A 47,459-nucleotide genomic window follows, 5' to 3' on the forward strand; every position below is an offset into this window, starting at 1 on the left:
TGGAGTCCGCCCTAGACGCCTACGAGGGCACGCTCCTGCTGGTCACCCACGACCGGCGGATGCTGGACGCGGTCCGGGTCACCCGCCGACTGGAGGTCGCGGCGGGCAAGGTCACCGAACGCTGACCCGACCTCGTGCCGCACCGGGGACCGGTCCCGCCCGCCGCGTAGGCTCACGGCTGTTGCGCAGACGGGCGGTCGGGGAGTGGGCATGGGCGGTGCGACGAGCGGTCCGGGGCGTCAGGGCGGTCCGGGTGGTCCGGGTCTGCGGTTGCTGCGCGAGCAGGACGTGCTCGCGCGGATACGGGGCACCGAGGACAAGATCGCGGACGCGATCACCGCCTTCGCGGGGACGATGCTGTTCGTCTACCTCCACGCGGCGTGGTTCACGGTCTGGATCGCGTTCAACGAGGGCGCGTTCGGCCAGGGGGCGGTCTGGGATCCCTTCCCCTTCGGGCTGCTCACGATGATCGTCAGCCTGGAGGCGATCTTCCTGTCCACCTTCGTGATGGTGAGCCAGAACCGCCAGGCCGCCCGCGAGAACGTACGCGCCGACCTCGACTTCGAGACCAACGTGCGCTCGGAGGTGTGGTCGATCCAGATGGGCCGCGCCCTGGGCGTCGACCCGGAAGAGGTCGAGCGCAAGGTGCAGGAACTCCTCGCGGAGAACCGCGCCCGGATGACCGGTTCCGGTCACTCCTCCTCGTAACCGGTCCGCTCACACGCGGCCGACGCCGGCTCACATCCAGGCGTCGGGACCGGGGTCGCCGCCTTCCGCGACGACGGCGAGCCGGTCGGTGTAGTGCGTCCAGCCCTCCTCGTGCGCGGCGCACCCCACGGAACTCCCCGGGAGACCCCATGAACGCCCAGCACAGCACGCTCGGCCCCGCCATCCGCGAGTGCGCCGACGCCGTCGCCGCGACGACCGCCGGCATCCGCGACGAACAGCTCCAGGACCCCACCCCCTGCGAGAAGTTCACCGTCGCCGAACTCCTCGACCACCTCGGTACGACCCTCCAGGCCTCCGTGCGGGCCGCCCGCAAGGAGGGGCAGTCCGGCGCCGGCGCCGCCCCGGCCATGTCGCCGCGGGACCTGGCCGACACCGTGGGCCTGGCCGCGGCCGCCTGGTCCGAGCCCGCCGCCTACGAGGGCACCACCGAGTTCGGGTGTCGCGGCAGTGCTGGGCGGCGCCGTCGTCCCGTGACGGGCCGGCTATCGGGGACGGAATAGTGAAGTCCCGCATCACAGGCCACGGTTGCGACCATCAGCAGCCCGGCCACCAGGACCTGTGCCTTACCCCGCATGTGCATGACGTGAACGCTATGCATGATCACGGCGGAGGCACAGCTACGACGGTGATCCGACGGATCCTTTTCGTCTCCCGTTCACGCCCCCGGCGCCGACGGTCCCGTGGGGAACCGCGCGACCCGCCACAACGGACCCGCAGTTCCCCACGGCCTCACAACCCCACGGCCCCCGGCGAAGCCGTCACCGCTTGCCCTTCTTCGGATCCAGCAACCCAGCCCGGCGCAGAGCGTCGGCCATCGCGCTGTTGGCCGGAGGAGGCGCCTGACGCGACCCACCCCCCTGGCCACCACGCCCGCTGCCCTGCTGCCGCTGCTGAGGCGGACGTCCGCCCCGCTGGCGCCGCTCGCCGCCGTCGCCCTGTCGGCCGCCCTGCGGCGCCGCCTCGTCGTCCAGCCGCAGCGTCAGCGAGATCCGCTTGCGCGGGATGTCCACGTCGAGGACCTTCACCTTGACGATGTCACCCGGCTTGACGACGTCCCGCGGGTCCTTGACGAACGTCTTCGACATCGCGGAGACGTGGACCAGGCCGTCCTGGTGGACGCCGACGTCGACGAACGCCCCGAAGGCGGCCACGTTCGTGACCACGCCCTCCAGGACCATCCCGCAGGACAGGTCGGAGATCTTCTCCACGCCCTCCTTGAAGGTGGCCGTCTTGAAGGCCGGACGCGGGTCGCGGCCCGGCTTCTCCAGCTCCTTGAGGATGTCGGTGACGGTCGGCAGACCGAAGGTGTCGTCCACGAACTCCGTCGGCCTCAGCGAGCGCAGCACCGCCGTGTTGCCGATGAGGGCGGCCACCTCCTGGCCGGAGGTCTTCACCATGCGCCGCACGACCGGGTACGCCTCCGGGTGCACGCTGGAGAAGTCCAGCGGGTCGTCGCCGCCGCGGATCCGCAGGAAGCCCGCGCACTGCTCGTACGCCTTCGGGCCCAGCCGGGACACGCTCTTCAGCTGGGACCGGGAGGTGAACGGGCCGTTGGCGTCGCGGTGCGCCACGATGTTCTCCGCGAGCCCCGAGGTGATGCCGGAGACCCGGGCGAGCAGCGGGGCGGAGGCGGTGTTCACGTCGACACCGACGCCGTTCACACAGTCCTCCACCACCGCGTCCAGCGAGCGCGACAGCTTCACCTCCGACAGGTCGTGCTGGTACTGGCCGACACCGATCGACTTCGGGTCGATCTTCACCAGTTCGGCCAGCGGGTCCTGCAGCCGGCGCGCGATGGAGACCGCGCCGCGCAGCGACACGTCCATGTCCGGCAGCTCCTGCGAGGCGAACGCCGACGCCGAGTACACGGACGCGCCCGCCTCGGACACCATCACCTTGGTGAGCTTCAACTCCGGGTGCTTGGTGATCAGTTCACCGGCGAGCTTGTCGGTCTCGCGGGACGCCGTGCCGTTACCGATCGCGACCAGCTCGACCGCGTGCTCCTTCGCCAGCCGGGCCAGCTTCGCCAGGGCCTCGTCCCACTTGTTGGCCGGGACGTGCGGGTAGATGACGTCGGTCGCCACCACCTTGCCGGTCGCGTCGACCACGGCCACCTTCACGCCCGTACGGAAGCCCGGGTCCAGACCCAGGGTGGCGCGCGTGCCGGCCGGGGCGGCGAGCAGTAGGTCGCGCAGGTTCGCCGCGAAGACCTGGACGGCCTCGTCCTCGGCCGCCGTCCGCAGCCGCAGCCTGAGGTCGATGCCGAGGTGCACGAGGACGCGGGTGCGCCAGGCCCAGCGGACCGTGTCCGTCAGCCACTTGTCGGCGGGGCGGCCGCGGTCGGCGATCCCGAAGCGGTGCGCCACGATGCCTTCGTACGAGGACGGGCCGTCGGTCGCCTCCTCCGGCTCCAGGACGAGGTCCAGCACCTCCTCCTTCTCGCCGCGCAGCATGGCGAGGATCCGGTGCGAGGGCAGCTCGGTGAACGGCTCGGCGAAGTCGAAGTAGTCGGCGAACTTGGCGCCCGCCTCCTCCTTGCCGTCACGCACCTTCGCGGCCAGCCGCCCGCGCACCCACATGCGCTCGCGCAGCTCGCCGATCAGGTCGGCGTCCTCCGAGAACCGCTCGGTGAGGATGGCCCGCGCGCCGTCGAGGGCCGCCTGCGGATCGGCGACGCCCTTGTCGGCGTCGACGAACGCGGCGGCGGCGGCGAGCGGCTCGACCGTCGCGTCGCCCAGCAGACCGTCGGCGAGCGGCTCCAGACCCGCCTCGCGGGCGATCTGCGCCTTCGTGCGCCGCTTCGGCTTGTAGGGGAGGTAGATGTCCTCCAGCCGCGCCTTCGTGTCGGCGCCGCGGATCTGCGCCTCCAGCTCGTCGGTGAGCTTGCCCTGCTCGCGCACCGACTCCAGGATCGCGGTCCGCCGCTCCTCCAGCTCCCGCAGATAGCGCAGCCGCTCCTCGATGGTGCGCAGCTGCGCATCATCGAGCATCTCGGTCGCTTCCTTGCGGTAGCGGGCGATGAAGGGCACCGTCGAGCCGCCGTCGAGCAGCTCGACCGCGGACTTCACCTGCCGCTCCCGTACGCCGAGTTCCTCGGCGATCCTGCCTTCGATGGACCCTACTTCGAGGGACCCGGGTGTCGTCACGATGCCGTACCGCCTTCTCCACTCAGGTTGCGCGGCAATTGTGGCAGGTGGCGACGACAGCGGGGGATCAGGGCGGCCTTCGGCGAGCCCGGGTGTCCTCCCGTTCCGCGCAGGTGGCGGGGGTCGCGGGCGGGGCGGGCATGGCAGAAAAGGTGGGAAGTCCGTCATTGCGGCCGTCGCCCGGCCCGCCAAGAATCGGGGGCATGGCGCACCGAACCGTTCTCGTCGTCCTCTTCGACGGCGTCCAGAGCCTGGACGTCACCGGCCCCGTGGAGGTCTTCGCGGGCGCCGAGAAGCACCGGCCGGGCAGCTACCGGATCCGTACGGCGTCCCTGGACGGCCGTCCGGTGCGCAGCTCCAGCGGGCTCACGCTCGTACCGGACCAGGCCCTGGCCCACGCGTTTGAGCCGCACACGCTGCTCGTGCCCGGCGGGGAGGGCACCCGGCGTCCCGACCCGCGGCTGGTCGACTGGCTGCGCGCGCACGGGCCGGACGCCGAGCGTCTCGTCTCCGTGTGCACCGGGGCGATCCTGCTCGCCGCGGCCGGACTGCTGGACGGCCGCCGCGCCACGACCCACTGGGCGTACTGCGACAAGCTCGCCCGGGACCACCCGGCCGTGACGGTCGACCCCGACCCGATCTACGTGCGCGACGGACACGTCTCCACCTCCGCCGGCGTCACCTCCGGCATCGACCTCGCCCTCGCGCTGGTCGAGGAGGACCTGGGCCGGGACGCCGCGCTCGGCATCGCCCGCCACCTGGTGGTCTTCCTGCGCCGGCCCGGCAACCAGGCCCAGTTCAGCGCCCAGCTCGCCGCCCAGACCGCACGCCGCGAGCCGCTGCGCGAGGTCCAGCAGTGGATCAGTGAGCATCCGGACGGCGACCTGAGCGTCGAGTCGCTCGCCGCCCGCGCCCGGCTCTCACCCCGCCACTTCGCGCGCGCCTTCCAGGCCGAGACCGGCACGACCCCCGGCCGCTACGTGGACCGGGTCCGCCTCGAACACGCCCGCCGCCTCCTGGAGGACACGGCCGACGGCGTCGAACAGATCTCCCGCGCCAGCGGCTACGGCACCCCCGAGGCCATGCGCCGGGCCTTCGTCCGAGCCCTCGGCACGGCCCCGGCCGAATACCGCCGCCGCTTCCACCCCGCTCCCTCGCGCTGACGCTCGCCCCGTGAAGCGAACGATTCCCATGACTCGAAACGACTCGCAACGACTCGAAACGACTCGGAATGACTCGAAAGGGAAAGCCGATGCACATCGCCTGTGTCGTCTACGACCGTTTCACCGCCCTCGATGTCGTGGGGCCGTACGAGGTGCTCTGCCGGATTCCGGACGTGCGGGTCGACTTCGTCGCCGAGCGGCCCGGGCCCGTGCGCACCGAGACGGGATTCCTCGCCGTCACCGCCGACAAGGCCCTGGACGAGGTGCCGCACCCCGATCTCGTCGTGGTCGCCGGCGGTCCCGGCACGTTCGAGCAGCTGGAGAACCAGGTCCTGCTGGAGTGGCTGCGCGCCGCCGACGCGACGAGCACCTGGACCACCTCCGTGTGCTCCGGCTCGCTGCTGCTGGCCGCCGCCGGACTGCTCAGGGGCCGCCGCGCCACCAGCCACTGGGCCGCCCGCGACCTGCTGCGCGAGTACGGCGCCGAGCCGACCGGCGAACGGGTCGTCACCGACGGCAAGTACGTCACCGCCGCCGGCGTCTCCTCCGGCATCGACATGGGCCTCGCCCTGGTCGGCCGGATCGCCGGCGACGAGCACGCCCAGGCCGTACAGCTGCTGACCGAGTACGACCCGCAGCCGCCCTACGACGCCGGGTCCCCGCAGAAGGCGCCCGCGCACCTCGTCGAGGAGTTCCGCACGAACAACCGCTTCACTCTGGTGCAGCCACGTTCCAGGTGAACCGCGGCTGCCTGCGCTCCAGGAACGCGGCGACCCCCTCCGCCGTGTCTGCGCTGCCGCGCGCCTGCTCCGTCCAGTGCGCGTCGCGGTCGGTGCGCCCGTTCGCGAACTCCTTCGCCGCGGCCTGCGTCAGCTGCGAGCGGGAGACCAGGATCCGGGTGAACTCGGCGACCCGCTTGCCGAGTTCGCCCTCCGGCAGCACCTCGTCGACCAGCCCCGTGCGCAGCGCCCGCGCCGAGTCGATCAACTCCCCGGAGAACAACAGGTACTTGGCGGTCGCCGGACCGACCAGCGCGGCCAGTCGACGGGTGGAGGAGGACGGGTAGACGATCCCGAGCTTCGCCGGGGTCACCCCGAACAGCGCCCCCTCCTCGGCGAACCGCAGATCGCAGGCCGCGGCCAGCTGCGAGCCGCCGCCCACGCAGTGCCCCCGGACCGCCGCCAGCGTCGGCTTCGGGAACGCGGCCAGCGCCTCCTCCGCCTCCACCGCGAGCCGCTGCGCCTCCTCCGGCGAGCCCCGCAGGGTGGAGATGTCCGCGCCGGCGCAGAACGTGGCGCCCTCCCCGGTGAGGACCAGCGCCCGTACATCGGAGGCCGCGGCCAGCTCGTCGAGCAACGGCGGCAGTGAGCGCCACATGGCCGCCGTCATGGCGTTGCGCTTGGCCGGGTGGTGGACGACGACGGTGGCGACCGCGTCGGTCACCGAGTGCAGCAGCTGGGGCTCCATGCCCGGATGCTATCCGCCGTACAACCCGAAGAGTTCGCGAAGGCAGCCCGACCAGGACAGGAGCAGTCCCACAACTGACCATGTCATACGCCAACGGTCAGAACCGCTCGATAACAGCTGACTTGTGTTCAGTCAGGCGGAGTGGAGCATGTCGTTACCAACACTCGACGTGTGGTGACAATCGAGCGCGAGGGTGGCGACCGGACGATGGAGAACCACGGGCGCGGGTACGACCCGCGCCCCCAGGGGGGCGACCGGCGGACGCCTGACCCACTGCCGTACGAGGGGGTCTGGCGGTTCACCGCCGCCGCCGTCGACGCCTCGGTCCCGCAGGCGCGACACGCCGTACGGGATCTGCTCCTGCGCCAGGGCGTGCCGGTCTCGGACGACCTGGTGCACGGACTGCTGCTGATCGTCTCCGAACTGGTCACCAACGCGGTCAAGCACGCGGCGCTGCTGTCGCCGATGCTCGCCGTGGAGGTGGCTGTCGGGGCCGAGTGGGTGCGGGTGTCGGTGGAGGACAACCATCCCTACCGCCCGACCGCCCTGGAGGCCGATCACGGCCAGACGGGCGGCCGGGGCCTGCTCCTGGTCCGGGAGGTGGCCCGCGAGGCGGGCGGGGCCGTCGACGTGGAGCACACGTCGAGCGGCGGCAAGGTGATCTGGGCCGCCCTGCCGCTCAAACCCGTACGGTTCGTGTGAACCGTCGGACCCGTACCGCTCGCGTGAGTCTTCTCACCAGCCCGCGGACGGGCCCGTCAGCTCCCTGACCGCCGGGCGGGCCGCGTCCAGGACGGTCATGAACCAGGCCGAGAAGGTGTCCCTCGCGTGCCGCTGAGCCAGCTCGGCCGGGGTCACGAAGGCGGTCGCCCCGACCTCCTGCGCGTCCGGCGCGAGGGGGGCCTGCACCATGCCGACGAACAGGTGGTTGTACTCCTGCTCGACCAGGCCCGAGGCCGGGTCCGGGTGGTTGTAGCGGACCGTGCCCGCCTCGGCGAGCAGCGACGGGGAGACGCCCAGCTCCTCGTACGTCCGCCGGGCCGCCGCCGCGAAGGGCGCCTCACCGGGGTAGGGGTGGCCGCAGCAGGTGTTGGACCACACACCGGGGGAGTGGTACTTGCCGAGCGCCCGCTGCTGGAGCAGCAGCCGGCCGCGCTCGTCGAAGAGGAACACGGAGAAGGCCCGGTGCAGCTGCCCCGGCGGCTGATGGGCGGCGAGCTTCTCCGCCGTGCCGATCGTCACACCCTTCTCGTCGACGAGTTCCAGCAAGATCGCGTCCGCGGTGCCGTTCGACGAGCTGTGCGTCTCGGTGGCAGGTGTGATCGGCATACCCATCCTTCGCCTCGGTCTTCGCACCCCAAGTCTGCCGTACGAATCCGGCACTCCCGGCACTTCCCGGCACGGGCCACGCCGGAAGAGGAACCCGCGGGACGATCGTGCCCGGCCGGTGGTGCCGGGAACCTGGCGAGGGGTCTCGAACACCAGGACGCAAGGGTGACCGGGCGCCGTCGCGCTCCGGCCGCGACGAGGGCCGGCGAGGGCAGGTGAAGGCCGACGAAGGCCGGGAACGGCCTCACGCCGTCAGTGGCACAGCCGCGCCTCGTGCTCCGCGTGCCCGCCCGGCTCCAGCTGGAAGGTGCAGTGCTCCACGTCGAAGTGGTGGCCCAGGCAGCCCTGCAGCTCGTGCAGCATCTTCTCGTGGCCGATGGCGTTCAGCACGTCCGAGCGGACCACCACGTGCGCGGAGAGCACGGGCATCCCGGAGGTGATCGTCCAGGCATGCAGGTCGTGGACGTCCTCGACGCCGTCCAGCGCCAGGATGTGGGAACGCACCTCCGCCATGTCGACGTCCTTGGGGGCCGCCTCCAGCAGCACGTCGAGGGTCTCGCGCAGCAGCTTCAGCGTACGAGGGACGATCATCACGCCGATGAGCAGCGAGGCGATCGGGTCGGCGGCCTGCCAGCCCGTGGTCAGGATCACGGCCGCCGAGACCATCACGGCCACCGAGCCCAGCGCGTCCGCGGCCACCTCCAGGAACGCTCCCCGGACGTTCAGGCTCTCCTGTTGACCCTTCATGAGCAGCATGAGCGAGATCATGTTCGCGACCAGACCGATCGCGCCGAACACGATCATCACGCCGCCCGCGGTGTCGGCCGGCGTGAAGAACCGCTGGATCGCCTCGTACAGGACGTAGCCGCCGACGCCGAGCAGCAGCAGACAGTTGGCGAGCGCCGCCAGGATCTCCGCGCGGGCGAGGCCGAAGGTGCGGTGAGCGCTCGGCGGGCGGCCCGCGAAGTGGATGGCGAGCAGTGCCATGCCCAGGCCCAGGGCGTCCGTGGCCATGTGCGCCGCGTCCGCGATGAGCGCGAGTGAATCCGCGAGCACACCGCCGACGACCTCGACCACCATCACGAAGAGCGTGATCGCCAGCGCACCGCGCAGCCGCCCGCGGTACGCCGCTGCCGCCGTCCCGGTGGCCGGGGCGTGCGCGTGCGCGTGCCCGTGGTCGTGCCCAACCCCCATGAGACGCACCCTCCTGTGTTCCGCCCGGGCTCACAGTGAACTACGGGTGGGGGGTACCCGGCAACGCGGCACTGAACACCGTTGTCATGTGCTCTGACCTGCGGAAACGAACCGCAGGTCAGGGTGGTGTCGAATCACTGGCCGTGGTGCAGCCGCCAGCCCCGCCAGGCGGAGTCGACCATCTCGGGCACGGTGCGCCGGGCCCGCCAGCCCAGTTCCTCGGCGGCCCGTGCGGCCGAGGCGACCGCGCGCGGGGCGTCGCCGGGGCGGCGGCCCTCGACGACGGGCGCGCGCCGGTCGCCGGTGACCTCGCCGATGACCGAGATCAGTTCGCGGACCGAAACGCCCTCACCGCGCCCGATGTTCACGGTCAGGTCGCCGGCCGGGCCCGCCCCGGCGAGCCGCCGGGCCGCCGCGAGGTGCGCCTCGGCCAGATCGGCCACGTGGATGTAGTCCCGGACACAGGTGCCGTCCGGGGTGGGGTAGTCGTCGCCGAAGATCCGCGGGGCCTCGTCGCGGGTGAGCCGGTCGAAGACCATGGGGACGATGTTGAAGACGCCCGTGTCGGCCAGCTCGGGGGCGGCCGCGCCCGCCACGTTGAAGTAGCGCAGGCACACCGTCGCGATGCCGTGCGCCCGGCCCGCCGCCCGGACGAGCCACTCACCGGTGAGCTTGGTCTCGCCGTACGGGTTCACCGGGGCGCACGGGGTGTCCTCTGTGATCAGGTCCACATCCGGGTTGCCGTAGACCGCCGCCGACGAGGAGAACAGGAACCGCTCGATCCCGGCCTCGGCGACCGCGTCCAGGAGCGTGCCGAGACCGCCCACGTTCTCCCGGTAGTAATAGGTGGGGCGGTCCACCGACTCGGCGACCTGCTTGCGGGCCGCGAGATGCACCACACCGGTCACCTCGTGCTCGGCGAAGACCCGCCTCAGCAGGTCCGCGTCCATCGTGGAACCCGTGACGAGCGGCACGTTTGCCGGGAGCCGCGCGGGCACTCCGGCCGACAGGTCGTCCAGCGCCACGACGCGCTCCCCGTCGGCCGCCATGGCCCGCGCCACATGCGCCCCGATGTATCCGGCACCGCCGGTGATCAGCCAAGTCATGGTCGCCCACCCTATGCCGACGGCTCACCGGGCCCAGCGGTGTCCCGGATGCCCGGTCCCGGTGGATACGCGGGCCGTGGTTTGTGGGGCGGACCCTTGATCACCCATGATGATCGCGGCAAAGGCCAGTACAGACCGTGTCGACCTGTCCGTGAACGGTCGGTGAACACAATCTTCCGGTCATCCGATAGCCTCTGCCGACAATGCCGCCCGGCTGTCACGGACAAGCGGCGCACCCAGCACGCAGACGACCGGCGCAGGCGCGTCGGCACCCAGGGAGTGAGTTCGGTTGTCGACCGCCATCGTGACCGGTCAGCCGGTCCCCGGATCGTCGCTCGAAGGCGATCTGCGGTCCCTCGGCTTCGAGGTGCGGGTGGCCGCGGACGCCGCCGACACCGAGATGCTCCTCGCCGCCGTCCCGGCGGACCAGCGGGTGGCCCTCGTCGACTCCCGCTTCGTCGGGCACCCGCACGCGCTGCGCCTCGGCCTGACCGACCCCCGCTTCCCGCTCGCCGCGGTCACCGGCGCCGTGACCGCGCAGCCGGCCGGCCGTGAGGCCCTGGCCCGGGCGATGGCGCGGGAGGCCTCGGCCGGCGGCGGTACGGCGGTCGCCGTCGACAGCCTCGCCGACCGGATCGTCACCGCCCTCGGCGCCGACGGCGCCGAGGTGCACCGCCCCGAGCTCGGCAGCCTCGTCGCCGCCGTCCCCGCCGACCCGCAGGGCCGCAACGAGGCACGGCAGGCCGTGGACGCCGTCGACGACGAGGCCGTACGTCTGAAGTCGGCCGTGAAGGCCCGCGACGGCTTCTTCACCACGTTCTTCATCAGCCCGTACTCGCGCTATCTCGCCCGCTGGTGCGCGCGCCGCGGTCTGACCCCGAACCAGGTCACCACGGCCTCGCTGCTCACCGCGCTGATCGCGGCCGGCTGCGCGGCCACCGGCACCCGGCCCGGCTTCGTCGCCGCCGGTGTGCTGCTGATCTTCTCGTTCGTCCTGGACTGCACCGACGGCCAGCTCGCCCGCTACTCCCTGCAGTACTCCACGCTGGGCGCCTGGCTCGACGCGACCTTCGACCGGGCCAAGGAGTACGCGTACTACGCGGGCCTCGCGCTCGGCGCGGCGCGCGGCGGCGACGACGTATGGGCCCTCGCGCTCGGCGCGATGATCCTGCAGACCTGCCGGCACGTGGTGGATTTCTCCTTCAACGAGGCGAACGTCGGGGATCCCGACGCCACCGCCAACACCAGCCCCACCGCGGCCCTGTCCGGCAAGCTCGACAGCGTCGGCTGGACGGTCTGGGCGCGCCGGATGATAGTCCTGCCCATCGGCGAACGATGGGCCATGATCGCCGTCCTGACGGCGGTGACGACTCCCCGGATCACCCTCTACGCGCTGCTCGTCGGCTGCGCCCTCGCTGCGACATACACCACAGCGGGACGCGTGCTGCGGTCCCTGACCCGCAGGGCCCGGCGGACCGACCGGGCCGCGCTGGCGCTGGCGGACCTCGCCGACTCCGGCCCGCTCGCCCAGGGCCTCGCCCGTGTCCTGGACAGGGGCCTGCCCGGCTTCGCGGTCCCCGCCGTCGCCCTGCTCGGCGGCGCCGCCGTGGTGACCGCTTCCGCGCTCACCGGCTTCGGCGGGGTGCTGCCTGCCGCCGCGGCCGCCGTGTACGTCCTGACCTCGGCGCTTGCCGTCGCCCGCCCGCTCAAGGGCGCCCTCGACTGGCTGGTCCCGCCCTTCTTCCGGGCCGCCGAATACGGCACCGTGCTCGCCCTCGCGGTTGAAGCGGGGGTGAACGGAGCGCTTCCCGCGGCTTTCGGCCTGGTGGCCGCCGTCGCCTACCATCACTACGACACGGTGTACCGCATCCGCGGCAACGCCGGAGCGCCACCGGCCTGGCTGGTGCGCGCGATCGGGGGGCAGGAGGGGCGCACGCTGCTCGTCACGGTGCTCGCCGCGCTGCTCACCCCTGCGCAGTTCAAGGGCGCGCTCACGGTCCTCGCCGTGGCCGTCGCCCTCGTGGTGCTCGTCGAGAGCATCCGGTTCTGGGTGACCGCCCACAAGGGTGGCGCGCCCGCCGTACACGATGAAGGAGAACCCGCATGATCGGCCTCGTGCTGGCGGCCGGCGCCGGAAGACGCCTGCGCCCCTACACCGACAGCCTTCCCAAGGCTCTGGTGCCGGTGGGCCCCGCGGGTATAGAGGACTCGATCACGGTGCTCGACCTCACACTGGGCAACTTCGCCGAGATCGGCCTGACCGAGGTCGCGGTCATCGTCGGCTACCGCAAGGAGGCCGTGTACGAGCGCAAGGCGGCACTGGAGGCGAAGTACGGCCTCCAGCTCACCCTCATCGACAACGACAAGGCCGAGGAGTGGAACAACGCCTACTCCCTGTGGTGCGGCCGTGACGCCCTCAAGGACGGTGTGATCCTCGCCAACGGCGACACCGTGCACCCGGTCTCCGTCGAGAAGACGCTGCTCGCCGCCCGCGGCGACGGCAAGAAGATCATCCTCGCCCTCGACACGGTGAAGTCGCTGGCCGACGAGGAGATGAAGGTCGTCGTCCACCCCGAGAAGGGCATGACGAAGATCACCAAGCTGATGGACCCCGCCGAGGCCACCGGCGAGTACATCGGCGTCACCCTCATCGAGGGCGACGCCGCCCCCGAACTGGCCGACGCGCTGAAGACCGTGTGGCAGACCGACCCGCAGCAGTTCTACGAGCACGGCTACCAGGAGCTCGTCAACCGCGGCTTCCGGATCGACACGGCGCCGATCGGCGACGTCCGGTGGGTCGAGATCGACAACCACGACGATCTCGCCAGGGGACGGGAGATCGCGTGCCAGTACTGACCCGGCTCATCCCGTCGCCGGTCGTCGTGGACATCCGCCCGGGTGCCCTCGACGACCTGGCCTCCGTACTCGCCGACCAGCGCATCTCGCACTCCGGCCGGCTCGCCGTCGCGGTCAGCGGCGGCTCCGGCGCACAGCTGGCGCAGCGCGTCGCCCCCTCGCTGCCCGGCGCCAGCTGGTACGAGGTCGGCGGCGGCACCCTCGACGACGCCGTCCGGCTGGCCGGCGACATCAAGGCCGGCCGCTACGACGCGGTCGTGGGCCTCGGCGGCGGCAAGATCATCGACTGCGCCAAGTTCGCGGCGGCCCGGGTGGGCCTCCCGCTGGTCGCCGTGCCGACGAACCTCGCGCACGACGGCCTGTGCTCGCCGGTCGCGACCCTCGACAACGACGCGGGCCGCGGCTCCTACGGTGTGCCGAACCCGATCGCGGTCGTGATCGACCTGGACGTGATCCGTCAGGCGCCGGCCCGGTTCGTGCGCGCCGGGATCGGTGACGCCGTCTCCAACATCAACTCGATCGCGGACTGGGAGCTGTCCAACCGCGTCACCGGCGAGAAGATCGACGGCCTCGCCTCCGCCATGGCCCGCCAGGCGGGCGAGGCGGTGCTGCGCCACCCCGGCGGCATCGGGGACAGCGACTTCCTCCAGGTGCTCGCCGAGGCGCTGGTCCTCACCGGCATCGCGATGTCGATCTCGGGCGACTCCCGGCCCGCCTCGGGCTCTTGTCACGAGATCAACCACGCCTTCGACCTGCTCTTCCCCAAGCGCGCCGCGAGCCACGGCGAGCAGTGCGGCCTGGGGGCGGCCTTCGCGATGTACCTGCGCGGGGCCCACGAGGAGTCGGTGTACATGGCCGAGGTCCTGCGCCGGCACGGGCTGCCCGTGCTGCCGGAGGAGATCGGCTTCACCGTCGACGAGTTCGTCCGGGTCGTCGAGTTCGCCCCGGAGACCCGGCCCGGCCGCTACACGATCCTCGAACACCTCGACCTCAAGACCCACCAGATCAAGGACATCTACGTCGACTATGTCAAGGCCATCGGTAGCTGAACTCCGTCCGGTCGTCCACCCCGCGGGGGTGAAGGACCGGCGCAGCGGTGAGCACTGGGCGGGACGCCTCTACATGCGCGAGGTGTCCCTGCGCGTCGACCGCTATCTGGTGAACACCAGGGTCACGCCCAACCAGCTCACGTACCTGATGACCGTCTGTGGTGTGCTCGCGGCCCCGGCCCTGCTGGTGCCGGGGATCGCGGGCGCCGTGCTCGGCGTGGTCGCCACCCAGTTGTACCTGCTGCTGGACTGCGTCGACGGCGAGATCGCCCGCTGGAAGAAGCAGTACTCGCTCGGCGGGGTCTACCTGGACCGGGTCGGCGCCTATCTGACCGACGCGGCCGTCCTGGTCGGCCTCGGCCTGCGCGCCGCCGACCTGTGGGGGAGCGGGCGCGTCGACTGGCTGTGGGCCTTCCTCGGCACCCTCGCCGCGCTCGGCGCGATCCTGATCAAGGCCGAGACCGACCTGGTCGGCGTCGCCCGGCACCAGGCCGGCCTGGAGCCGGTCAAGGAGGCGGCGTCAGAGCCGCGTTCGTCCGGCATGGCACTGGCCCGCCGGGCCGCCGCGGCCCTCAAGTTCCACCGGCTGATCCTCGGCATCGAGGCCTCCCTGCTGATCCTGCTCCTCGCCATCGCGGACCAGATCAGGGGCGACCTGTTCTTCACCCGGCTCGGCACCGCCGTGCTCGCCGGGATCGCCCTGCTGCAGACCGTGCTGCACCTGGTGTCCATCCTCGCGTCGAGCAGGCTGAGGTGAGCGCCGTGGACACCTCGGCCCCGCTGAAGGTCGGCGCGGTGATCATCACCATGGGCAACCGCCCCGACGAGCTCAGGGCACTGCTCGACTCGGTCGCCAAGCAGGACGGCGACCGGGTCCAGGTGGTCGTCGTCGGCAACGGCTCGCCGGTCCCGGACGTCCCCGAGGGCGTCCGGACGCTGGAGCTGCCCGAGAACCTGGGCATTCCCGGCGGCCGCAACGTCGGCACGGAGGCGTTCGGACCCAGCGGCCGCGACGTCGACATATTGCTGTTCCTCGACGACGACGGCCTCCTTGCCACGCACGACACCGCCGAACTGTGCCGGCAGGCCTTCGCCGCCGACCCGGACCTCGGCATCATCAGTTTCCGCATCGCCGACCCGGACACCGGCGTCACCCAGCGCCGGCACGTGCCGCGGCTGCGCGCCGCCGACCCGATGCGCTCCTCCCGGGTCACCACCTTCCTCGGCGGCGCCAACGCGGTGCGTACCCGGGTCTTCGCCGAAGTCGGCGGTCTGCCCGACGAGTTCTTCTACGCGCACGAGGAGACCGACCTGGCCTGGCGGGCCCTCGACGCCGGCTGGATGATCGACTACCGGTCCGACATGGTGCTCTACCACCCGACGACCGCGCCCTCCCGGCACGCGGTGTACCACCGCATGGTCGCCCGCAACCGCGTCTGGCTGGCCCGCCGCAACCTCCCCGCGCTCCTGGTCCCCGTCTACCTCGGGGTCTGGATGCTGCTCACCCTGTTGCGCCGCCCCTCCCGGCCGGCCCTGAAGGCATGGTTCGGCGGTTTCCGGGAAGGCTGGGCCGGACCGTGCGGTCCACGCAGGCCCATGAAGTGGCGTACGGTGTGGCGGCTGACCCGACTGGGCCGGCCCCCCGTCATCTGACAAGCTCGTCCATGGGACGCCGCGCATGACGAAGCGGCCTCCGGGCGAACCGAAGACGACGAAGACGACCTCGAAGACGAAAGTTTCCACCCGTGAGTGAGACCACCCATGACGTCGGAGTCGCGGTGACCGCGGCTCCGTCGCCCGACGAGGGACTGACGGCGACCCAGCTCGCCGCCAAGTACGGGCTCGCCGTGAGCGGCGCCCGGCCCTCGCTCGGCGAGTACGTCCGTCAGCTGTGGGGTCGGCGGCACTTCATCCTCGCCTTCTCCCAGGCGAAGCTGACCGCCCAGTACAGCCAGGCCAAGCTCGGCCAGTTGTGGCAGGTGGCCACACCGCTGCTGAACGCCGGCGTGTACTACTTCGTCTTCGGCGTCATCCTGCACGCGAGCCGGGGCATGTCGCAGGACATCTACATCCCGTTCCTGGTCACGGGTGTGTTCGTGTTCACCTTCAGCCAGAGCTCGATCATGTCCGGCGTGCGCGCGATCTCCGGGAACCTCGGCCTGGTGCGGGCGCTGCACTTCCCGCGCGCCTCGCTGCCCATCTCCTTCGCGCTCCAGCAGCTCCAGCAGCTGCTCTTCTCGATGATCGTGCTGTTCGTCGTCGCGATCGGCTTCGGCAGCTACCCGAGCCTGTCCTGGCTGCTGATCCTGCCGATCCTGGCGCTGCAGTTCCTCTTCAACACGGGGCTCGCGCTGGCCGTGGCCCGGATGGGCGCCAAGACCCCGGACCTCGCCCAGCTGATGCCGTTCATCCTGCGTACCTGGATGTACATGTCCGGCGTGATGTTCTCGATCAACCACATGATGGCCGGCCGCCCGGAGTGGGTGGTCCGCGCGATGGAGGTCAACCCGGCCGCCGTCTTCATGGACCTGATGCGCTTCGCGCTCATCGACGGCTACGGCGCCTCGAACCTCCCGCCGCACGTGTGGGCCATCGCCCTCTTCTGGGCCGTGGCCGTCTTCGCCGGCGGCTTCGTGTACTTCTGGAAGGCGGAGGAGCGGTACGGCCGTGGCTGAACAGAACGACAACAACGGGGCGAAGATCCCCACCGTCATCTCGGACGAGCTGCACATCGTCTACCGCGTGCACGGCGCCAAGACCGGCAAGGGCAGCGCCACCGCCGCGCTCAGCCGCATACTCAAGCGGGGGGAGGAGCGGGGCGTGCGCAAGGTGCACGCCGTGCGCGGTGTCTCCTTCGTCGCCTACCGGGGCGAGGCCATCGGCCTGATCGGCTCCAACGGCTCCGGCAAGTCCACCCTGCTGCGTGCCATCGCCGGCCTGCTGCCCGCCGAGAAGGGCAAGGTCTTCACCGACGGCCAGCCCTCGCTGCTCGGCGTCAACGCGGCCCTCATGAACGACCTCACGGGCGAGCGGAACATCATCCTGGGCGGGCTCGCGATGGGCATGTCCCGGGAGCAGGTCAGGGAGCGCTATCAGGACATCGTCGACTTCTCGGGCATCAACGAGAAGGGCGACTTCATCACCCTGCCGATGCGCACCTACTCCTCCGGAATGGCGGCCCGTCTCCGCTTCTCCATCGCCGCCGCCAAGGACCACGACGTCCTCATGATCGACGAGGCGCTGGCCACCGGTGACCGCAAGTTCCAGAAGCGCTCCGAGGAACGCATCCGGGAGCTGCGCAAGGAAGCCGGCACCGTGTTTCTGGTCAGTCACAACAACAAGTCCATCCGCGACACCTGCAACCGCGTCCTGTGGCTGGAGCGCGGTGAGCTGCGCATGGACGGCCCGACCGACGAGGTGCTCAAGGAGTACGAGAAGTTCACGGGCAAGTAGCCCGCAGTGCCGAGGGCCCCGCCGGAACCTTTCCGGCGGGGCCCGCGTCTGCAAAGGAAGCGTCAACTCGGTCTGGGCTTAGGAATCTTGACACCAATCGGTGTGTTGTTGTGATGTGCAGGACACCCCGACGGACCTCGCTGCGTTGTACAACGTAAGCTGTACCGGTCCCCGAAAGCGGCAAGTAGGGCCATAATGCGCGACACCCGCACCCGGGCCGCCCCACGGACGGCCGGGCGGCGTGTCCGAAATAGTGTGTATCGGATCGGCAGTGTAGAACGGGAGATGTGACGGCAATGGCTACGGAAACTCCCCAGCTCAACGCAGCATGTGCCGTCCTCGCCGCGGGCAGCGTGCGGTGACGCGAACGCACCCCGCGCCCTCCGGTGATCCGGAGCGCGGCACGCTGGACAAGGCCGCGGACGAGAACTTCCCGGTGGCCCCGTTCTTCCTGCCCAAGGCATGGCGCGACGACCTCATGGCGGTGTACGGCTTCGCCCGCCTCGTCGACGACATCGGTGACGGCGATCTGGCCCCGGGCGGCGCCGACGCCGACCTGCTCGGCGTGTCGCCCGCCGAGGCCGAGGACCGGCTCGCGCTGCTCGACGCCTTCGAGGCCGATCTGCACCGCGTGTTCGACTCCACCCCGCAGCACCCGATCCTGGGCCGCCTCCAGCCCACCGTCGAGCGCCACTCGCTCACCCCCGAACCCTTCCTCGGTCTGATCGCCGCCAACCGCCAGGACCAGCGCGTCTCCCGGTACGAGACCTACGAGGACCTCCTCGCCTACTGCGAGCTGTCGGCCAACCCCGTCGGCCGCCTCGTCCTCGCCGTCACCGGCACCACGACCCCCGAGCGGGTCCGGCGCTCCGACTCGATCTGCACGGCACTGCAGATCGTGGAACACCTCCAGGACGTCGCCGAGGACCTCGGCCGCGACCGGATCTACCTGCCCGCCACGGACATGAAGCGCTTTCACGTCCAGGAGGCGGATCTCGCCGCGGAAACCACGAGCGCATCGGTGCGCGCCCTGGTTGCATACGAAGCGCAACGCGCCGGCGATCTGCTGAATGAAGGCGCCCCCCTGGTGGGTAGCGTCCACGGCAGATTGAGGCTGCTGCTCGCGGGGTTCGTGGCGGGGGGAAGGGCGGCGATCCACGCGATCGTCGCCGCTGATTACGACGTACTTCCCGGCCCGCCCAAGCCCGGCAAGGTCCAGCTGCTGCGCGAGGTGGGCGTGATTCTGCGAGGAGAGGGGTGATCCGGACCGTGGACTCAGCACACGTGTCCGCACCGGTACTCGCCGCCTACAGCTACTGCGAGGCCGTCACCGGGCAGCAGGCCCGTAACTTCGCGTACGGCATCAGGTTGCTGCCGACGCCGAAGCGCCGCGCGATGTCGGCGCTGTATGCGTTTTCCCGGCGCGTCGACGACATCGGCGACGGCGCGCTGGCCAACGATGTCAAGGTCGCGCGGCTGGAGGACACCCGGTCGCTGCTCGGCCGGATCCGCGAGGACGCGGTCGGCGAGGACGACACCGACCCGGTCGCCGTGGCCCTGGCGCACGCCTCCCGGGCGTTCCCGATCCCGCTCGGCGGCCTGGACGAACTCATCGACGGCGTCCAGATGGACGTACGCGGCGAGACGTACGAGACCTGGGACGACCTGAAGGCCTACTGCCGCTGTGTGGCCGGCGCCATCGGCCGCCTGTCCCTCGGCGTGTTCGGTACGGAACCGGGGGCGCACGGCGCCGAGCGCGCACCCGAGTACGCCGACACGCTCGGGCTCGCGCTGCAGCTGACCAACATCCTCAGGGACGTCCGCGAGGACGCCGAGGGCGGGCGCACCTACCTGCCCGCGGACGATCTCGCGAAGTTCGGCTGCTCGGCCGGGTTCAACGGGCCGACCCCACCGGAGGGCTCCGACTTCGCGGGCCTCGTGCACTTCGAAGTGCGGCGGGCCCGCGCCCTTTTCGCCGAGGGCTACCGGCTGCTCCCCATGCTCGACCGGCGCAGCGGCGCCTGTGTCGCCGCCATGGCCGGCATCTACCGCCGCCTGCTCGACCGCATCGAGCGGGAGCCGGAGGCCGTGCTGCGCGGCCGGGTCTCGCTGCCCGGGCGCGAGAAGGCGTACGTCGCCGTGCGCGGACTGTCCGGGCTGGACACGCGTCGGCACGCCTCGCGGCGGACCGTCAGGAGGCGCGCCTGATGGACAGTCCGGTTCCAGGTGACTCCACCGGAGAAAAGCGGCACGCAACCCTCCGGTGCGGCGCGGCGTCCCTGACTGCGACAGCCTGCCGTGCAGTGTTCAACCAGCACGGCGGGCCCGCACGGAAGGACGCACGATGACCGACGGCACGCGGCAGGACGCGCCGCAGGCGGACGATCCGGAACACGCCGGGCGCACCGCTGTCGTGGTCGGCGGCGGACTCGCCGGGACCACCGCCGCGCTCGCCCTCGCGGACGCGGGCGTCCGGGTCACCCTGCTCGAAGGCAGGCCGCGCCTGGGCGGGCTGGCCTTCTCCTTCCAACGCGGCGACCTGACCGTCGACAACGGCCAGCACGTGTACCTGCGCTGCTGCACCGCCTACCGCTGGTTCCTCGACCGGGTCGACGGCACGGCGCTGGCGCCACTGCAGGATCGTCTCGACGTGCCCGTTCTCGACGTTTCCAAGCCCGCGGGCCGACGCCTCGGCAGGCTGCGGCGCGATCCGCTGCCCGTACCCCTGCACCTGGGCCGGAGCCTGGCCGCCTACCCGCACCTGTCGCTCGCCGAGCGGGCCAGGGTGGGGCGTGCCGCGCTCGCGCTCAAGGGGCTCGACCTCGCCGATCCGACCCTGGACACCCAGGACTTCGGCAGCTGGCTGGCCGGACACGGCCAGTCGGCGCGTGCCGTCGAGGCCCTGTGGGACCTGGTCGGGGTCGCCACCCTCAACGCGGTCGCGGGCGACGCCTCGCTGGGGCTCGCCGCGATGGTGTTCAAGACCGGTCTGCTGTCCGACCCGGGCGCGGCCGACATCGGCTGGGCGCGCGTCCCGCTGGGTGAACTGCATGACCGGCTGGCCCGCAAGGCGCTCGACTCCGCGGGCGTGCGTACCGGGGTCCGTACACGCGTCACCTCCATCTCTACCAACGAAAACGGAAGTTGGAGCGTTCAGGTTCCCGGCGAGACACTCGTGGCCGACGTGGTCGTGCTCGCCGTACCGCAGCGCGAGGCCCACGAACTGCTGCCGCCCGGCGCCCTCGACGCCCCCCAGAACCTGCTGGCGATCGACACCGCGCCGATCCTCAACGTCCATGTCGTCTACGACCGCAAGGTGCTCGCCAAGCCGTTCTTCGCGGCCCTCGGCACCCCGGTGCAGTGGGTCTTCGACCGCACCGAGGCGTCCGGGCTGCGCGCGGGCCAGTACCTCGCCCTGTCCCAGTCCGCCGCGCAGGACGAGATCGACGAGCCGGTCGCCGTGCTGCGGGAGCGCTATCTGCCCGAGCTGGAGCGATTGCTGCCCGCCGCGCGCGGCGCGCAGGTGCGGGACTTCTTCGTCACCCGGGAGCGCACGGCCACGTTCGCCCCCACCCCCGGCGTCGGGCGGCTGCGGCCCGGCGCCCGTACCAAGGCCCCCGGCCTCTACCTGGCCGGAGCGTGGACCGCCACAGGGTGGCCCGCGACCATGGAGAGTGCGGTCCGCAGTGGAGTGAGCGCGGCCGACGCCGCGCTGAGCACCCTGGGACGGCCCCGCCCCAGCCACCTCTTCGACTTCGAGGAGGCGGCGTGATGCTCGACCGGCACACGGCAGGCCCCCGCACCCCCGGTACCGCAACAAGAGGAGAGACTGTGCCCACTGTGCCCCCGGCCTCGACGCCCGCGCGGAGGACCGCGGTGGACGTGACCGCGCTCCTGGAGCGCGGCCGGACCCTGGCCACACCGGTACTGCGGGCGGCCGTCGACCGCCTGGCACCTCCCATGGACACGGTCGCCGCCTACCACTTCGGCTGGATCGACGCCCAGGGCAATCCCGCGGACGGCGACGGCGGCAAGGCCGTGCGCCCCGCGCTCGCCGTGCTCTCCGCCGAGGTCACCGGCGCCGCGCCCGAGGTCGGCATCCCCGGCGCGGTCGCCGTCGAGCTGGTGCACAACTTCTCGCTGCTGCACGACGACCTGATGGACGGCGACGAACAGCGCCGCCACCGTGACACCGTCTGGAAGGTGCACGGTCCCGCCCAGGCCATCCTGGTCGGCGACGCCCTGTTCGCCCTCGCCAACGAGATCCTGCTGGAGCTCGGCACCGTCGAGGCCGGCCGGGCCACCCGCCGGCTGACCACCGCCACCCGCGCCCTGATCGACGGTCAGGCGCAGGACATCTCGTACGAACACCGCGACCGGGTCAGCGTCGAGGAGTGCCTGGAGATGGAGGGCAACAAGACCGGCGCCCTGCTCGCCTGCGCCAGCTCCATCGGCGCGGTGCTCGGCGGCGCGGACGACCGCACCGCCGACACACTGGAGAAGTACGGCTACCACCTCGGCCTCGCCTTCCAGGCCGTGGACGACCTGCTCGGCATCTGGGGCGACCCGGAGGCGACCGGCAAGCAGACCTGGAGCGACCTGCGCCAGCGCAAGAAGTCGCTGCCGGTCGTGGCCGCGCTGGCGGCGGGCGGCTCCGCCTCCGAGCGGCTCGGCGAGATGCTCGCCGCCGACGCCAAGAGCAGCGACTTCGAGAACTTCTCGGAGGAGGAGTTCGCCGCCCGCGCCGCCCTCATCGAGGAGGCGGGCGGCCGTGAGTGGACCGCCGAGGAGGCGCGCCGCCAGTACGCCATCGCCATCGAAGCCCTCGACGCCATCGACATGCCCGCCATGGTCCGGGACCGGTTCGCGGCGCTCGCCGACTTCGTCGTCGTACGAAAGAGATGATCACTATCGGTCGAATAGCCCTCGCGTAGTCGCCGGCCGGTGGCGCGAGTCACGACGCGTACCGGCCGACGGCGGACCCACAGCAGCACGACTCGCACGACTGCACGAAGGGGAAGCCATGACAGCGACGACCGACGGAAGCCCCGGGGCACTGCCTCCCCGCGCTGCCGCGGCCAGCGAAACCGACATCACGAGCCCTGTGGCGGCCGGGGTGCACGATGCCGCCCAACGCGCCGTACAGCGGGCCACCGACTTCCTGCTGGCCGGGCAGGACGCCGAGGGCTGGTGGAAGGGCGACCTCGAAACCAACGTGACGATGGACGCCGAGGACCTGCTGCTCCGTCAGTTCCTGGGCATCCGCGACGAGGCGACGACACAGGCCGCCGCACTCTTCATCCGGGGCGAGCAGCGCGAGGACGGCGCCTGGGCCACCTTCTACGGCGGGCCCGGCGAACTCTCCGCCACCATCGAGGCGTACGTCGCGCTGCGGCTGGCCGGTGACGCGCCCGAAGCGCCCCACATGGCGAAGGCCTCGGCCTGGGTCCGGGAGCGGGGCGGCATCGCCGCGGCGCGCGTGTTCACCCGGATCTGGCTGGCCCTGTTCGGCTGGTGGAAGTGGGAGGACCTGCCCGAACTTCCGCCGGAGCTCCTCTACTTCCCCAAGTGGTTCCCACTCAGCATCTACCGGTTCGGCTGCTGGGCGCGGCAGACCATCGTGCCGCTCACGGTCGTCTCGGCCAAGCGCCCGGTGCGTCCGGCACCCTTCCCGCTCGACGAGCTGCACACCGACCCCGACCTCCCCAACCCGCCGCAGCCGCTCGCCCCGGCGACGACCTGGGACGGCCTCTTCCAACGCCTCGACAAGGTGGTCCGCGGCTACCGCGCCGTCGCCGTGCGCAGGCTGCGCCGGGCCGCGATGAACTCCGCCGCCCGCTGGATCGTCGAGCGCCAGGAGAACGACGGCTGCTGGGGCGGGATCCAGCCGCCCGCCGTGTACTCGATCATCGCGCTGCATCTGCTCGGCTACGACCTCCGGCACCCCGTGATGCGGGCCGGCCTGGAATCGCTGGATCGTTACGCCGTGTGGCGCGAGGACGGCGCCCGGATGATCGAGGCGTGTCAGTCGCCGGTGTGGGACACCTGCCTGGCGACCATCGCGCTCGCCGACGCGGGTGTGCCCGCCGACCACCCGCAACTCGTCAAGGCCGCCGACTGGATGCTCGGCGAGCAGATCGTGCGGCCCGGCGACTGGTCCGTGCGGCGGCCCCAACTGCCGCCTGGCGGCTGGGCATTCGAGTTCCACAACGACAACTACCCCGACATCGACGACACCGCCGAGGTGGTCCTCGCGCTGCGCCGCGTCAGGCACCACGACCCGGAACGGGTCGACAAGGCGATCGGGCGCGGAGTGCGCTGGAACCTCGGGATGCAGTCCAGGAACGGCGCGTGGGGCGCCTTCGACGCCGACAACACCAGCCCGTTCCCCAACCGGCTGCCGTTCTGCGACTTCGGCGAGGTCATCGATCCGCCCTCGGCCGACGTCACCGCGCACGTCGTCGAGATGCTCGCGGTCGAGGGCCTGGCCCACGACCCGCGCACCCGGCGCGGCATCGAGTGGCTGCTGGCCGAACAGGAGCCGGACGGCTCGTGGTTCGGGCGCTGGGGCGTCAACTACGTCTACGGCACGGGGTCGGTGGTGCCCGCCCTGACCGCCGCCGGTCTGCCCGCCTCGCATCCGGCGATCCGCCGCGCCGTGACCTGGCTGGAGACCGTCCAGAACGACGACGGCGGCTGGGGCGAGGACCTGCGCTCCTACAAGTACGTCAAGGAGTGGAGCGGTCGCGGCGCCTCCACCGCCTCCCAGACGGCATGGGCCCTGATGGCGCTGCTGGCGGCGGGGGAGCGGGACTCCAAGGCCGTGGAGCGCGGCATCGAGTGGCTCGCCACCACCCAGCGGGCGGACGGCTCCTGGGACGAGCCGTACTTCACCGGCACCGGGTTCCCCTGGGACTTCTCCATCAACTACCACCTCTACCGGCAGGTCTTCCCGCTCACCGCGCTCGGCCGCTATGTGCACGGGGAGCCCTTCACCGAGAAGGCCGACCGGATCGGCAAGCCCGCCGAGTCACCCGCCGAGGAGACCCTCGCCGAGGCCAAGGGGAGCTGATGAGCGCACAGCCCGCCACGGCCCCGCTGCTGATCGCCTGCGCGCTCGGCATCGAGCACCTCGCCCTGCGCGCGGGCGACCGCGGCGGGGCGGGCGGGCCGGTCACGGTCCTGCGGACGGGCATGGGGCCCAAGGCGGCGCAGCGCTCCGTCACCCGGGTGCTGGCCGACCCCGCGCTGGCCGGCGCCGCGGTCCTGGCCACCGGCTTCTGCGCGGGGCTCGCCCCCGGCATGCACCCCGGCGACCTGGTCGTCGCCGAGGAGACCCGGGACCCGTACGGGAACGTCCCGTGCGTAGGCACCGACCTGCTCGTCAAGGAACTCGTCCGTACCCTGCCCGGGCGCACCGTCCACACCGGACCCCTCACCGGTTCCGATCACGTCGTCCGCGGTCACGAACGGTCCGATCTGCTCGCGACCGGCGCAATCGCGGTCGACATGGAGTCGGCGGCCACGCTTCTGAGCGCCGTCCGCGCAGGCGAGCGCCCGGTTGCGTCCGTCCGAGTGGTCGTGGACGCTCCTGAACACGAACTCGTCCGGATCGGCACGGTGCGCGGTGGAATATCTGCTTTCCGTGTCCTTCGTTCCGTCCTTCCCGCTTTCTTCGAATGGCACCGTTCTTTGTTGCTCCCCCGGAGGTGAGCCAGATGGCCATGCCGCTGCGTCAGTCCATCAAGGTCGCTACTTACTTGGCCGAACAGAAGCTCCGTAGGCGGGACAAGTTTCCGCTCATCGTCGAGCTGGAACCGCTCTTCGCCTGCAACCTCAAGTGCGAGGGCTGCGGCAAGATCCAGCACCCGGCCGGGGTGCTCAAGCAGCGCATGCCCGTCGCCCAGGCCGTGGGGGCGGTGCTGGAGTCCGGCGCGCCGATGGTGTCCATCGCTGGCGGCGAACCCCTGATGCACCCTCAGATCGACGAGATCGTGCGGCAGTTGGTGGCCAAGAAGAAGTACGTCTTCCTCTGCACCAACGCCATGCTGCTGCGCAAGAAGATGGACGATTTCACGCCCTCGCCGTACTTCGCCTTCGCGGTGCACATCGACGGGCTGCGCGAACGGCACGACGAGTCCGTTGCGAAGGAAGGCGTGTTCGACGAGGCCGTGGAGGCCATCAAGGAGGCCAAGCGGCGCGGCTTCCGGGTGACCACCAACTCGACCTTCTTCAACACCGACACCCCGCAGACGATCGTCGAGGTGCTCAACTTCCTCAATGACGACCTGAAGGTGGACGAGATGATGATCTCGCCCGCCTACGCCTACGAGAAGGCGCCCGACCAGGAGCACTTCCTCGGTGTGGAGCAGACCCGTGAGCTGTTCAAGAAGGCCTTCGCGGGCGGCAATCGGCGCCGCTGGCGGCTCAACCACTCGCCGCTGTTCCTCGACTTCCTGGAGGGCAAGGTCGACTTCCCCTGCACCGCGTGGGCGATCCCGAACTACTCGCTGTTCGGCTGGCAGCGCCCCTGCTACCTGATGAGCGACGGCTACGTCCCGACGTACCGCGAGCTGATCGAGAAGACGGACTGGGACAAGTACGGCCGGGGCAAGGACCCGCGCTGCGCCAACTGCATGGCGCACTGCGGCTACGAGCCCACCGCCGTCCTCGCCACCATGGGCTCCCTCAAGGAGTCGCTGCGGGCCATGCGCGAGACGGTCTCCGGGAACCGGGAGTGACGCCATGACCGCCGTACCCCTGGGCGTCCCCGAGGTACCGCCCCGGCCGATCGCCGAGCGGCGCGTCGCGCGGCAGATCCACGTCGGACCGGTGGCGGTCGGGGGCGGGGCCCCGGTGTCGGTGCAGTCGATGACGACGACCCGTACGTCCGACATCGGCGCCACGCTCCAGCAGATCGCCGAGCTGACCGCGTCCGGCTGCCAGATCGTCCGCGTGGCCTGTCCGACGCAGGACGACGCCGACGCGCTGGCGACGATCGCGCGCAAGTCGCAGATCCCGGTGATCGCGGACATCCACTTCCAGCCGAAGTACGTGTTCGCCGCGATCGAGGCGGGCTGCGCGGCCGTCCGTGTGAACCCGGGCAACATCAAGCAGTTCGACGACAAGGTCAAGGAGATCGCGCGGGCCGCGAAGGAGCGCGGCACGCCGATCCGCATCGGTGTGAACGCGGGCTCCCTGGACCGGCGTCTGCTGCAGAAGTACGGCAGGGCGACTCCCGAGGCGCTGGTGGAGAGCGCGTTGTGGGAGGCGTCGCTGTTCGAGGAGCACGACTTCCGGGACATCAAGATCTCCGTGAAGCACAACGACCCGGTCGTGATGATCGAGGCGTACCGGCAGCTCGCCGCCCAGTGCGACTACCCGCTGCACCTCGGTGTCACGGAGGCCGGTCCGGCCTTCCAGGGCACGATCAAGTCCGCGGTCGCCTTCGGCGCCCTGCTCTCCCGGGGCGTCGGCGACACCATCCGCGTGTCCCTGTCCGCGCCTCCCGTCGAGGAGGTCAAGGTCGGCATTCAGATCCTGGAGTCGCTGGGCCTGCGGCAACGCCGCCTGGAGATCGTCTCGTGCCCCTCCTGCGGACGTGCCCAGGTCGACGTCTACAAGCTGGCCGACGAGGTCACCGCGGGCCTGGAGGGCATGGAAGTGCCCCTGCGCGTCGCGGTGATGGGCTGCGTCGTCAACGGTCCGGGTGAGGCCCGCGAGGCCGACCTCGGTGTCGCCTCCGGCAACGGCAAGGGCCAGATCTTCGTCAAGGGCGAGGTCATCAAGACCGTCCCCGAGTCGAAGATCGTGGAGACCCTCATCGAGGAGGCCCTGAAGCTCGCCGAGCAGATGAAGTGAGTTGAAGCAAGGCACGACCGAGAGGGGGCCCAGCGTGACCATTTTGGAGAACATCCGGGGACCACGCGACCTGAAGGCGCTGTCCGAGGCGGAACTCGGTGAACTGTCCGAAGAGATACGGGAGTTCCTGGTGCACGCGGTCACCAGGACCGGCGGTCACCTCGGACCCAACCTGGGCGTGGTGGAACTCACCGTCGCGCTGCACCGGGTCTTCGAGTCACCGGTCGACCGCATTCTGTGGGACACCGGCCACCAGAGCTATGTGCACAAGTTGTTGACGGGACGTCAAGACTTTTCCAAACTGCGCGGCAAGGGCGGACTGTCCGGATACCCCTCCCGTGAGGAGTCCGAGCACGACGTCATCGAGAACAGCCACGCCTCCACCGCCCTCGGCTGGGCGGACGGGCTCGCCAAGGCCCACCGGGTGCTGGGCGAGAAGGGCCATGTGGTCGCGGTCATCGGTGACGGCGCGCTCACCGGCGGCATGGCCTGGGAGGCGCTGAACAACATCGCGGCCGCCAAGGACCGGCCGCTGATCATCGTGGTCAACGACAACGAGCGCTCCTACGCGCCGACCATCGGCGGCCTCGCCAACCACCTGGCCACCCTGCGCACCACCGACGGCTACGAGAAGGTCCTGGCCTGGGGCAAGGACGTACTGCTGCGCACCCCGGTCGTCGGGAGCACCCTCTACGAGTCCCTGCACGGCGCGAAGAAGGGCTTCAAGGACGCCTTCGCGCCGCAGGGCATGTTCGAGGACCTCGGCCTGAAGTACGTCGGGCCGATCGACGGCCACGACATCCTGGCCGTCGAGTCCGCGCTGCGCCGCGCCAAGCGCTTCCACGGACCGGTCCTCGTGCACTGCCTCACGGAGAAGGGGCGCGGCTACGAACCCGCCCTCGCCCACGAGGAGGACCACTTCCACACCGTCGGCGTGATGGACCCGCTCACCTGCGAACCGCTCACGCCGTCCAGCGGGCCGTCCTGGACCTCGGTGTTCGGCGACGAGATCGTCAGAATCGGCGAGGAGCGGGACGACGTCGTGGCGATCACGGCGGCCATGCTGCACCCGGTGGGCCTCGGCAAGTTCGCCGAACGCTTCCCCGACCGGGTGTGGGACGTCGGCATCGCCGAGCAGCACGCGGCGGTCTCGGCGGCCGGGCTCGCCACGGGGGGCCTGCATCCGGTCGTCGCCGTCTACGCCACCTTCCTCAACCGCGCCTTCGACCAGCTGCTGATGGACGTCGCGCTGCACCGCTGCGGGGTGACCTTCGTCCTCGATCGGGCGGGCGTCACCGGTGTCGACGGGGCCTCCCACAACGGCATGTGGGACATGTCGGTGCTCCAGGTCGTACCGGGCCTGAGGATCGCCGCGCCGCGCGACGCCGACCAGTTGCGCGCCCAGCTGCGCGAGGCCGTGGCGGTGGACGACGCGCCGACGCTGGTGCGTTTCCCCAAGGAGTCGGTCGGTCCGGAGATCCCGGCACTCGCCCGGGTCGGCGGCATGGACGTGCTCCACCGGTCCGAACGGCCCGACGTCCTGCTGGTGGCCGTCGGCGTGATGGCACCGGTGTGCCTGCAGGCCGCCGAACTGCTGGCGGCGCGCGGCATCGGCTGCACCGTCGTCGACCCCCGCTGGGTCAAGCCCGTCGACCCGGCCCTGCCGGGGCTCGCCGCCGGGCACCGACTGGTCGCCGTCGTCGAGGACAACAGCCGGGCGGCCGGTGTGGGGGCCGCGGTGGCGCTCGCGCTGGGCGACGCCGATGTCGACGTGCCGGTACGGCGGTTCGGCATCCCGGAGCAGTTCCTCGCGCACGCCAAGCGCGGCGAGGTGCTCGCCGACATCGGCCTCACGCCCGTCGAGGTCGCCGGCCGGATCGGCGCGAGCCTGGCCGTCCGCGACGCCGACGGCACCGGCGCCGGCTCGGCCGTCGAGAACGCCGGGGGCACCGGCGCGATCCCGGCCGGGAGAGCCGAGAAACAGGAGAGGACCGAATGACCACGGAGTTCGACCTCGGCGCGCTCTTGGCCGAGCGCGGAGCCGAGCGCTACGACCTGCACGGCAAGTACCTCAACCACCAACTGCCGCGCATGCTGCACACCATCGGCTTCGACAAGGTCTACGAGCGCGCCGAGGGCGCCCACTTCTGGGACGCGGACGGCAACGACTACCTGGACATGCTCGCCGGGTTCGGGGTGATGGGCCTCGGCCGCCACCATCCCGTCGTCCGCAAGGCGCTGCACGACGTCCTGGACCTGAACCTCGCCGACCTCACCCGCTTCGACTGCCAGCCGCTGCCCGGCCTGCTGGCCGAGAAGCTGCTCACCCACAGCCCGCACCTGGACCGGGTGTTCTTCGGCAACAGCGGCACGGAGGCCGTGGAGAGTGCGCTGAAGTTCGCCCGGTACGCCACCGGCAGGCCGCGGATCCTCTACTGCGACCACGCCTTCCACGGCCTGACCACCGGCTCGCTGTCGGTGAACGGCGAGCGGGGCTTTCGGGACGGCTTCGCCCCGCTGCTGCCCGACACCGCCGTACCGCTCGGCGATCTCGACGCCCTGGCACGTGAGTTGAAGAAGGGCGACGTCGCCGCCCTGATCGTCGAACCGATCCAGGGCAAGGGCGTGCACGAGGCCCCGCCGGGATACCTGCGCGCCGCCCAGGAGTTGCTGCACCGGCACAAGGCGCTGCTCATCGCGGACGAGGTGCAGACCGGCCTCGGCCGGACCGGCGACTTCTACGCCTACCAGCACGAGGAGGGCGTCGAACCCGACCTGGTGTGCGTCGCCAAGGCGCTGTCCGGCGGCTACGTCCCGGTCGGCGCCACCCTCGGCAAGGACTGGATCTTCAAGAAGGTCTACTCGTCCATGGACCGCGTCCTGGTCCACTCGGCGAGCTTCGGGTCCAACGCCCAGGCGATGGCGTGCGGTCTCGCCGTGCTGTCGGTCATGGAGAACGAGCAGATCGTCGCCGGGGTGCGCGGGACGGGCGAGCTGCTGAAGTCCCGGCTCGCCGCGTTGATCGACAAGTACGAGCTGCTCGCCGACGTCCGCGGCCGGGGACTGATGATCGGTATCGAGTTCGGCCGGCCCTCCTCCCTGAAGCTGCGCAGCCGCTGGACCATGCTCCAGGCCGCCCGCAAGGGCCTGTTCGCCCAGATGGTGGTCGTACCGCTGCTGGAGCGGCACCGGATCCTCACCCAGGTCTCCGGCGACCACCTGGAGGTGATCAAGCTGATCCCGCCGCTGGTCGTCGACGAGGCCGACGTGGACCGGTTCGTCGACGCCTTCACGTCCGTGATGGACGACGCCCACAGCGGCGGCGGCCTGATGTGGGACTTCGGCAGGACCCTGATCAAGCAGGCGGTGGCCAACCGCTAGCCGGCTCGTGAGCCGGGGCCCGCCGCGGGCCCCGGTCAGGATCCCGGTCGTTCGGAAAAACGGTTCGCCCGAAAGGATCACCCGGGGCACAATCGCCCGATGCCAACCACCGCGGAAGAGCTGCTGTCCGCACTCGAACCACTGCCTTTCCCGGCCCGTCTCACGCTCACCGCGCGGACGGCCCACCGGCTGGCGGACGAGGGACGGCTCGCTCCGCTCCTCGCCGGCCTCGACGCGCGGGGTCCCTACGAGCGGCGGCTCGCGGCGCTGGCCGCCCTCGCCGGACGGGACGCCGGATTCCTCGCCGAGCGGCTGGCCGACCCCGACGCGGTCGTCGCCGGGTACGCCCTGCGCGCCGCCCGGACGCTGCCCGTACCGGACGAGGCGGTGGAGGCGGCGTACGAGGACGCGCCGGCCGTACTGCGGCACCGGCTGGCCCGTGTGCTCGCCCACGGCGGCCGCAGCGCGCTCGCCGAGCGGCTGGTGGCGCGGCTGGGCGAGCAGTGGGGTGACGCCGAGGCGGCCCGGCTGCTGCCCGCCTGTTCCACCGCGTTCGTCGCACGGGAACTGCCCCGGCTCGCGCACGCCATCGAGGCCTGGACGACGCTGGCACAGCGCCATCCCGACGCCGTTGTGGACCACTGCGAGCGCGCCCTCGCCGAACGCCCCGACGCCTGGCGGCAGGAGGAGTGGTGGCGGCTGAACGCCACGACCGTGGCGGCGCTCGCCCCACGGCGCCCCGAGCGGGTGCTGGCACTGCTCGAACAGTACGGACCGCCCAGACTGCCGCCCGTGCTGTACTGCGGACTCGGCCCCCTGATCACCGCCGACGTCGAGCGCGTGATCCGCTGGATCACCTCGCCCGAACGCCGCGAGAACCGCCACGAGCCGCTGCCCCCGCCCGGTGTGCTGCGCCGACTGGTGCGGGCCGATCCGCGGTCGCTCCCGGAGCTGGGCCGCCATTGGGAGCACCGCGCCCACTTGACCGCGCTGCTGAAGGCCATGGCCCCCGGCCGGCGCGCGGCGTTCCTCGACACGGTCACCGGCGGCTGGACGGACAGGGAGCCGTCCCGCTCCGAGCTCGAACTGCTGCCTCGCGAGCGCCGCTGGGCGGAAGTGCGGCGGGCGGCGGCCGAGTTCGACGACCCGGACGATTTCTGGGAGGACCTGCACACCCTCGCCCACGGTCCCTACGCCGAGGCGCGGTCCGCGCTGCTCGCCGCGGCGCATCGGCCGGACCCCGATGACCGGGAGGCCGCCTGGGCCATGCTGGTGCGGTGCGCGGCCCGCGACGGCGGCCGCGAGGCGATCACCGGGATGCTGGACGAGCTGATGCGCCTGCGCAACGAGCGGGACCCCGTGCGCGCTCAGGCGCTCGCCGCGCTCGCGGCGGTGCGTCCGCGGTTGTTCGGCCCCGACCACGCGCCGTCGCTCGACCGGATCGCCGTCGACGCCCTGCAGGCGCGGGACTGTTCGGCCGGCACCCTGGCGGCGGTGCGCACGCTCGCCGGGCGCGTGCTGGCCGAGCACGCCACGGCCGCCGACCCGGCCCTGCGGGCCTGGGCGCTCGGCACCCTGGAGCGGCTGGTGGGACGGTTCGGCGTGCCGGACCTGGGCCCGCTGCACCGGGTCCTGCGGCGTGGCCAGGAGCACGAGGTGTTCGAGGCACTGCGCCCCTGGCTGCGATCCGCCGCGGACCGCTCCGACTTCCGGCTGGTGGTGGGCCTGACCGAGGCGCTGGGCCCGCGTGCCCGGCGGATGCCCGAGCTGCAGGACCTGCTGGCGCTGGCCGTGGAGCGGGGCGACGACACGACGTTCGAGGCGGCGGCGAAGCTGTGGCTGGCCGCGCCGGCCACCCGCGCCGAGCGGGTCGCCAGGATCGTCGCGCTCGAACCGTCGGCGGTCGTCCTTCCTCCCGTCCGGGAGGTCCTGGCCCGGCGGCGCACGGATCTGCTGGACGCCCTGCTTGCGGACGAACCGCCGTACGGTCGCTTCCTGGTCCAGGGGGCCCGGCGTCCGCTGCCGGACCTCGCCGCCTCCGACCGCTGGCTGCCCCGGCAGCAGAGGGCCGCCGCACACCTCGCCGGGCGGACGGCCGCCGACGGGTCCCTCCCGTCGGACGACCGGGCCGCCGCGATCCGGGCGGCCGCACCGGTCCCGGAGCTGGGGCACGCCCTGGCGATGCGGTACAAGGACGACGATGACGTGGTGGTCGCGGAGGCGGCGTTCGCCGCGCTGGCGTGGACCGACCGCCCCCAGGACGCCCTGCCGGTCCTCCTGGAACAGGCCGCGGGCGACCGGGCGCGGGTCGCCGTGTACGCGGCGGGCCGCGTCGCGCATTTCGCCGCTCCCGCGGAACTCGCCCGGGCGCTGGGCGCGTTGCTGACCGGCGAGCGGGCCGCGAAGGTGACCGCCCGCAAGGAGGCGGTGCGGCTCGCGACCCGTTTCCTGCCCCGGCGTCAAGCGGTCGCCCTGCTGGTGGGTGCCTTCCGGGCCCCCGACAGCCACCCCGATGTGCGGGCGGCCGTCGTCCGCTCCCTGCCGCCGCTGCTGGGCGTGCCGGAGACCTGGGACCTCCTCGCGGAGGCCGCACACGACGAGGCCCCGGCCGTGCTCCAGGCTCTGGTGGAGGTCAGCCCCTGGGACCTGGCCGCCGCGCACCGCGCCGCGTACGGCGCCCTGGTCGGCACGGCGTACGACGCCTGCCTGGACTCGTACGGCGGCTATGCCTCCTACGGCGTCCTGCGGAACATCGGCGCCTGGACCCCCTACGCCCCCGAACTGGCCGGCCGGCTCTCGCGAACGGTCTGCGACCTCGGCGGCCGCAGGCACTGGCAGTACGCGGCGTGGGTACTGCGCGACCTGGCCGCCTCCGATCTGCCGCAGCCCCTCGGCGGTGGGGCGCCCGGCAGCGTGCTGCACGGCGCCGTGAGCGAGCTGCTGGCCGCGATGCACACGCCCGAGGGAGGCGGCGACGCGCTGGCGGACCGGGACCAGCCGGCGCTGCAGCGGCTGCGCACCCTGGTGCCATCGGGTTACTCCGACCGGCCCCACCGGCCCGACCTGCTCCGGGGGATCGCCGGGCTGCTGGCGCGGGAACCGCTGCTGGCGGCCGAGCGCGCCTTCCTGCTGGTCAGGCTGGTCGACCTGGCCGTGGAGCCGGACGCCGTCCTGGCACGTCTGCGGGAGCTGGCGGCGGCCCTGGAGGGCGCCGGAGTGAACGTCGCGCGGCAGGCCGCGGGAGCGCTGCGGACCGACCGGGTCCGCGGTGATCTGGCCCGGCGCGGCGGGGCCCTGCTGGCGGCCGCCGACCCGCTGGCCCGCGACGGCGGCACCGTCACCGGTCTGCTGGCGGCCGGCCTGGTGGGCGGGGCCGGCAATGCCCTCGGCTGGCCGCAGGAGTGGCGGGCGGTGCTGCGCCTGCTGCGTGGGCATCCGGACCCCGACGTGCGGTACGAGGCGTACCAGCGCATGACGGATGCGGAGTGACCCTCAGCGTGACCGTGTCGGAGTGACTCTCCGGGCTTTTGCCTCTGAGGCAAGAAATTTGCCGCAGAGGCAAAAATTCGGCTCAATGGAGACATGAACGAATCCGAGCCGGTGTCCGGCGGCGACCTTCCCGCCGTCGCTCCCCAGCTGCGCGCCCTGCGTCGGCGCACCGGCCTGACCCTGGAGGCCGCGGCCCGGTCCGCCGGTCTCTCGCCGGCCCATCTGTCCCGGCTGGAGACCGGGCAGCGCCAGCCCTCGCTGCCGATGCTGCTCGCGCTCGCCCGTATCTACGGTACGACGGTCTCCGAATTGCTGGGCGAGACGGTCGCCGACCGGGACGCCGTGGTGCGCGCCGCCGACATGGAACCGACCCGGGCGGGTGGCTGGACGTACTTCCAGGCCGGCGCCTCCGGGCGGGCCATGCAGGCGCTACGCGTCCGGGTGCCGTACGGCACCCAGGGTGACATCGTGCGCGTGCACCCCGGCGAGGAGTGGCTCCACGTCCTCACCGGACGGCTCAGGCTGCGCCTCGGCGACACCACGCACCTGCTCGCGCCCGGCGACAGCGCGCACTTCGACTCGCTCACCCCGCACCGCCTCGCCGCCGAGGAACACGACGGCGTGGAGCTGCTGTTCGTCCACACCCTGCTGCAGAGTCCCACGGCCACACTGTGCCTGGGCCCCCTGACCGGAGAACTGCCATGAGCAACTTCGAGGACAAGTTCCCACGCGCCCTGTGGGTCCGTCTCATCATCTACATCGCCGTCGGGCACGTCTTCGCGGCGTTCCTCTATCTGCTGTTCGCGGTCGGCGCCAAGGGCTGACCGGGCTGACCACCGGGCGGCGAGGCCGCCCGGCACCCGGCGGTCTCAGTCGAGCAGGCGCTCGCGCAGCCGCTCCAGGGTCTCCGGGGCGAGCCCCAGACCCTGCGTGAGGTAGGCCCCCGTGCCGCTCCAGGTCTCCTCGATACTGTCGAACGCCGCCTGCAGATACTCGGCGCGCGCGTCGAAGAGCGGGCTGAGCAGCTCCATCACCTCGGGCGTGTACGCGGTCTCCGGGCTGCCGTTGCGCCGGACCTTGTAGCGCCGGTGCTTGGCGTTGGACTCCAGGTAGTCCGTGACGATCGCCTCGCGCTCCACGCCCACGGCGAGGAGTGTCACGGCTATGGAGATGCCCGCGCGGTCCTTGCCCGCCGCGCAGTGCATCAGCGCGGGCACGCTGTCCTCGGCGATCGCGTGCAGCACCCGCGAGTGCTCGGCGGTGCGCTCCTTGACGATCATCCGGTACGAGGCGACCATCCGGGCCGCCGCCTTGCCGTCGTCGAGGATCTCGCGCAGCTGGTCGAGGTCGCCCTCACGGACCATCTTCCAGAACTCGGCGCCGTCCGCCGGGTCGCTCAGCGGCAGGTTCACATTGCGCACGCCCGGCAGCGACACGTCCGGGCCTTCCAGCCGCTGGTCGGCCGCGTTGCGGAAGTCGAAGATCGTGTGCAGGCCGAGGGCGGCGAGGAACGCCGCGTCCTGATCGGTCGCGTGCGCGAGATGGCCGCTGCGGAACAGCACCCCGGCGCGCACCCGGCGCCCGTCCACGGTCGGCAGCCCGCCCACGTCACGGAAGTTGCGCACACCGGCCAGCTGGGGCTCGGTCGACGGGACCTGCTGCGTCACGGGGGCTCCTCTCACACGGTCCCCGGCGGCGCGATTCGCCGACGGGGCACGCTGTCGACGATACGACATCGGTTTCCTCGGGCACTGAGTTGTCCACAGGCGTTGCCCCCGAGGCACTTCGCCCTCGATGATGTTCGTGCTTGAGCGAATCTGTTGGCACTTGTGAGGGCGTGATGGTGGACATCGCCGAGAACGAACGGACCTGGCTCCTCTCTGGGCCGAGCAGCAGTTACGCGCTCCATCTCACGGAGGCGGACGAGCTGCTCCACCTCCACTGGGGCCCGGGCATCGCCCTGGCCGACGCCGAGGCCCTGGCCGTGCGCCCGCTGCCGGGCTACTGGCCATTCGAGACCCCCCTCGACGGACGCGAGGAGTACCCGGTCGAGGGCGGCCCCCGCTTCGTCAGGCCCGCCCTGTCCGTGCGCACCGAGGAGCGGCGCGGCACCGAGTGGACCTTCGCGGGCCACGAGGTCGAGGGCGACGAGCTGCGGCTGCGCTTCCGGGACGCCGGGCTGGCCATCACGCTGCACTACCGGATGCGCGGCGACGTGGTGGAGCGCTGGGTGACCCTGGACAACGAGGGACCCGCGCGCGTGGAGCTGCTCCGCGCCGACGCGGCCACCTGGACCCTGCCCGACCGGGAGGGCTGGCGGTTGTCCCAGCTGCACGGGCGCTGGGCCGCCGAGTCCCGGCTCACCAGCGCCCCGCTCACCCACGGCGAGAAGGTCATCGGCAGCCGCCGCGGACACACCGGCCACCAGCACCTGCCCTGGGTCGCGCTCGACACCGACGCCACCGAGGAGCGCGGCGAGGTCTACGGCTGCGCGCTGGGCTGGTCCGGCTCCTGGCGTATCGCCGTCGCCCAACTCCCGGACGCGCGCGTGCAGATCACCGGCGGCGCCGGCTACGACGAGTCCGGCCTGCTGATGCTGGAGGCGGGGGAGTCGTACACCAGCCCGGTCTTCGCCGGCCTGTGGAGCGACGGCGGCTTCGGCGGCGCGAGCCGCACCTGGCACGCCTACCAGCGGGCGCACATCATCCCGGACGCCGACCGGGACCGGCCGGTGCTGTTCAACTCCTGGGAGGCCACGAACTTCGACATCTCCGAGGACCAGCAGTCGGCGCTGGCGCGGCGCGCGGCGGCGATCGGCGTCGAGCTGTTCGTGGTCGACGACGGCTGGTTCGGCGCCCGCACCAGCGACCGCGCGGGGCTCGGCGACTGGACGCCCAACCCGGACCGCTTCCCGAACGGCCTCAAGCCGCTCGCCGACTCCGTGCACGCCCTCGGGATGCAGTTCGGCATCTGGGTCGAGCCCGAGATGATCAACCCGGACAGCGACCTGTACCGCGCGCACCCGGACTGGGTGCAGTACCAATCGGGACGAAAGCGGACAGAACTCCGCAACCAGCTGGTACTCAACCTGGCCCGCGAGGACGTCCAGGAGTACCTCTGGGAGCAGCTCGACGCGCTCCTGTCCAGCGCCCCCATCGGCTATGTGAAGTGGGACTTCAACCGCTGCTTCACCGACGCCGGCTGGCCCGGCGAACCCTATCCGCAGCGGCTGTGGGTCGATCATGTGCGCGCGTTCTACGCCCTGTTGGACCGGCTGCGGGCGGCCCACCCGGGCGTCGCCTTCGAGTCCTGCTCGGGCGGCGGCGGCCGGATCGACCTCGGTGTCATGAGCCGCACCGACCAGGTGTGGACCTCCGACAACACCGACCCGCTCGACCGGCTCGTCATCCAGCACGGCTTCACTCAGATCCACCCCGCGCGGGTCATGGCCGCCTGGGTCACCGACAGCCCGAACACCCAGCTCAACGGCCGGTTCAGCTCCCTGCGCTTCCGGTTCGTGAGCTCCATGGCCGGAGTCCTCGGAGTGGGCGGCGACCTCGCGGAGTGGAGTGAGGAGGAGCTCACCGAGGCCGGGGAATGGGTGGAGCTCTACAAGGAGATCCGTCCGGTCGTGCAGCGCGGCGAGCTGTACCGGCTGCGGCCCCCGGAGGGCGGGCTGAGCGCGGTGCAGTACGTGCTCGGGGACGAGGCGGTCGTACTCGCCTGCCTCCAGGCCCAGTCCTACGGTGAGCCGGTCCCGGCGCTGCGGCTGCGCGGCCTCGACCCGACGGCGTCGTACGAATGCCGCGAAACGGGTGAAATGCACCGCGGGGCGATCCTGCTGCACCACGGTCTGCGCACCGGCCTGCGGGGCGATTTCGACGCGGCCGTCTTCCGCCTCCGTCGTATTTGAGGCTTATGTCCCAATCGACCTCTTCATTCCAACTCGCTCTGGAATGAAGGGGCCTGCAGGGCGGTGCGTGAGGAGCGTCATACGGTGACCGTCCGTCGCGCGTCATGCTCACGTAATTCGCGGGCTTTTCCAGGGATTTGACGGGGCGAACCGGGCGGAAATGCACGGAGGGTGACCGGGAATTCCCGTAACGGATCAAGCTAAAGCCGGACACAAGGAACCTTCTGCTTGTCCGTTCGCATCTTGCTCGCTTACGTTCGCCACCAATCCGGTCGGAACGCCGAATCCTGCCGCCGCCCGGAGCCCCGCACACACTCACCCGTGCACGGCAGGAGCGGGGGACCCACCAGGCACGACGGCCTGTTCCGGTCTCCGGGACGCCTAGGGGTGAAGCCGCGCCTCACGCGGCCGGGCAGCTCCAGCCCGAACCCGACAGCTCACCTCGCAGGCGTCGGAGAGGAATGCGCCATGCCCGCGAAGGGTAAGCACCGCCGCCCCAAGACCCCGCGGTTCAGCCGGTCGATAGCCGTCGCCGGTACCGGTGGCGCCGCGCTGGCGCTGCCGCTCCTGGGTGCCACCGGCGCCCACGCGACCACCGCGCAGTCGGCCGCCCAGTCCGTCGCGGAAAAGGCCGTCCAGTCGGTTCCGACCGTCGCGAAGAAGGCCGCGAAAGCGCATGCGGGAACGCGTACGTACACCGTGAAGTCCGGCGACTGCCTCGCGAAGATCGCCGACGAACACCAGGTGCGCGGCGGCTGGCACCGGCTCTACCGGGACAACCACCAGGCCGTCGGCGGCAACCCCTCGCTCATCCACCCCGGCCTGAAGCTCCTCCTCGGCAAGAAGGCCGCGGCCTTCACCCAGCCGTCCCGTGCGCAGGCGCCCTCCTACGCTCCCGCCGCTCCCTCGGCCCCGGCCGCCGAGCCGTCGGCCGTGTCGGACGCGTCCGGGCAGAGCGCCCCGGCCGCCGGCACGTCGGCCGACACCGCGGCGAACACCGTGACCACGGTCTCCACCGGCTTCACCCTGCCGGTCCAGGGCGCCACCATCGGCACCTCCTACCACGTCGCGGGCAGCATGTGGTCCAGCGGCTACCACACCGGCGTCGACTTCGTCGTCCCGACCGGCACCCCGGTCAAGGCCGTGGGCACGGGCACGGTCGTCTCCGCGGGCTGGGGCGGCGCCTACGGCAACCAGGTCGTGATCCGGCTCGCCGACGGCTACTACGCCCAGTACGCCCACCTGTCCCAGCTCTCCGTCACGGCGGGCCAGGCCGTGGCCCCGGGCCAGCAGGTGGGGCTGTCCGGCGCGACCGGCAACGTGACCGGCCCGCACCTGCACTTCGAAATCCGCACCACGCCGAACTACGGCTCGGACGTGGACCCCGTCAGCTACCTTCGCGCGCACGGCGTCGCCGTCGCCTGACACGCGGCGCGCCTACGCAGCCGAAGGCCGGACCTCGATCCCCCCGGGTCCGGCCTTCGGTGTCTCCCGGGCCAGGACTTCAAGGTGTTTCGGGGCTTCAACAGGCCTGCGGGACCACCTATTCCCCCATTGGCAAACTCTTTAAGGGTGTCTTATCTCACCGTTCGTCAACCCCTTCCTACGATCGCGTAGGTCACATCCGAAGGGGAATCATGGGCCGATGTGGCAGACGATTCGAAGAGTGACAACAGATCAGTGATCGGGTCGTACGTGGCGGTGGGGGACAGCTTCACCGAGGGCGTCGGCGACCCCGGCCCCGACGGGGCATTCGTCGGCTGGGCGGACAGGTTCGCGGTTCTGCTCGCGGACCGACGCCCGGAGGGCGACTTCAAATACACCAATCTCGCGGTGCGCGGGAAGCTGCTCGACCAGATCGTGGCGGACCAGGTCGCGCAGGCCGTCGAACTCGCGCCGGACCTGGTGTCCTTCTGCGCGGGCGGCAACGACATCATCCGGCCCGGCACCGACCCGGACGAGGTGGCCGAGCGCTTCGAGCGCGCGGTCTCGCAACTGACCGCCGTCGCCGGGACGGTCATGGTGACCACCGGCTTCGACACCCGGGGCGTACCCGTCCTCAGGCACCTGCGCGGCAAGATCGCCACGTACAACGGGCACGTCCGGGCCATCGCCGACCGGTACGACTGCCCCGTGCTCGACCTGTGGTCCCTGAAGACCGTTCAGGACCGTCGCGCGTGGGACGGCGACCGGCTGCACCTGTCGCCCGAGGGCCACACCCGCGTGGCCCTGCGCGCCGGTCAGGTCCTCGGCCTGAAGGTTCCGGCCGACCCGGACCAGCCCTGGCCGCCGCTCCCGCCGCGCGGCACCCTGGACGACCGTCGCGACGACGTCCACTGGGCCCGCGAGTACCTCGTCCCGTGGATCGGGAGGCGGCTGCGCGGCGAGTCCTCGGGGGACCATGTGACGGCCAAGGGCGAACTGTCCCCGGACGACATCAAGATGCGGATCTCCGCGGTGGCCTGAGCGCCGCCGCCGGACGGTTCACGACGTGGCGGCGGCGCCCCGCGAGGAGCGCCGCACGTCCCGCGGTCCGGCAAGGGGCATGCGCCCCGCGGTGATCGCTCAACGCTCCTGGGCCGGCAACGCCTCTTGTTCCAGGCCCAGTTCCCGGGCGAGGGCCTCGTCGACCCAGGCCTGCGCCCGTGAGCGCGGCACCGCGCCCGAGTAGGACGTGAGCTGCACGGCGAGCCCGTCGAGCAGGGCGGTCAGCCGCAGGGCGGTCCCGGTCGGATCCGGGCACCGGAACTCGCCCGCCGCCACGCCCTCCGCGATGACCTCGGCGATCGCCGCCTTCCACTGCTTGTCGAGGCCCCGGGTGACCTCCCGCAGCGCGGGCTCGCGCAGCGCCACCGCCCAGCCCTCGATCCACAGCCGCCAGCCCTTGGCCTGGCCGGTGGGCGCGTACCAGCGGACGGCGGACCGCAGCCGGCGCAGCGCGGTCGTCCGGCGGCCCAGCAGCTTGCGCAGATGGGCGAGATCGCCCTCGGCCGCGTAGGCGAACGCGGCGGCGACCAGCTTCTCCTTCGAGGAGAAGTGATAGAGCACCAGCGCGTTGCTCACACCGAGCGCCGAGGCCACGTCGGCGATCCTCACCGCCGCCACGCCCCGCGCCTCGATCTGCCCGATGGCCGCCCGCAGCAGTTCCTCCCGCCGCTCCGCCACGCTCAACCGCACTCTCGCCACGCGGTCACCCTAATCCCTGGCGCGGGCGCCGCCTCGCGGTCGGCCCCCTGCGCCGGGACCGGCGCCCGTCCCCGGTCAGTCCACGAACTGGTAGTCGCGCGCGATGCGCCCGTCCTCGTCCAGGACCAGGAACTCCAGGCCGCCCCCGGTCGCCCGGCCCTCCTCCCGGTGGAAGGACTCCCAGCGGAAGGTGACGACGTCCCGCAGCAGCCGGGGCGCCTCCGGGACGCGGAAGACGTACGTCCCCGGCGCCACGAACTCCTCGTACGCACGCGCCACGCGCGCGTACAGCTCCTCGTGGCCCCGGGCCTCCAGGACGGCGGTGGCGAAGCCGAGGCCGACGGCCTCGTCGTGCATCGTGCGGGGCGGCAGCAGGACGTGCCGCCCGTCCTCAGCCCACAGGGCGTGCACGGCCTTGCGGCGGGACTCGGGGTCCGGCTCGTTCCAGAGGCCGATGTAGCGCTCGATCAGAGACTGCGGGTCGATGGCGGGCATGGCGGGCTCTCCTCGCGACGCACGGGTGGGTGTGCCCACGACTCTGCTGCCGCCGCGCCCCCGCCTCAATTCCCGCCCGGGTATGAGGTCAGCGGTACCAGCCGAAGCGCTCAGCGATCACCGGCAGCCGGTCGGCGACGATCGCGTGGGCGGCCGCGCGCGGTGTCGTGCCGTCGGCCTCCGCGCGGGCCAGCATGCGGTCGACGAGTGCGCGCATCGAGCGCCGGGTGTGCGCGAACGCCTCGTCCGCGTCCGGGCCGATGTCCCCGAACAGCGTCCACCACCACCAGGCGTTCGTCCCGGAGTTGACCACCACGTCCGGCAGCACGGTCACCCCGCGCGCGGCCAGCAGATCCTCCGCGGCCGGGAGCACCGGCATGTTGGCCGCCTCGACGATCCAGCGAGCCGTGATCCGCTCCTGCTCGGCGATGCCGACGGCGTACGACACCGCGGCGGGCACCAACACCTCGGCCTCGACGGACAGCCAGGCGTCGCCGGGCAGTTCGCGGTCGCCCGGTCGCAGCGCGGCGCGGTCCACCGTGCCGTACGCGTCCCGCGCCGCCAGCAGGGCCTCGACGTCGAGGCCAGCCGGATTGGCGACGGTGCCCTTGACGTCGGCGACGGCCACGATCCGCAGGCCCGCGCGCGCCAGGAAGCGCGCCGTGGCGCCGCCCATGGTGCCCAGGCCCTGCACGGCCACCCGCGTCCCCGTGTGCGGCACTCCGGCCCGGTCCAGGGCCGCCAGCGCCGACTCGGCGACCCCGCAGCCGCCGACCAGCTCGTCGAGACCGATGCCGTCCACCTCGACGGCGAAGGCGTCCGCGAGCCTCCGCCGCGCGGTCGCCTCGTCGTCGAGCAACGGGTACACGGCCTGGATCGACGACACGAGCCCCGCCTCGGCGGCGGCGCGGTCGACCAGGTCCTGGGTCAGGCCGAGGTCCTCGCCGGTGGTCCAGAAGCTCTCGATGTACGGGCGCATGGCGCGCAGATAGCGCACCAGGAGCCCGTACGCCTCGGGGGCCCGGGGATCGCAGTCGATGCCGCCCTTGGCCCCGCCCAGGGGCACATAGCGGGCCTCGGGGTCGTAGTGCAGGGCTTCCTTCATGGTCATGCCGCGGGCGAGCCCGGCGACCTCGTCCAGGGTGCAGCCGGGCCGCATCCGCAGACCGCCGCTGGCCACGCCCCGCACCAGCCGGTCGACGACGAGGAAGCCCTGGCGGCCGGTGACGTGGTCGGTCCAGACGAGGGACATCAAGGGGGCGGTCATGGGTCTGTCTCCTCGCGGACGCTCCACCGGGCGGTAGTTACTGAACGAGGGTTCAGTATATCGCCTCCGGCCGCCCCCTTTCCGGCTACTGCGCCGACGTCCGGTCGCCGCTCCGTGACGCCGGGACCTCGCACGAGTCCTTGAAGCCCTGGCTGGTCAGGCCGAGCGAGGAGTTGATCCGCGAGCGCAGGTTCTCCACCGCCACCATCGCCGTCAGCTCCACCAGGGCCGGCTCGCCCAGCCGCTCGCGCAGCCGGTCCACGAGCTCGTCGTCGACGGTGGGCGGGGTGGCCGTCATCGCCTCGGCGTACGCCATGACGTCCCGCTCCAGGGGCGTGTACGCGTCACTGTCCCGCCACACGGGAACGTCGTGCACCTTCTCGGGCGCCGTGCCGCGCTCCCGGCCGGCCCAGTAGCCGAAGTCCATGCACCACGAGCAGCCGATCGCCGCGGCCGTCGCCATCTCCGCGAGACCCTTCAGGTCGGGGTCCAGACGGTTCCACTTCGCCACGGACTGCTCGAACCGCAGATCGCTCCACAGGACGCGCGGGTTGTGCGCGAGCGCCCGGACCGGGTCGAGGGTCTTGCCGTAGGCGCGCCGGGAGTACCACTCGGTGAGCCGGAGGACGAGGGTGCGGGGAGGGGTGAGGGAGACGCGGGCCATGGGGCCACCTCCTGGAATCGGGTCACGGGGGCACCTCCGTGCGGGTGCCTTCGCCGGTACGACGGCCGAGGGCCGCGCGGATGTGACATCCGGGCGCCGCCGTTTCCAGGAGCGCTCCGGAAACTGGCCGTGACCAGGGGCACGCCGGGTTGTCGGAGGGGCCCTCCATAATGGATGACCTCAGCGACATCACTTGGAGGTCCCGTGACCGGTTTGCGTTCCCTGAGCTCCGGGCTCCGCTCGCTGCGGCCCGCTGCCTTCGGCGTGGACCCGGGCGGTGAGCGACTCGCGCGCATCCGCAGGTCGCCCCACTTCAAGGACGGTGTCTTCCAGAACCCCGGAGGCCCCGCGCGGACCCGGCCCTCCGGTTCGATGCTGGACTTCGCCAAGGTGTACTTCGACAAGGACGAGCGGCCGCTGCGCTCCCCGAAGGGCACCGTCCCGGTGCACCCCACCGCCCTGGCCGACCTCGCGAAGCCGCCCGCCACCGGTCTTCGGCTCACCTGGATGGGACACTCCAGCGTGCTCGCGGAGATCGACGGGCAGCGGGTGCTCTTCGACCCCGTCTGGGGCGAGCGCTGCTCCCCGTTCCCGTTCGCCGGGCCCAAGCGGCTGCACCCGGCGCCGCTGCCGCTCGCCGCGCTCGGCCCGGTCGACGTCGTGGTCATCTCGCACGATCACTACGACCATCTGGACCTGCCCACCATCAAGGCGCTGGCCGGCACGGACACCCTGTTCGCCGTGCCCCTGGGCGTCGGCGCCCACCTGGAGCACTGGGGCGTTTCGGCCGACCGGCTGCGCGAGCTGGACTGGCACGAGGCCACCGAGGTCGGCGGGCTCACCCTGACCGCGACCCCGGCCCGCCACTTCTGCGGCCGCGGTCTGCGCAACACCCAGCACACGCTCTGGGCCTCCTGGGTCGTCGCCGGGGAGTCGCACCGGATCTACCACAGCGGTGACACCGGATACTTCGAGGGCTTCAAGGACATAGGCGCCGAGCACGGTCCGTTCGACGCCACGATGATCCAGCTCGGCGCCTACAGCGAGTTCTGGCCCGACATCCACATGACCCCCGAGGAGGCCCTGCGGGCCCACCTCGACCTCCAGGGCGGCGACCCGCACGGTGTGCTGCTGCCGATCCACTGGGGCACCTTCAACCTCGCCACGCACGCGTGGGCCGAGCCCGGCGAGTGGACGAGGGACGCCGCCGAGGGGGCCGGACAGGCCGTGGCCTTCCCCCGGCCCGGCGAGCCCTTCGAGCCCGGCGGCAAGCTCCCGTCCGACCCCTGGTGGCGCGTCGTGTCCGGGCCCGTTCCCCAGACGTGGGGCGGCTCACGTCCGACGGACACCGTGGCACCCGCCCCCATGGACCTCGACCTCGCCGGCGAGCGCTGACACGGGGCACGGAGAGCGCTGACACGGGGCACGGAGACCCCTCGGCGCGCTCGCGGCCCGGCTCCGGGTTCCAGGAGCCGTCCTCCTTGTGTGGGTGGCGACGCGTGTGCGACCGCCCGGAGCGATTTCGATCAGGCCGGATCGAATCGAGCCACTTCAACTCCCCACAACGACAGGGTTATCGGTCTGTCGTGCGAGGCCTCATACCAGAGCGGGACGTCGGCCGGGGGACTTTGTCAACTGCCCACCGCACGTGATGCACAGGCGACTACTGTGAGTGTCCGTCGGGCGACGCAGGGCCGAATTTCGTCGGCTGCCTCGACCGACATCGCGATGGCGCATGCCCACCTCGCGCACCGCGAGGAATCAGGCCCGACGGACCAGTACGAGGACACCGATGTCTCACCTCCGTGCACCGGCCGCACGCGCCGACCGCCGTGAGGGCGGCCGGCACGGGCGACCGGTCGCCCGCCCCGTTCCCGCACTGCCCGAGACGCACATACGGCCCCAACTCCTGCGCCTCGCCGTGCTGCCGCCCGTCGCGGTCGCCCTCAGCGCCAGCGCGGCGGTCCTGTTCACCGTCCGCTCCACCGGAGCGCGGCCCGGCCTCACCCTCTGGGCCGTGCTCGCCGGGGCGATCTCGGTGACCGGCGTGGGCATCGTGATCGCCGCCGTGGCCGCGGGCCGGGCCGCCCAGTCGGTGAGCGAACGGGTCGGCGCCCTGCGGCGCAGCGCCGCGCGCGGCGAGGCCGACCTGCGGTCCCTGGTGGAGACGCTGCGCCGGGGCGAGGGCGCGCCGCAGCGCAAACCACGCGGCGGACCGCCCGCGGACGCGGACGAGTTCGAGCTGCTCGCCGCGGATCTCGCCCGCGCGCACGACGGCGCCGTCACCGCCGTCGTGCAGGCCGCCCAGCTCTCCAGCCAGGCCGGCAGCGAGCAGAAGCTGGAGGTGTTCGTCAACCTCGCGCGGCGGCTGCAGTCCCTGGTGCACCGGGAGATCTCGATCCTCGACGAGTTGGAGAACGAGATCGAGGACCCCGACCTGCTCAAGGGCCTCTTCCACGTCGACCACCTCGCCACCCGGATCCGGCGGCACGCCGAGAACCTCGCGGTGCTCGGCGGCGCGGTCTCCCGGCGGCAGTGGAGCAACCCCGTGTCCATGACCGAGGTGCTGCGCTCGGCCATCGCCGAGGTCGAGCAGTACTCCCGGGTCAAGCTCGTACCGCCGATCGACGGCGAGCTGCGCGGGCATGCCGTCGCCGACGTCATCCATCTGCTGGCCGAACTCGTCGAGAACGCCACGGTGTTCTCCGCCCCGCACACGCAGGTGCTGCTCCGCGCCAACCTCGTCACGTCCGGGCTGGCCGTCGAGGTGGAGGATCGCGGCCTCGGCATGCCGGTCGCCGAACAGGCCAGGATGAACACCCTGCTCGCCGACCCCGACCAGGTCAACGTCGCCAGCCTGCTGGCCGACGGCCGCATCGGCCTGTTCGTCGTCTCCCAACTCGCCCGGCGGCACGGCATTCACGTCCGCCTGCAGACCAACATCTACGGCGGTGTGCAGGCCGTACTCGTGGTCCCGCAGGGGCTGTTGGGTACGACACCGGGTGCGCCCGGAGTCGTGCCGCAGCCGCGGGACGGTGCGGGCGCGGGGCATCTGCCCGGGGTGCCGTCGGCGCAGCTGCCTCCGCGGCGCGGCGGGGGCCCCGTCGCCCTGGGAGGGGCCGCGGACACAACTCCACTCGCGGGCCAGGGCGATGGCGGCGCCGCCGGCCCCCGCCGCGGCCTCCCCGGCGACGAGATCCCGGAGGGGCATCCGACGGACCCGCTGGGCGGGCCGACGACCGGAACCCTGGGGGGAGTGACCGCGCTACTGGGCGGCCCTGCCGGGGGCCACGGTGGACCTGCCGGGGGCCACGCCGGCCGTGCCGGGGGTCATGCCGGATCTGCCGGAGGCAAGGGTGGATCTGCCGAGGGCCACGGCGGATCTGCTGGGGTTCACGGCCCACGCGCCGGGGTGCATGGCGTACCCAGCGGGGGCCATGCCGGAAGCGCCGGGGGTCATGGCGCACTCGCCGACTCCCCGGGCGGGGCCGGTGGTTTCCGGGGCGGACCCGTCAGCTCCCCGGGCGGACCGCCCGGATCACCAGGGGCACCAACTGGGCCCCTGGGTGGGTCGGTTGGCTCTCACGGCGGGTCGGCCGGTTCCTTGGGCGGGTCGGCCGGTTCGCTGGGTGGATCTGCCGGTTCCGTGGGTGGGGCCGTTGGTTCGCAGGGCGGGTTCGTCGGCTCTGAGGGCGGACCTGCTGGGTCCCT

42 protein-coding genes and 1 riboswitch (1 of these 43 only partly in view) are annotated in these 47,459 nt (G+C 71.9%); of the genes, 32 read left to right on the forward strand and 10 right to left on the reverse strand.

The window, feature by feature from the left end; genetic code table 11:
* The 3 genes from ACWGKT_RS15030 to ACWGKT_RS15040 all read left to right on the forward strand — a co-directional run.
* A protein-coding gene (locus ACWGKT_RS15030; RefSeq protein ID WP_453273928.1) for an ABC-F family ATP-binding cassette domain-containing protein crosses the window boundary here: on the forward strand, nucleotides 1–125 show its end. 1,516 nt of this gene lie to the left of the window's left edge; only the last 125 of its 1,641 coding nucleotides appear in the window; its start codon lies off the left edge, out of view; the stop codon is at nucleotides 123–125.
* A gap of 85 nt (nucleotides 126–210) precedes the next feature.
* Nucleotides 211–708, forward strand: a complete 498-nt coding sequence (locus ACWGKT_RS15035) for a DUF1003 domain-containing protein (RefSeq protein WP_453273929.1) — start codon at nucleotides 211–213, stop codon at nucleotides 706–708.
* Nucleotides 709–857: 149 nt separating this feature from the next.
* Nucleotides 858–1,229, forward strand: a complete 372-nt coding sequence (locus ACWGKT_RS15040; RefSeq protein WP_453273930.1) for a maleylpyruvate isomerase N-terminal domain-containing protein — start codon at nucleotides 858–860, stop codon at nucleotides 1,227–1,229.
* A gap of 258 nt (nucleotides 1,230–1,487) precedes the next feature.
* Here ACWGKT_RS15040 and ACWGKT_RS15045 read toward each other — a convergent pair whose 3' ends face one another.
* A complete protein-coding gene (locus ACWGKT_RS15045) occupies nucleotides 1,488–3,875 on the reverse strand; it encodes a Tex family protein (RefSeq protein WP_453273931.1) in 2,388 nt (795 codons plus the stop codon).
* 203 nt (nucleotides 3,876–4,078) lie between these two features.
* Here ACWGKT_RS15045 and ACWGKT_RS15050 point away from each other — a divergent pair, with 203 nt between their 5' ends.
* On the forward strand, nucleotides 4,079–5,038 hold the full coding sequence (locus tag ACWGKT_RS15050) for a GlxA family transcriptional regulator (RefSeq protein WP_453273932.1): 960 nt from the start codon (nucleotides 4,079–4,081) through the stop codon (nucleotides 5,036–5,038).
* 89 nt (nucleotides 5,039–5,127) lie between these two features.
* Nucleotides 5,128–5,778, forward strand: a complete 651-nt coding sequence (locus ACWGKT_RS15055) for a DJ-1/PfpI family protein (protein WP_453273933.1) — start codon at nucleotides 5,128–5,130, stop codon at nucleotides 5,776–5,778.
* On the opposite strand, the gene ACWGKT_RS15060 is transcribed toward ACWGKT_RS15055, so the two are convergent.
* Nucleotides 5,750–6,505 carry an enoyl-CoA hydratase/isomerase family protein gene (locus ACWGKT_RS15060; protein WP_453273934.1) on the reverse strand — a complete coding sequence of 252 codons (756 nt, stop codon included), beginning with the start codon at nucleotides 6,503–6,505 and terminating at the stop codon, nucleotides 5,750–5,752. The two genes, ACWGKT_RS15055 and ACWGKT_RS15060, sit on opposite strands and share 29 nt — an antisense overlap.
* Before the next feature lie 207 nt (nucleotides 6,506–6,712).
* Between ACWGKT_RS15060 and ACWGKT_RS15065 the strand changes: the two genes are divergently transcribed.
* Nucleotides 6,713–7,207, forward strand: coding sequence for an ATP-binding protein (locus tag ACWGKT_RS15065; RefSeq protein ID WP_356150676.1), 495 nt, complete (start codon nucleotides 6,713–6,715; stop codon nucleotides 7,205–7,207).
* Between the two features lie 33 nt (nucleotides 7,208–7,240).
* Here the strand turns inward: ACWGKT_RS15065 and idi are convergent, their stop codons facing one another.
* The 3 genes from idi to galE all read right to left on the reverse strand — a co-directional run bounded on the left by idi (nucleotide 7,241) and on the right by galE (nucleotide 10,134).
* Nucleotides 7,241–7,834, reverse strand: coding sequence for an isopentenyl-diphosphate Delta-isomerase (gene idi, locus ACWGKT_RS15070; protein ID WP_453273935.1), 594 nt, complete (start codon nucleotides 7,832–7,834; stop codon nucleotides 7,241–7,243).
* 252 nt (nucleotides 7,835–8,086) lie between these two features.
* Nucleotides 8,087–9,028 carry a cation diffusion facilitator family transporter gene (locus ACWGKT_RS15075; protein ID WP_453273936.1) on the reverse strand — a complete coding sequence of 314 codons (942 nt, stop codon included), beginning with the start codon at nucleotides 9,026–9,028 and terminating at the stop codon, nucleotides 8,087–8,089.
* 134 nt (nucleotides 9,029–9,162) lie between these two features.
* Complete coding sequence (galE, locus tag ACWGKT_RS15080; RefSeq protein ID WP_453273937.1) at nucleotides 9,163–10,134, reverse strand: UDP-glucose 4-epimerase GalE; 972 nt, start codon at nucleotides 10,132–10,134, stop codon at nucleotides 9,163–9,165.
* A gap of 289 nt (nucleotides 10,135–10,423) precedes the next feature.
* On the opposite strand from galE, the gene ACWGKT_RS15085 reads away from it, so the two are divergent.
* The 21 genes from ACWGKT_RS15085 to ACWGKT_RS15185 all read left to right on the forward strand — a co-directional run bounded on the left by ACWGKT_RS15085 (nucleotide 10,424) and on the right by ACWGKT_RS15185 (nucleotide 35,047).
* Nucleotides 10,424–12,241 carry a DUF5941 domain-containing protein gene (locus tag ACWGKT_RS15085; RefSeq protein ID WP_453273938.1) on the forward strand — a complete coding sequence of 606 codons (1,818 nt, stop codon included), beginning with the start codon at nucleotides 10,424–10,426 and terminating at the stop codon, nucleotides 12,239–12,241.
* Nucleotides 12,238–12,990 (forward strand): phosphocholine cytidylyltransferase family protein, encoded by a 753-nt coding sequence (locus ACWGKT_RS15090; protein ID WP_453273939.1) that lies wholly within the window; start codon nucleotides 12,238–12,240, stop codon nucleotides 12,988–12,990. The genes ACWGKT_RS15085 and ACWGKT_RS15090 overlap by 4 nt, the downstream gene beginning before the upstream one ends.
* On the forward strand, nucleotides 12,978–14,039 hold the full coding sequence (locus ACWGKT_RS15095; RefSeq protein ID WP_453273940.1) for an iron-containing alcohol dehydrogenase family protein: 1,062 nt from the start codon (nucleotides 12,978–12,980) through the stop codon (nucleotides 14,037–14,039). The genes ACWGKT_RS15090 and ACWGKT_RS15095 overlap by 13 nt, the downstream gene beginning before the upstream one ends.
* Nucleotides 14,017–14,796: a CDP-alcohol phosphatidyltransferase family protein gene (locus tag ACWGKT_RS15100; protein WP_235452165.1), complete on the forward strand. Its 780-nt coding sequence runs from the start codon at nucleotides 14,017–14,019 to the stop codon at nucleotides 14,794–14,796. Before ACWGKT_RS15095 ends, ACWGKT_RS15100 begins: the two co-directional genes overlap by 23 nt.
* 50 nt (nucleotides 14,797–14,846) lie before the next feature.
* Complete coding sequence (locus ACWGKT_RS15105) at nucleotides 14,847–15,692, forward strand: glycosyltransferase family 2 protein (RefSeq protein ID WP_356150674.1); 846 nt, start codon at nucleotides 14,847–14,849, stop codon at nucleotides 15,690–15,692.
* Between the two features lie 92 nt (nucleotides 15,693–15,784).
* Nucleotides 15,785–16,714, forward strand: coding sequence for an ABC transporter permease (locus ACWGKT_RS15110; protein ID WP_356150592.1), 930 nt, complete (start codon nucleotides 15,785–15,787; stop codon nucleotides 16,712–16,714).
* Entirely contained in the window at nucleotides 16,707–17,492 is a 786-nt protein-coding gene (locus ACWGKT_RS15115; protein WP_356150590.1) for an ABC transporter ATP-binding protein, read from the forward strand. The genes ACWGKT_RS15110 and ACWGKT_RS15115 overlap by 8 nt, the downstream gene beginning before the upstream one ends.
* Nucleotides 17,493–17,820: 328 nt before the next feature.
* Nucleotides 17,821–18,753 (forward strand): squalene synthase HpnC, encoded by a 933-nt coding sequence (gene hpnC, locus ACWGKT_RS15120; protein WP_453273941.1) that lies wholly within the window; start codon nucleotides 17,821–17,823, stop codon nucleotides 18,751–18,753.
* Entirely contained in the window at nucleotides 18,750–19,700 is a 951-nt protein-coding gene (gene hpnD / locus ACWGKT_RS15125) for a presqualene diphosphate synthase HpnD (protein WP_356150587.1), read from the forward strand. Before hpnC ends, hpnD begins: the two co-directional genes overlap by 4 nt.
* Nucleotides 19,700–19,840, forward strand: a complete 141-nt coding sequence (locus ACWGKT_RS15130; protein WP_374292706.1) for a DUF6380 family protein — start codon at nucleotides 19,700–19,702, stop codon at nucleotides 19,838–19,840. Before hpnD ends, ACWGKT_RS15130 begins: the two co-directional genes overlap by 1 nt.
* On the forward strand, nucleotides 19,837–21,264 hold the full coding sequence (gene hpnE / locus ACWGKT_RS15135; protein WP_453273942.1) for a hydroxysqualene dehydroxylase HpnE: 1,428 nt from the start codon (nucleotides 19,837–19,839) through the stop codon (nucleotides 21,262–21,264). Before ACWGKT_RS15130 ends, hpnE begins: the two co-directional genes overlap by 4 nt.
* 68 nt (nucleotides 21,265–21,332) lie before the next feature.
* Nucleotides 21,333–22,397 (forward strand): polyprenyl synthetase family protein, encoded by a 1,065-nt coding sequence (locus tag ACWGKT_RS15140; RefSeq protein WP_356150672.1) that lies wholly within the window; start codon nucleotides 21,333–21,335, stop codon nucleotides 22,395–22,397.
* 118 nt (nucleotides 22,398–22,515) lie between these two features.
* Entirely contained in the window at nucleotides 22,516–24,564 is a 2,049-nt protein-coding gene (gene shc / locus ACWGKT_RS15145; RefSeq protein WP_356150581.1) for a squalene--hopene cyclase, read from the forward strand.
* On the forward strand, nucleotides 24,564–25,205 hold the full coding sequence (locus tag ACWGKT_RS15150; RefSeq protein WP_453273943.1) for a phosphorylase family protein: 642 nt from the start codon (nucleotides 24,564–24,566) through the stop codon (nucleotides 25,203–25,205). The genes shc and ACWGKT_RS15150 overlap by 1 nt, the downstream gene beginning before the upstream one ends.
* A 5-nt stretch (nucleotides 25,206–25,210) precedes the next feature.
* Complete coding sequence (gene hpnH, locus ACWGKT_RS15155; protein WP_235452173.1) at nucleotides 25,211–26,233, forward strand: adenosyl-hopene transferase HpnH; 1,023 nt, start codon at nucleotides 25,211–25,213, stop codon at nucleotides 26,231–26,233.
* A 4-nt stretch (nucleotides 26,234–26,237) separates the two neighbouring features.
* The gene (gene ispG / locus ACWGKT_RS15160) at nucleotides 26,238–27,353 is read left to right on the forward strand and encodes a flavodoxin-dependent (E)-4-hydroxy-3-methylbut-2-enyl-diphosphate synthase (protein ID WP_453273944.1); all 1,116 of its coding nucleotides are present in this window, start codon (nucleotides 26,238–26,240) and stop codon (nucleotides 27,351–27,353) included.
* A 34-nt stretch (nucleotides 27,354–27,387) separates the two neighbouring features.
* A complete protein-coding gene (gene dxs / locus ACWGKT_RS15165) occupies nucleotides 27,388–29,352 on the forward strand; it encodes a 1-deoxy-D-xylulose-5-phosphate synthase (RefSeq protein WP_453273945.1) in 1,965 nt (654 codons plus the stop codon).
* Complete coding sequence (locus ACWGKT_RS15170; protein WP_453273946.1) at nucleotides 29,349–30,734, forward strand: aspartate aminotransferase family protein; 1,386 nt, start codon at nucleotides 29,349–29,351, stop codon at nucleotides 30,732–30,734. The genes dxs and ACWGKT_RS15170 overlap by 4 nt, the downstream gene beginning before the upstream one ends.
* 99 nt (nucleotides 30,735–30,833) lie before the next feature.
* Nucleotides 30,834–34,223, forward strand: a complete 3,390-nt coding sequence (locus ACWGKT_RS15175) for a hypothetical protein (RefSeq protein WP_453273947.1) — start codon at nucleotides 30,834–30,836, stop codon at nucleotides 34,221–34,223.
* 93 nt (nucleotides 34,224–34,316) lie between these two features.
* A complete protein-coding gene (locus ACWGKT_RS15180; RefSeq protein WP_356156266.1) occupies nucleotides 34,317–34,928 on the forward strand; it encodes a helix-turn-helix domain-containing protein in 612 nt (203 codons plus the stop codon).
* Nucleotides 34,925–35,047 carry a DUF6126 family protein gene (locus ACWGKT_RS15185; RefSeq protein WP_356156268.1) on the forward strand — a complete coding sequence of 41 codons (123 nt, stop codon included), beginning with the start codon at nucleotides 34,925–34,927 and terminating at the stop codon, nucleotides 35,045–35,047. The genes ACWGKT_RS15180 and ACWGKT_RS15185 overlap by 4 nt, the downstream gene beginning before the upstream one ends.
* A gap of 45 nt (nucleotides 35,048–35,092) precedes the next feature.
* Here ACWGKT_RS15185 and ACWGKT_RS15190 read toward each other — a convergent pair whose 3' ends face one another.
* Nucleotides 35,093–35,890, reverse strand: a complete 798-nt coding sequence (locus tag ACWGKT_RS15190; protein WP_453273948.1) for a tyrosine-protein phosphatase — start codon at nucleotides 35,888–35,890, stop codon at nucleotides 35,093–35,095.
* Nucleotides 35,891–36,063: 173 nt separating this feature from the next.
* Here ACWGKT_RS15190 and ACWGKT_RS15195 point away from each other — a divergent pair, with 173 nt between their 5' ends.
* The 3 genes from ACWGKT_RS15195 (at nucleotide 36,064) to ACWGKT_RS15205 (ending at nucleotide 40,602) form a co-directional block, all read left to right on the forward strand.
* Nucleotides 36,064–38,136, forward strand: coding sequence for an alpha-galactosidase (locus ACWGKT_RS15195; RefSeq protein WP_453274026.1), 2,073 nt, complete (start codon nucleotides 36,064–36,066; stop codon nucleotides 38,134–38,136).
* Nucleotides 38,137–38,442: 306 nt separating this feature from the next.
* A riboswitch (cyclic di-AMP (ydaO/yuaA leader) is annotated at nucleotides 38,443–38,600 on the forward strand.
* A 4-nt stretch (nucleotides 38,601–38,604) separates the two neighbouring features.
* Nucleotides 38,605–39,561: a M23 family metallopeptidase gene (locus ACWGKT_RS15200; protein ID WP_453273949.1), complete on the forward strand. Its 957-nt coding sequence runs from the start codon at nucleotides 38,605–38,607 to the stop codon at nucleotides 39,559–39,561.
* A 255-nt stretch (nucleotides 39,562–39,816) separates the two neighbouring features.
* A complete protein-coding gene (locus ACWGKT_RS15205; RefSeq protein WP_235459234.1) occupies nucleotides 39,817–40,602 on the forward strand; it encodes an SGNH/GDSL hydrolase family protein in 786 nt (261 codons plus the stop codon).
* A gap of 99 nt (nucleotides 40,603–40,701) precedes the next feature.
* Here ACWGKT_RS15205 and ACWGKT_RS15210 read toward each other — a convergent pair whose 3' ends face one another.
* From ACWGKT_RS15210 to ACWGKT_RS15225, 4 genes are all read right to left on the reverse strand, one after another.
* Entirely contained in the window at nucleotides 40,702–41,322 is a 621-nt protein-coding gene (locus ACWGKT_RS15210) for a TetR family transcriptional regulator C-terminal domain-containing protein (protein WP_453273950.1), read from the reverse strand.
* A gap of 75 nt (nucleotides 41,323–41,397) precedes the next feature.
* The gene (locus ACWGKT_RS15215; RefSeq protein WP_356156279.1) at nucleotides 41,398–41,817 is read right to left on the reverse strand and encodes a hypothetical protein; all 420 of its coding nucleotides are present in this window, start codon (nucleotides 41,815–41,817) and stop codon (nucleotides 41,398–41,400) included.
* Between the two features lie 88 nt (nucleotides 41,818–41,905).
* Entirely contained in the window at nucleotides 41,906–43,084 is a 1,179-nt protein-coding gene (locus tag ACWGKT_RS15220) for a Glu/Leu/Phe/Val dehydrogenase dimerization domain-containing protein (RefSeq protein WP_356156282.1), read from the reverse strand.
* Between the two features lie 85 nt (nucleotides 43,085–43,169).
* A complete protein-coding gene (locus tag ACWGKT_RS15225; RefSeq protein WP_356156285.1) occupies nucleotides 43,170–43,748 on the reverse strand; it encodes a carboxymuconolactone decarboxylase family protein in 579 nt (192 codons plus the stop codon).
* A gap of 204 nt (nucleotides 43,749–43,952) precedes the next feature.
* Between ACWGKT_RS15225 and ACWGKT_RS15230 the strand changes: the two genes are divergently transcribed.
* Together ACWGKT_RS15230 and ACWGKT_RS15235 are read left to right on the forward strand one after the other, a co-directional pair.
* Nucleotides 43,953–45,143, forward strand: coding sequence for an MBL fold metallo-hydrolase (locus ACWGKT_RS15230; protein ID WP_453273951.1), 1,191 nt, complete (start codon nucleotides 43,953–43,955; stop codon nucleotides 45,141–45,143).
* A 397-nt stretch (nucleotides 45,144–45,540) separates the two neighbouring features.
* Nucleotides 45,541–47,459, forward strand: a 1,919-nt coding sequence (locus ACWGKT_RS15235) for a sensor histidine kinase (protein WP_453273952.1), incomplete at its 3' end; no start/stop codon positions are given.

It is taken from the genome of Streptomyces sp. NPDC054794 (assembly GCF_053611585.1).

Coding starts and splice junctions, on each gene's coding strand:
- ACWGKT_RS15035 (WP_453273929.1), top strand. CDS start 211: ATGGGCGGTGCGACGAGCGGTCCGGGGCGTCAGGGCGGTCCGGGTGGT.
- ACWGKT_RS15040 (WP_453273930.1), top strand. CDS start 858: ATGAACGCCCAGCACAGCACGCTCGGCCCCGCCATCCGCGAGTGCGCC.
- ACWGKT_RS15050 (WP_453273932.1), top strand. CDS start 4,079: ATGGCGCACCGAACCGTTCTCGTCGTCCTCTTCGACGGCGTCCAGAGC.
- ACWGKT_RS15055 (WP_453273933.1), top strand. CDS start 5,128: ATGCACATCGCCTGTGTCGTCTACGACCGTTTCACCGCCCTCGATGTC.
- ACWGKT_RS15060 (WP_453273934.1), bottom strand. CDS start 6,505: ATGGAGCCCCAGCTGCTGCACTCGGTGACCGACGCGGTCGCCACCGTC.
- ACWGKT_RS15065 (WP_356150676.1), top strand. CDS start 6,713: ATGGAGAACCACGGGCGCGGGTACGACCCGCGCCCCCAGGGGGGCGAC.
- idi (WP_453273935.1), bottom strand. CDS start 7,834: ATGCCGATCACACCTGCCACCGAGACGCACAGCTCGTCGAACGGCACC.
- ACWGKT_RS15075 (WP_453273936.1), bottom strand. CDS start 9,028: ATGGGGGTTGGGCACGACCACGGGCACGCGCACGCGCACGCCCCGGCC.
- galE (WP_453273937.1), bottom strand. CDS start 10,134: ATGACTTGGCTGATCACCGGCGGTGCCGGATACATCGGGGCGCATGTG.
- ACWGKT_RS15090 (WP_453273939.1), top strand. CDS start 12,238: ATGATCGGCCTCGTGCTGGCGGCCGGCGCCGGAAGACGCCTGCGCCCC.
- ACWGKT_RS15100 (WP_235452165.1), top strand. CDS start 14,017: ATGTCAAGGCCATCGGTAGCTGAACTCCGTCCGGTCGTCCACCCCGCG.
- ACWGKT_RS15105 (WP_356150674.1), top strand. CDS start 14,847: ATGGGCAACCGCCCCGACGAGCTCAGGGCACTGCTCGACTCGGTCGCC.
- hpnC (WP_453273941.1), top strand. CDS start 17,821: ATGTGCCGTCCTCGCCGCGGGCAGCGTGCGGTGACGCGAACGCACCCC.
- ACWGKT_RS15130 (WP_374292706.1), top strand. CDS start 19,700: ATGGACAGTCCGGTTCCAGGTGACTCCACCGGAGAAAAGCGGCACGCA.
- hpnE (WP_453273942.1), top strand. CDS start 19,837: ATGACCGACGGCACGCGGCAGGACGCGCCGCAGGCGGACGATCCGGAA.
- shc (WP_356150581.1), top strand. CDS start 22,516: ATGACAGCGACGACCGACGGAAGCCCCGGGGCACTGCCTCCCCGCGCT.
- ACWGKT_RS15150 (WP_453273943.1), top strand. CDS start 24,564: ATGAGCGCACAGCCCGCCACGGCCCCGCTGCTGATCGCCTGCGCGCTC.
- hpnH (WP_235452173.1), top strand. CDS start 25,211: ATGGCCATGCCGCTGCGTCAGTCCATCAAGGTCGCTACTTACTTGGCC.
- ispG (WP_453273944.1), top strand. CDS start 26,238: ATGACCGCCGTACCCCTGGGCGTCCCCGAGGTACCGCCCCGGCCGATC.
- ACWGKT_RS15170 (WP_453273946.1), top strand. CDS start 29,349: ATGACCACGGAGTTCGACCTCGGCGCGCTCTTGGCCGAGCGCGGAGCC.
- ACWGKT_RS15175 (WP_453273947.1), top strand. CDS start 30,834: ATGCCAACCACCGCGGAAGAGCTGCTGTCCGCACTCGAACCACTGCCT.
- ACWGKT_RS15180 (WP_356156266.1), top strand. CDS start 34,317: ATGAACGAATCCGAGCCGGTGTCCGGCGGCGACCTTCCCGCCGTCGCT.
- ACWGKT_RS15185 (WP_356156268.1), top strand. CDS start 34,925: ATGAGCAACTTCGAGGACAAGTTCCCACGCGCCCTGTGGGTCCGTCTC.
- ACWGKT_RS15195 (WP_453274026.1), top strand. CDS start 36,064: ATGGTGGACATCGCCGAGAACGAACGGACCTGGCTCCTCTCTGGGCCG.
- ACWGKT_RS15200 (WP_453273949.1), top strand. CDS start 38,605: ATGCCCGCGAAGGGTAAGCACCGCCGCCCCAAGACCCCGCGGTTCAGC.
- ACWGKT_RS15215 (WP_356156279.1), bottom strand. CDS start 41,817: ATGCCCGCCATCGACCCGCAGTCTCTGATCGAGCGCTACATCGGCCTC.
- ACWGKT_RS15220 (WP_356156282.1), bottom strand. CDS start 43,084: ATGACCGCCCCCTTGATGTCCCTCGTCTGGACCGACCACGTCACCGGC.
- ACWGKT_RS15225 (WP_356156285.1), bottom strand. CDS start 43,748: ATGGCCCGCGTCTCCCTCACCCCTCCCCGCACCCTCGTCCTCCGGCTC.